This is a genomic window from Dyadobacter frigoris (assembly GCF_005280585.1).
Classification (GTDB): domain Bacteria; phylum Bacteroidota; class Bacteroidia; order Cytophagales; family Spirosomataceae; genus Dyadobacter; species Dyadobacter frigoris.
On the sequence record NZ_SZVO01000019.1, the window covers coordinates 1 to 57,671 of the forward strand.

Annotated in this window: 54 protein-coding genes (1 of these 54 running past the window's edge); 25 read left to right on the forward strand and 29 right to left on the reverse strand. The window is 38.4% G+C overall.

Annotated elements, in window-relative coordinates:
- The 3 genes from FDK13_RS29285 to FDK13_RS29295 form a co-directional block, all read right to left on the reverse strand.
- A partial coding sequence (locus tag FDK13_RS29285) for a transposase (protein ID WP_137342654.1) occupies positions 1-224 on the reverse strand: 224 nt, incomplete at its 3' end.
- A gap of 205 nt (positions 225-429) precedes the next feature.
- The gene (locus tag FDK13_RS29290; RefSeq protein WP_137343578.1) at positions 430-2,421 is read right to left on the reverse strand and encodes a heavy metal translocating P-type ATPase; all 1,992 of its coding nucleotides are present in this window, start codon (positions 2,419-2,421) and stop codon (positions 430-432) included.
- A gap of 259 nt (positions 2,422-2,680) precedes the next feature.
- The gene (locus FDK13_RS29295) at positions 2,681-4,117 is read right to left on the reverse strand and encodes an aminotransferase-like domain-containing protein (protein WP_137343579.1); all 1,437 of its coding nucleotides are present in this window, start codon (positions 4,115-4,117) and stop codon (positions 2,681-2,683) included.
- Positions 4,118-4,237: 120 nt separating this feature from the next.
- Here FDK13_RS29295 and FDK13_RS29300 point away from each other — a divergent pair, with 120 nt between their 5' ends.
- From FDK13_RS29300 to FDK13_RS29315, 4 genes are read left to right on the forward strand one after another with little or no spacing between them, the layout of a single operon-like run.
- A complete protein-coding gene (locus tag FDK13_RS29300; protein WP_137343580.1) occupies positions 4,238-4,708 on the forward strand; it encodes a DUF1572 family protein in 471 nt (156 codons plus the stop codon).
- The gene (locus tag FDK13_RS29305; RefSeq protein WP_137343581.1) at positions 4,695-5,147 is read left to right on the forward strand and encodes a GNAT family N-acetyltransferase; all 453 of its coding nucleotides are present in this window, start codon (positions 4,695-4,697) and stop codon (positions 5,145-5,147) included. Before FDK13_RS29300 ends, FDK13_RS29305 begins: the two co-directional genes overlap by 14 nt.
- Before the next feature lie 30 nt (positions 5,148-5,177).
- The gene (locus tag FDK13_RS29310) at positions 5,178-5,516 is read left to right on the forward strand and encodes a nuclear transport factor 2 family protein (RefSeq protein WP_220417458.1); all 339 of its coding nucleotides are present in this window, start codon (positions 5,178-5,180) and stop codon (positions 5,514-5,516) included.
- A gap of 3 nt (positions 5,517-5,519) precedes the next feature.
- Positions 5,520-6,911, forward strand: coding sequence for a pyridoxal phosphate-dependent decarboxylase family protein (locus FDK13_RS29315; protein WP_137343583.1), 1,392 nt, complete (start codon positions 5,520-5,522; stop codon positions 6,909-6,911).
- Between the two features lie 82 nt (positions 6,912-6,993).
- Here the strand turns inward: FDK13_RS29315 and FDK13_RS29320 are convergent, their stop codons facing one another.
- From FDK13_RS29320 to FDK13_RS29400, 17 genes are all read right to left on the reverse strand, one after another.
- Entirely contained in the window at positions 6,994-7,296 is a 303-nt protein-coding gene (locus tag FDK13_RS29320) for a hypothetical protein (RefSeq protein WP_137343584.1), read from the reverse strand.
- Positions 7,297-7,299: 3 nt separating this feature from the next.
- A complete protein-coding gene (locus FDK13_RS29325) occupies positions 7,300-8,064 on the reverse strand; it encodes a ParA family protein (RefSeq protein ID WP_137343585.1) in 765 nt (254 codons plus the stop codon).
- Between the two features lie 432 nt (positions 8,065-8,496).
- Positions 8,497-9,615, reverse strand: coding sequence for an MFS transporter (locus tag FDK13_RS29330; RefSeq protein WP_229216269.1), 1,119 nt, complete (start codon positions 9,613-9,615; stop codon positions 8,497-8,499).
- A gap of 12 nt (positions 9,616-9,627) precedes the next feature.
- A complete protein-coding gene (locus tag FDK13_RS29335; RefSeq protein ID WP_137343586.1) occupies positions 9,628-9,864 on the reverse strand; it encodes a hypothetical protein in 237 nt (78 codons plus the stop codon).
- A 105-nt stretch (positions 9,865-9,969) separates the two neighbouring features.
- Positions 9,970-10,557: a TetR/AcrR family transcriptional regulator gene (locus FDK13_RS29340; RefSeq protein ID WP_137343587.1), complete on the reverse strand. Its 588-nt coding sequence runs from the start codon at positions 10,555-10,557 to the stop codon at positions 9,970-9,972.
- A gap of 77 nt (positions 10,558-10,634) precedes the next feature.
- On the reverse strand, positions 10,635-11,111 hold the full coding sequence (locus tag FDK13_RS29345) for a DinB family protein (protein ID WP_137343588.1): 477 nt from the start codon (positions 11,109-11,111) through the stop codon (positions 10,635-10,637).
- Between the two features lie 153 nt (positions 11,112-11,264).
- Positions 11,265-11,882 (reverse strand): HNH endonuclease, encoded by a 618-nt coding sequence (locus FDK13_RS29350; protein ID WP_137343589.1) that lies wholly within the window; start codon positions 11,880-11,882, stop codon positions 11,265-11,267.
- Complete coding sequence (locus tag FDK13_RS29355; protein ID WP_137343590.1) at positions 11,882-12,526, reverse strand: hypothetical protein; 645 nt, start codon at positions 12,524-12,526, stop codon at positions 11,882-11,884. The genes FDK13_RS29350 and FDK13_RS29355 overlap by 1 nt, the downstream gene beginning before the upstream one ends.
- A gap of 1 nt (position 12,527) precedes the next feature.
- Entirely contained in the window at positions 12,528-14,933 is a 2,406-nt protein-coding gene (locus tag FDK13_RS29360; protein WP_137343591.1) for an ATP-binding protein, read from the reverse strand.
- Between the two features lie 123 nt (positions 14,934-15,056).
- Positions 15,057-16,538, reverse strand: a complete 1,482-nt coding sequence (locus tag FDK13_RS29365) for an HsdM family class I SAM-dependent methyltransferase (protein WP_137343592.1) — start codon at positions 16,536-16,538, stop codon at positions 15,057-15,059.
- 147 nt (positions 16,539-16,685) lie between these two features.
- Positions 16,686-17,333 (reverse strand): hypothetical protein, encoded by a 648-nt coding sequence (locus FDK13_RS29370; RefSeq protein ID WP_229216270.1) that lies wholly within the window; start codon positions 17,331-17,333, stop codon positions 16,686-16,688.
- Entirely contained in the window at positions 17,330-17,830 is a 501-nt protein-coding gene (locus tag FDK13_RS29375) for a hypothetical protein (protein ID WP_137343594.1), read from the reverse strand. Before FDK13_RS29375 ends, FDK13_RS29370 begins: the two co-directional genes overlap by 4 nt.
- 71 nt (positions 17,831-17,901) lie before the next feature.
- Positions 17,902-18,918, reverse strand: coding sequence for an acetate and sugar kinases/Hsc70/actin family protein (locus FDK13_RS29380; RefSeq protein ID WP_137343595.1), 1,017 nt, complete (start codon positions 18,916-18,918; stop codon positions 17,902-17,904).
- Between the two features lie 45 nt (positions 18,919-18,963).
- Entirely contained in the window at positions 18,964-19,977 is a 1,014-nt protein-coding gene (locus FDK13_RS29385; RefSeq protein ID WP_137343596.1) for a hypothetical protein, read from the reverse strand.
- 11 nt (positions 19,978-19,988) lie between these two features.
- A complete protein-coding gene (locus tag FDK13_RS29390) occupies positions 19,989-20,696 on the reverse strand; it encodes a hypothetical protein (RefSeq protein ID WP_137343597.1) in 708 nt (235 codons plus the stop codon).
- A 244-nt stretch (positions 20,697-20,940) separates the two neighbouring features.
- Positions 20,941-21,633, reverse strand: coding sequence for a LytR/AlgR family response regulator transcription factor (locus FDK13_RS29395; protein ID WP_137343598.1), 693 nt, complete (start codon positions 21,631-21,633; stop codon positions 20,941-20,943).
- Positions 21,630-22,664, reverse strand: coding sequence for a sensor histidine kinase (locus tag FDK13_RS29400; RefSeq protein WP_137343599.1), 1,035 nt, complete (start codon positions 22,662-22,664; stop codon positions 21,630-21,632). The genes FDK13_RS29395 and FDK13_RS29400 overlap by 4 nt, the downstream gene beginning before the upstream one ends.
- 181 nt (positions 22,665-22,845) lie before the next feature.
- Here FDK13_RS29400 and FDK13_RS29405 point away from each other — a divergent pair, with 181 nt between their 5' ends.
- Positions 22,846-23,766 (forward strand): sugar phosphate isomerase/epimerase family protein, encoded by a 921-nt coding sequence (locus tag FDK13_RS29405; protein ID WP_137343600.1) that lies wholly within the window; start codon positions 22,846-22,848, stop codon positions 23,764-23,766.
- A gap of 78 nt (positions 23,767-23,844) precedes the next feature.
- On the opposite strand, the gene FDK13_RS29410 is transcribed toward FDK13_RS29405, so the two are convergent.
- The 6 genes from FDK13_RS29410 to FDK13_RS29435 form a co-directional block, all read right to left on the reverse strand.
- A complete protein-coding gene (locus FDK13_RS29410; RefSeq protein WP_137343601.1) occupies positions 23,845-25,296 on the reverse strand; it encodes a hypothetical protein in 1,452 nt (483 codons plus the stop codon).
- A gap of 297 nt (positions 25,297-25,593) precedes the next feature.
- Complete coding sequence (locus tag FDK13_RS29415; RefSeq protein ID WP_137343602.1) at positions 25,594-26,595, reverse strand: alpha/beta fold hydrolase; 1,002 nt, start codon at positions 26,593-26,595, stop codon at positions 25,594-25,596.
- A 90-nt stretch (positions 26,596-26,685) separates the two neighbouring features.
- Entirely contained in the window at positions 26,686-27,849 is a 1,164-nt protein-coding gene (locus FDK13_RS29420) for an MFS transporter (RefSeq protein ID WP_137343603.1), read from the reverse strand.
- 328 nt (positions 27,850-28,177) lie between these two features.
- Positions 28,178-28,597, reverse strand: a complete 420-nt coding sequence (locus tag FDK13_RS29425) for a hypothetical protein (RefSeq protein WP_229216271.1) — start codon at positions 28,595-28,597, stop codon at positions 28,178-28,180.
- A 314-nt stretch (positions 28,598-28,911) separates the two neighbouring features.
- Positions 28,912-29,793, reverse strand: a complete 882-nt coding sequence (locus FDK13_RS29430; RefSeq protein ID WP_137343605.1) for a bestrophin family protein — start codon at positions 29,791-29,793, stop codon at positions 28,912-28,914.
- Entirely contained in the window at positions 29,790-30,377 is a 588-nt protein-coding gene (locus FDK13_RS29435) for a 3'-5' exonuclease (RefSeq protein ID WP_137343606.1), read from the reverse strand. The genes FDK13_RS29430 and FDK13_RS29435 overlap by 4 nt, the downstream gene beginning before the upstream one ends.
- Positions 30,378-30,508: 131 nt before the next feature.
- On the opposite strand from FDK13_RS29435, the gene nspC reads away from it, so the two are divergent.
- Entirely contained in the window at positions 30,509-31,666 is a 1,158-nt protein-coding gene (gene nspC / locus FDK13_RS29440) for a carboxynorspermidine decarboxylase (protein ID WP_137343607.1), read from the forward strand.
- Between the two features lie 47 nt (positions 31,667-31,713).
- Here the strand turns inward: nspC and FDK13_RS29445 are convergent, their stop codons facing one another.
- The gene (locus tag FDK13_RS29445) at positions 31,714-32,607 is read right to left on the reverse strand and encodes a PIG-L deacetylase family protein (RefSeq protein ID WP_137343608.1); all 894 of its coding nucleotides are present in this window, start codon (positions 32,605-32,607) and stop codon (positions 31,714-31,716) included.
- A 292-nt stretch (positions 32,608-32,899) separates the two neighbouring features.
- Between FDK13_RS29445 and pyrG the strand changes: the two genes are divergently transcribed.
- From pyrG to FDK13_RS29470, 5 genes are all read left to right on the forward strand, one after another.
- On the forward strand, positions 32,900-34,546 hold the full coding sequence (gene pyrG / locus FDK13_RS29450) for a CTP synthase (protein WP_137343609.1): 1,647 nt from the start codon (positions 32,900-32,902) through the stop codon (positions 34,544-34,546).
- 96 nt (positions 34,547-34,642) lie between these two features.
- A complete protein-coding gene (gene yidC / locus FDK13_RS29455) occupies positions 34,643-36,466 on the forward strand; it encodes a membrane protein insertase YidC (protein ID WP_137343610.1) in 1,824 nt (607 codons plus the stop codon).
- A 121-nt stretch (positions 36,467-36,587) separates the two neighbouring features.
- The gene (locus tag FDK13_RS29460) at positions 36,588-38,294 is read left to right on the forward strand and encodes an ABC transporter substrate-binding protein (protein WP_137343611.1); all 1,707 of its coding nucleotides are present in this window, start codon (positions 36,588-36,590) and stop codon (positions 38,292-38,294) included.
- Positions 38,295-38,301: 7 nt separating this feature from the next.
- Positions 38,302-39,594: a glutamate-1-semialdehyde 2,1-aminomutase gene (hemL, locus tag FDK13_RS29465; RefSeq protein WP_137343718.1), complete on the forward strand. Its 1,293-nt coding sequence runs from the start codon at positions 38,302-38,304 to the stop codon at positions 39,592-39,594.
- 1 nt (position 39,595) lies between these two features.
- On the forward strand, positions 39,596-40,606 hold the full coding sequence (locus tag FDK13_RS29470; RefSeq protein ID WP_137343612.1) for a glycosyltransferase family 2 protein: 1,011 nt from the start codon (positions 39,596-39,598) through the stop codon (positions 40,604-40,606).
- 45 nt (positions 40,607-40,651) lie between these two features.
- On the opposite strand, the gene FDK13_RS29475 is transcribed toward FDK13_RS29470, so the two are convergent.
- On the reverse strand, positions 40,652-41,422 hold the full coding sequence (locus FDK13_RS29475; RefSeq protein WP_137343613.1) for a class I SAM-dependent methyltransferase: 771 nt from the start codon (positions 41,420-41,422) through the stop codon (positions 40,652-40,654).
- 59 nt (positions 41,423-41,481) lie between these two features.
- Between FDK13_RS29475 and FDK13_RS29480 the strand changes: the two genes are divergently transcribed.
- On the forward strand, positions 41,482-41,871 hold the full coding sequence (locus FDK13_RS29480; RefSeq protein WP_137343614.1) for a hypothetical protein: 390 nt from the start codon (positions 41,482-41,484) through the stop codon (positions 41,869-41,871).
- Positions 41,872-41,912: 41 nt separating this feature from the next.
- Here the strand turns inward: FDK13_RS29480 and FDK13_RS35595 are convergent, their stop codons facing one another.
- Positions 41,913-42,137 (reverse strand): hypothetical protein, encoded by a 225-nt coding sequence (locus FDK13_RS35595; protein WP_170982949.1) that lies wholly within the window; start codon positions 42,135-42,137, stop codon positions 41,913-41,915.
- Between the two features lie 162 nt (positions 42,138-42,299).
- Between FDK13_RS35595 and hisS the strand changes: the two genes are divergently transcribed.
- From hisS to FDK13_RS29545, 13 genes are all read left to right on the forward strand, one after another.
- The gene (gene hisS, locus FDK13_RS29485; protein WP_137343615.1) at positions 42,300-43,658 is read left to right on the forward strand and encodes a histidine--tRNA ligase; all 1,359 of its coding nucleotides are present in this window, start codon (positions 42,300-42,302) and stop codon (positions 43,656-43,658) included.
- A 70-nt stretch (positions 43,659-43,728) separates the two neighbouring features.
- Positions 43,729-44,589 carry an ATP phosphoribosyltransferase gene (gene hisG / locus FDK13_RS29490; RefSeq protein ID WP_137343616.1) on the forward strand — a complete coding sequence of 287 codons (861 nt, stop codon included), beginning with the start codon at positions 43,729-43,731 and terminating at the stop codon, positions 44,587-44,589.
- 55 nt (positions 44,590-44,644) lie between these two features.
- Positions 44,645-45,913, forward strand: coding sequence for a histidinol dehydrogenase (gene hisD / locus FDK13_RS29495; protein ID WP_137343617.1), 1,269 nt, complete (start codon positions 44,645-44,647; stop codon positions 45,911-45,913).
- Positions 45,914-45,996: 83 nt separating this feature from the next.
- Positions 45,997-46,425, forward strand: a complete 429-nt coding sequence (locus tag FDK13_RS29500) for an Xre family toxin-antitoxin system antitoxin (RefSeq protein WP_137343618.1) — start codon at positions 45,997-45,999, stop codon at positions 46,423-46,425.
- On the forward strand, positions 46,425-46,865 hold the full coding sequence (locus FDK13_RS29505; protein WP_137343619.1) for an RES family NAD+ phosphorylase: 441 nt from the start codon (positions 46,425-46,427) through the stop codon (positions 46,863-46,865). Before FDK13_RS29500 ends, FDK13_RS29505 begins: the two co-directional genes overlap by 1 nt.
- Positions 46,866-46,928: 63 nt before the next feature.
- Positions 46,929-48,002 (forward strand): histidinol-phosphate transaminase, encoded by a 1,074-nt coding sequence (hisC, locus tag FDK13_RS29510; protein ID WP_137343620.1) that lies wholly within the window; start codon positions 46,929-46,931, stop codon positions 48,000-48,002.
- Between the two features lie 50 nt (positions 48,003-48,052).
- On the forward strand, positions 48,053-48,583 hold the full coding sequence (locus FDK13_RS29515; RefSeq protein WP_137343621.1) for a hypothetical protein: 531 nt from the start codon (positions 48,053-48,055) through the stop codon (positions 48,581-48,583).
- Positions 48,584-48,699: 116 nt separating this feature from the next.
- Positions 48,700-52,032: a UvrD-helicase domain-containing protein gene (locus FDK13_RS29520; protein ID WP_137343622.1), complete on the forward strand. Its 3,333-nt coding sequence runs from the start codon at positions 48,700-48,702 to the stop codon at positions 52,030-52,032.
- A gap of 15 nt (positions 52,033-52,047) precedes the next feature.
- Entirely contained in the window at positions 52,048-52,533 is a 486-nt protein-coding gene (locus FDK13_RS29525) for a GNAT family N-acetyltransferase (RefSeq protein ID WP_137343623.1), read from the forward strand.
- A 292-nt stretch (positions 52,534-52,825) separates the two neighbouring features.
- Positions 52,826-56,257 (forward strand): response regulator, encoded by a 3,432-nt coding sequence (locus FDK13_RS29530; RefSeq protein WP_137343624.1) that lies wholly within the window; start codon positions 52,826-52,828, stop codon positions 56,255-56,257.
- A 3-nt stretch (positions 56,258-56,260) separates the two neighbouring features.
- The gene (locus FDK13_RS29535; RefSeq protein ID WP_137343625.1) at positions 56,261-57,076 is read left to right on the forward strand and encodes a CheR family methyltransferase; all 816 of its coding nucleotides are present in this window, start codon (positions 56,261-56,263) and stop codon (positions 57,074-57,076) included.
- Entirely contained in the window at positions 57,073-57,666 is a 594-nt protein-coding gene (locus FDK13_RS29540; protein ID WP_137343626.1) for a chemotaxis protein CheB, read from the forward strand. The genes FDK13_RS29535 and FDK13_RS29540 overlap by 4 nt, the downstream gene beginning before the upstream one ends.
- Positions 57,667-57,669: 3 nt before the next feature.
- Positions 57,670-57,671, forward strand: partial view of a response regulator gene (locus FDK13_RS29545; protein WP_137343627.1) — a 2-nt sliver only. Its footprint extends 1,921 nt past the window's final position; only 2 of the gene's 1,923 nt are visible here; the start codon is cut by the window's right edge — 2 of its three bases fall inside, at positions 57,670-57,671; the stop codon falls past the right edge of the window.

Sequence of the window (57,671 nt, forward strand, 5' to 3'; positions counted from 1 at the left end):
CAATACCTAAACGGCAAATTAGTCTGTTCCATGACCGTTCCGGCCCGCAAACTTTTACGGCTGTGGCACTTTTTACACTCAAATTTGTAATCGGTCTTCCTGAAATAATGCTCTGTACAGCCACATTTATGACAAACAACTCCAAGTTCCAAACGTTTGTTCTTAAATGCTTCAACGCAACTCGCTTCATCAGGGTATTTCTCGAAAAATTCACTCAGATTCATAGGAATATTGCGTTCAATTTAATACTACAATATACCTATTTTTATTCAATAGTACAAGTAACGGACAGTCATATATATTTATTCTAACACCAAGGTGCAATTAGTATGCCAAAGAGCATATTTTGAAATTTTGATCATGTTTGTTAAAATAGAGAAGTCAACTTTTTAAAATTGACTTCTCTATTTTGTGTTTAAAATCAGCAAGTTATAGACTTTTACCCTGGATTCTGAAAGCATTCAGAATCGCAAGCAGTGCAACGCCAACGTCAGCGAAAACAGCTTCCCAAAGTGTGGCAATTCCACTAGCACCCAGCAGCATTACCACAACCTTGATTCCCATTGCCAGCATAATATTTTGATAAACAATGGATTTTGTAATTTTACCGGCCTTAATGGCTGATACAATTTTGGAAGGCTGATCATTTTGTATCACAATGTCGGCAGTTTCAATAGCGGCATCCGAGCCAAGGCCACCCATAGCTATTCCAACATCTGCCAATGCAATTACGGGTGCGTCATTTACGCCGTCACCAACAAAAGCAATATGTCTTCCCTGATCTTTTAGTTCCTGAACGATCCTTACTTTATCTTCCGGCAACAAATCACCATAGCTTTTGTTAATCTGTAAACTTGAAGCAATTTGTGAAGTTATCGCTTGTTTGTCGCCCGAAAGCATGATGGTTTCAATCCCAAGTGCTTTAAGATCTTTTACGGTTTGCAGAGAATCTTCCTTAATTTCATCTGCAATGGTAAGATAGCCGGCATAGCTATTATCGATGGCAACAACGACAATAGTTTCTACAATTTTTTCTAGCTCATCCGGAAAGCTGACATCGAATTTTTTCATCAGCTTCGTATTGCCGCAAAGTACCAGTTTATCCCCAACTTTACCTATTAACCCCAGTCCTGAGATTTCCTCAACATCAGTAGGTTTTGTTAGATGTTTAGCACGGGCAAATTGCACAACTGCTTTGGCAACAGGATGTGTGGAGTAATTTTCAAGTGAAGCAGCCAGACTGATAAAGTTATCACGGTCAAGGGTAGTTTCAACTTTTTGAACTTTGAAAACTCCTTTGGTAAGCGTTCCTGTTTTATCAGAAACCAGCGTATCAATTCCTGTGACAACATCTAGGAAATTGGAGCCTTTGACCAGAATTCCATTTCGTGAAGCCAAACCAATTCCACCAAAATAACCTAATGGAATTGAGATCGTTAAAGCACACGGACAGGCAATTACGAGGAAAACCATTCCTCGGTAAAGCCACTGCTGAAAGTCATATTGGCTGACAAAAATCAAAGGAACCAGAATTATCAATAAGGCAAGGCCAAATACAATCGGAGTGTAGATTTTTGCGAGTCGGCTGACCATCAGCTGTGTAGGAGCTTTACGGGCTGTCGCATCCTGTACCATTTCAAGAATTCTTGAAAGTTTGGAATCCTTGAAAAGTGCACGAACTTCAATTTCAACTGTTTTTTCGGTATTGATCATACCTGCAAGAATCTGCTCATCTTTTGATTTTACGCTTGGTTTCGATTCTCCTGTCAGCGCAGCCGTATTAAAAACACCCGAAGCCGAAAGAAGAACGCCGTCCAACGCAACTTTCTCACCGGCTTTCACCAGAATGGTCTCGCCGATCTGGACTTCCTGCGGCGACAGAACTAAATCTTTATTTTCCCGGATGACTGTAACGGCGTCTGGCCTTACATCAAGAAGTGCTTTGATTGAACGTTTCGATTTGCTAACGGCCAGATCCTGAATTAGTTCTCCAATTTCGTAAAAGATCATAACGGCAACGCCTTCACTAAATTGACCAATATAAAAAGCGCCAAGCGTTGCAATCGTCATTAATGTAAATTCATTAAATAGATCCCCCCTTTTGATTTTGCGAAATGCAAGAGCGATCGTTTTATAACCAGCCAACACATATGCCGAAAGCATCAGAGCGATTTCGGCATATGTGTTTATTCCAATTTTTAATCCGTACGTTACAAAAAGAAAAACGGCCAGAATTGTTAAACTAAGCCAGAGGGGCCAGCGGCCAAGAAACAAGCCTGTATTTTCACCGCCCTCATGGTCATGGTCATCGTGACTGTGGCTGTTGTGGCTGTGATTATCATGATTATGAGACGGAGCCTTGTCATGATCACAGCATTCTTTTTCGGTATGAATATGTTTTGTACGTGTTTCGTTTTTCACGAGCGGGAACGAGGACCAAATGAATTTTTAAATTCTTTTAGTCTTTATTTTAAGTATGAGTTTTTAGCAAATTAAATATGTGCAAATATACTCTTTAAAGACGTGCAACAGGGTGTCAAGTACTGTAAATCAGATAGTTGCACTATTGTTGCAGCGAAAGTATCTTCGTGATCCTTCTTGTAAAATTTTAATTTTGAGAACGTTACACGATTTGAGCCGTTTAAATATTAGCTTTCAAATCTGTTAATTTTCTTAAATACTAGCTCATCCCTTCAACCAGTTTTCCCAACTTTTGAATACTTATCCTGATTTCCTCGTTGTAAGGTGTACCGAAACTAATCCGAATGTAATTTGTAAACCGGGCATCAGTACTGAAAATTTGTCCTGGTGAGATACTTATGTTTTGCTTTAGTGCCTGTTGAAATAGCTCAAACCCATTCACTTTTTTGTTCATTTCAATCCATAAAACATAACCTCCCTGCGGTCGGCTAACTTTTGTTTCTTTTGGAAAATAATCTGAAATAGCCTGAATGTAACGCAAGCATGAAGTGTGAAGCGCTTTTCTCATTTTGCGCATGTGCAAATCATAACGGCCCGTTTCGAAGAAAAGTCCTATTGCAGCCTGAGTAGGTGTAGCTGAGGAAACCGAGTGCGTCAATTTCAGACTAATTACCTTATCAATAAATTTTCCGGGAATACACCAGCCAACTCTGTAACCTGGAGCCAGCGTTTTTGAAACAGAAGAGCAGAGCATCACCAAACCTTCTTTATCAAAACTCTTACAGGTTTTAGGCCTGGTTTTTCCAAAATACATTTCACCATAAATATCATCCTCAATGAGTGGAATCTGTTTTTTTGCCAAGAGTTCTACAAGCTGTTTTTTACGATGATCCGGCATAATTACTCCCAACGGATTTGCAAAATTGGTTACAAATAAGCAGGCTTTCACTGGAATTTTTTCTATTGCTTTTTCCAGATATTCAAGATTTGCTCCTGTCTCTGGATCAGTCGGAATTTCAAGGACTTTCAAGCCCAGACTTTTCATCGCATTAAAAATACCAAAATAAGTTGGACTGTCAATTGCCACTGTATCTCCGGCTTCTGTGACTGCTTTCAGACAGAAAACCAGGGCTTCCATGCATCCCTGTGTAGTGACAACGTCATTTTCTGTGATATTTCCATTCCAGCCGAAAGCGTGTTTTGCAACTTGTTTTCTCAATGTAAGATTACCTTGAATTTCTTCATAACCTGTGCAGTTCGTGGGGCTTTTTCGTATGGCTTCCATCATCGCTTTGGATAATTTGGCTACCGGAATCAGCTCAGCTGAAGGTACTGCCTGCGAAAGTTTTACTACTCCTTCCTGGCTCATGGTTTTGTGAACCATCCTTAATATTTCATCCACACCGACATTTTCAAAACTGGTTTCAGTCTCAGGTTTATCCAGCGGCTTTGGAATTTTGGAAGGGTTGTATCGAACAAAGTAGCCGGATTTTGCCCGTGCTTCTATAAAACCCTTATTCTCCAATTCAATATAGGCTTTAAAGGCCGTACTGATACTAATGCCCTGTTCTTTGCTCAATGCGCGGAGAGATAAAAGCTTGTCCCCTGTTTTTAGTATATTGTTTTCGATCTGGGTTTCGAAGCGTTCTGCTATTTGAGAATATAGAAATTCCTCTTTTAATATGGTTCCGTCCAAGTTGTTTGCTTAGTTGAAATAGAAATTATAAATCTGTTATGCTGCTAATTTAAAAAACTGAATCTGTTTTTCGATATAAAAAGCTGAAATTTTGTAAAATCATTTTGAATTAAATAAATTATGAACAAAGCGGATTACATATTTCTTTATCAAAGAGATCTTAAAAAGCTAAGGGCCGAGATTTTTGCCTATCATGAGGAGGATCTACTATGGATAAAACTTCCGGGCACATTAAATTCCGGGGGGAACTTGTCCCAGCATTTAATCGGCAATCTCAGGACTTACATCGGTTTGACTCTCGGCCATTTTCCATATGTCAGAGATAGGGAAGCAGAGTTTTCTTCCAGACTTTTCTCCAAATCACAATTGTTGGAGGAATTGGATTTTCTACTTGAAATAATTCCGGAATCACTAATGAAACTTACTGAGAGTAGGTTTTCAGAAGAATATCCGCATGATATTTTATCCATTTCCGAGTCACAAAGTGTAGGACTAGTTCTTACTCACCTTTCCATGCACCTGGCTTATCATACCGGTCAGATTAATTACCACAGAAGAATAACCCACGAAAAGTTTGATGGAAATAATTGATTATAAACCTGAATATCAGATATATTTTAAAGACCTGAATCTTAGTTGGCTTGAAGAATATTTTACCGTCGAGCCGTTTGATCAATATGCTTTTGATAATCCGCAAGAAGCGATTTTAAAAGATGGAGGTCGAATTATTTTCGCAGAAAATGAAGGAGAGATCATCGGAACAGTCGCTCTGAAATATGTGAAACCTGGTGTTTTTGAGATGGCAAAAATGGCCGTTAGAAAAGATGTCAGAGGCCTCGGTACCGGAAAGTTGCTTTGTAATTCCATAATAGAAATAGCCAGAAATATGAATGCTGAAAAGCTGATCTTGTATTCCAGCAAACAACTGAGACCGGCTATTGCTATGTACCTAAAATTGGGTTTTATAGAAATTCTCCTGGAACCAGGACTATACAAAAGAGCAGATATTAAAATGGAGTTAGTTTTATAATCAAAATATAAATTGAATTTTATGATCGATATGAAGCAATTTTCCAACGAGTGGATTGAAGCGTGGAATGATCATGATATAGAAAAAATTCTAAGTCATTATTCGGAGGATATAGAATTTTATTCTCCCATCATCAAACAGTTAGGGACGAATTCGGAGGGAGTTATCAGGGATAAAAATACTTTGAAGGATTATTTTCAAAAGGCGCTTGGGCTTTATCCGGATCTTTTTTTCAACCTGCACGAAATCTTGGTTGGTACCGAATCACTGATACTATTTTACAGCAGTGTAAACAATAAAAAATCGGCTGAATTTATGCAGTTTGATCAGGAAGGGAAAATAAATTTTGTCCGTGCACATTACAATTAAACAATGAATGAAATATTAAAAAATGACCTTGACAACATTTCCTCAATTTTAGAAGAAATAAAAAAAGACAGTATTGCTTTTCTTAATAGTATTGATGAAATACCGACGAGCCATACGGATCAAAAAACAGATTCTTTTCACTTAATGGCTACTGGGCTGGGAGCCAGCGGAGCACTAGACCTTTTTAATTCTCACTTCAGGAAGCTCATCGTTTCCAGTGCCGGACCCCGATATTGGGGATATGTGATAGGAGGGACGACCCCCGCGGCGTTGGCAGGTGACTGGCTGACTTCGGTTTTCGACCAAAACACGCAAAGTACTCAGGGAAGTGGAGATATTTCTGCTGTTGTAGAGTTGCAGTCGATCAAGATGATGGCTGAATTATTTGGCCTCCCTGATCATTTCAACGGAGGTTTTGTGTCTGGCGCTACGTTGTCGAATTTTACATGCCTGGGTGTGGCGCGGCAATGGGCAGGTGTTCAATCAGGGAAGGATATTGCGAGAAATGGAATGTCAGATGAAATTGTAATTTTGGCAGCAACACCGCATTCTTCGGTCATTAAATCACTTTCCATGCTTGGTTTTGGAAGTAATAATATTGTCAAAATAAAGGCTGATCAAGGAAGAGAGCGCATTGATTTATTTGATCTTGAACAGAAATTGATTGAGTTTTCAGGAAAGCCGGTTATTCTCACTTGCAGTGCGGGGACGGTGAATACGGTTGATTTTGATGATTTTCAGGCAATTTCTGTTTTGAAAAAAAAATACTCGTTCTGGATGCATGTCGACGCTGCTTTTGGTGCTTTTGCTGCTTGTTCAGATAATCACCAACATTTGTTAAGCGGGTGGGAAAATGCGGACAGTATTACCATTGACTGCCACAAATGGATGAATGTCCCATATGACAGTGCCATTTTCCTGTCCAGAAAGGAGCACCAAAAGCTTCAGGTTCAGACTTTTCAAAATTCCAATGCGCCATACCTTGGAAATCCGGCAGAAAATTTTTCATACCTGAATTTTCTGCCCGAAAATTCACGCAGATTCCGCGCTTTGCCAGCTTGGTTTAGCCTGGTGGCTTATGGAAAAGAAGGATTTAAATGGATTGTGGAAAACAGCATTCACTGTGCAATGCTGCTGAAAAATTATCTGGAAGCCAGTGCAGATTTCGAAGTCTGTGGAGCAGTGCACCTCAATGTTGTTTGTTTTGCTTTAAAAGAAAACAGTAAAACATCTGATTTTCTGGATATTTTAAACGGCCATGGGAAAGTGTTTATGACACCGACGATATTGGATGGTCAGCTTTGTATTCGTGCAGCTTTTGTTAATTTCCGGACTACAAAGCAGGATGTCGACATTGCAATTCAGGAAATGGAAGAGGTACTGGAAGGGCTGTGATTATGTTGCAGTGACTTGCTCCGAATATAAATTTTTTCGATTAAAGTATTTCCGGTTAGCCGGAAATACTTTAATCTTGTTTTTAACCAACCAATGCTTTTGGCTTACGGCCAACTTTGGTTTTGTTACGGATTTTATCCGGACGCGGCCTTATTTCAGCATCATCAAAATAGCGGGTTAGCGCTTCCAGAATAATATCTTTTTGTGTGAGGCCTTCCCAGTAACCATAATCTTTCATTTTTTCCAAAAGCGCATAATCACAATCAAAAGTGACTTTTGTCGGTACGCCGTTACTTTCGGTCTGTGATGAGTTAACTTCAATATCGTCGTTGATGTCAGAGACAATGGGTAGAGGTGCGAAATCAAATTTCCTTTCCTTTGCCATATTTTAATTGTTTATACGTTCGAGAATTTCCTTCGTTAATTTATAATAATCTTCGGCGCCGTTACTGTTAGGTGCGTAGTCGAAAATATTTGTACCACTAGCCTGCGCTTCTGATAAAGCAATATTGTCACGAATATAGCTATTCATAAACACGTCACCAAGTTGCTCCTTCGTAGCACTGATTAGTTCATGACTGATCTTCTTTCTTATTTTTGGATTATACCTAGTTGCGAATACACCGCCAAGGTTTGTTGTCGGGCTGATTTTCTTAATTTCAGCAGAGTAAACCAGGAAGTTTCTAAGACCTTCATAACTTAAAAATTCAGCCTGAAGAGGTACGTAATATTGGTGACAGGAAACAAGTGCCATTCTTGTATTTCCGTTCAGGGCAGGTGGACAATCAATGATCACAAAGTCATACTTGTCCTTCACTTTTTCCAACGCAATTTTTAAATTAAATGGAAAAATTGGAGCCGACTTGATCGTATCTTCTTTATGACTCATCTCGGCCGAGCCAGGCAAAATATCAACGTCTCCAACCTTTTGTACAATTTCTTCAAAAGCATATTCTCCGGTAATAAAAGAACCGCTGTCTTTCTTCAGGCCACTGTGAACAATCCCAAAACTTTTTGTCAAACTGGCCTGGGCATCCAGGTCAATTACCAGCACACGCGCATTAGCAAATTTGGCAAGACCTGCTGCAATACTTTGTGCGGAAGTAGTTTTTCCAACACCACCTTTGTTGTTGACAATACTGATGATTTTCATTTAAAAGTATTATATGTATTAAAAGTTACAAATGAATGATCTGTCTGATTTGTAAATAAACGGAAAATATTCTTAGAACTAATAATATAAAATAATAAGGTTTTAAAGATCAATATTAATTAAAAGTATTTATAATATTAAAAGTAATTTAAATTATTCTTGAATTAATTTATAAGTTACTGAATTACAGAAGGTGAAATAATGGCGAGAAAATTGAGAGCAAAAAAAACTCCTGGATTGGAGGTTTTTTTAGACGTGAAATTTTTATACTTCTTTTTAGTTAATCGGATTGATCAAGCTGCTTCTTTTGCTATGGACACCGGCTGTAAATTATTTTCTTCTTTTTTGGAGATGAACTGATACAGATTATACATTAAAAAGACGGTTAAAATCACGGCCAGGACTACTACATTTCCTAGTAATCCATAATTATTAAGGTACCCCGTACTGGTTTCTGATACGATCATGCCTGCAATAATAGAGGCAAGCTATTTGCTGGATTGAAGCATTAATTCCCATAAACGCACCTCTGTCCTGAGGTTCCGGAACGGCAGTCATCAATGCACTTGCAGCTATCATTCTTCCGCTGATTCCAACGAATAACAGGATATTGATGATGATAATTATCCAAAGTGGAGTTACGTCGAGATTACAATAGATTAATGTCATTATTGAAGTGATGGAAGATCCGATTATGAATATTTTAAACTTACCAATCTTGTCGCTCAATTTTCCCATGATCGGGCTGGCTACCAACATACAAACGCCTGTAATCATGTATAGATAGGGAAGTTGCTTTATATCAATTCCTAAATTATGAACGCCGTACGCACTGCCAAAAGGCATCAGCATAAATCCCCCGGTAGCTAATAAAGTGGTGGCCGCAAAGGCACGAAGATAGTTGGACTGGGCAAAAATTGAAGTTAAATGCTTAAAAGCATTACCGGTTTTTTGAAGTTTAAGGTGGGCATCAATGGGCTTCATATAAATGAAAATAGACAAAGCCACGGCAATACTCAGCCCGACGATCATCAAAAACGGCGCATGCCAGTTATAAGTATTTGCCAAAAACAAACCCAAAGGAATGCCTAAAACCTGGCTGCTGGCGAAGGCCATCTGAACAAATCCCATCACTCGCCCGCGGACCTGAATAGCGAAAAGATCTGTAATAATAGCGAAACTGATTGAGCTCATTACGCCGCCGAAAATTCCCGTTACAACTCTTGCCATAAGCAGAAATTCGTAGTTAGGAGAAATTCCACAAAGAAAAGTGCCTGCTATAAAACCGGTATAAAAAAATAGTAAAAGTTTCTTTCTGTCGAACTTGTCGGCAAAGCCAGCGGCGAGTAAACCCGCTGCTCCGGCACTGAATGCATAGGCCGAAACGACCAGTGCAAATTGCGACGTTGATATAGAAAGTTCTTTAAGCAGGATGGCTCCCAGAGGTGAAAGAACCATGAAATCAAGGATAACCGTAAATTGCACTATGGCAAGAATGGCGATGACGAATTTCTGGTATTTGGTAAAAGTTTCAGGTTGTTTTTCAGACATATAAAGGACGGTTTAATCAATTAGTTCTTCGCAGGCATAACCTTCCTTGGTTAGGATGGCTATCATTTCTTTGGTATGCGGACCGTCAGATTCAATACGAAGTACATTGTCGCAATCGGTGAGATCTACATTCCAGCATATAATTTTCTTCTCTGCGTTAAGCACAGGTTCTATTTTCTTCATGTCTTTAAAGTGCAGGTTGGTTTTGAAAACAAGCACGTATTTATCATCGGGGTATTGCGTTTCCATAGCTTCTTTATTTAAAGAGTGAGTCAAGATAAATTTTAAAAAATCAGATTTTACTCTGGAAAACGGATGAAAATCAGAATTACTTTAAATTTAAAATAAAAAGTTTTAAGGTTTTAAAGCTTTGATTACCAACGATAATGTCAGGTTTATTTTCTCATCATCAAAAACAAATGGCGGCCTTCCAGGCATACTGGTCTTTGAAATGTGAAACTTTACCAGCTGATAAAGCGGCCCAAAGGCGATAGACCAATAAATTTCTACTGGCAGGGGAATGAGTTCTTCTCTTGCAATAGCTGTGTGAACAAATTTCGACATTGCATCAATGAATCTTCTTTCCATCACCGAGCGGTCAACCATCGGAGAGTGTTTAAACTGTTCCATGAAAGTCATGCTGATTTGATTTTCCATGCAATAATTCATCCGGTTCAGCCACTGCACTTTTAAACCTTCATCAAAATGAGATTCAGGATCGAAATTAATAAGGGTCGCATCTGCCAGTTTTATACTTTCTTCTTTATAAAGTTGTTGAAGAAGGCTTTCTCTATCCTTAAAATAAATATAAATCGTAGCCACAGAAACGCCGGATGCTTTGGCAAGCTTATGCATACTCAAACCGTCAAAGCCTTGGCTGACAATCATTTCAATGGCCTTCTGTTTTATTACAATTTCTTTATTTGCATCTCTTGTTCTCATAAGTAATGCAAATATAAATGAACGTTCGTTAATTTATAAATTATTTTTCAAATTTATTTTATCAGAGTTATTGATTATCAGAGAGATAGTGGTTTGTTAAGTAGTTTGTAAGTGACAAGTTGTTTCAGATGATGTTCGAGATGCCCGACATAATCTGTGATGTAAAAATGAAGAGGCAGTTTTTGACCATCACTGCCAGTGCCGAAGCGTTGCAGGTTACTGTCAGAAATTAAATTAAAGATTTCAACAAGATGCTGATTGTAGCTTTTCCAGAACTTAATCAAATGTGACGCGCTCATATTTTGATAGTTGCTGAGTTCGTTCCACTTATTTTGATCATAGAAAATGATGGGTTCATTTTCATATTGAATTCTGATAAATCGATGGTGATTGTTCGTCGCGCTGTCAATTAAGTGGCCTAGTATTTCCTTTTTGCTCCATTGGGTAGGAGAAGATTTAAATGAGAAGTCGGTTTCTGATATTTTTTCAAGCAGATCCGGAATGGTTTGAATTAGAAATGTTAGTCTTTCTGATGCCTGTTTAACGGTTTCCATTATATATCGGTTATGACAAAATTTTCAACCACTTTTTTATTGTAACCTTTATAACCACCTTGAAAGTCCCGACCGGAAACAGCTATGAAATCGGCCATTCTTTGGGAGTTTAACTGGGATAAAATTTTATAATACAAAATTTTATGTTCTCCATCAACGTACATTTTCCATATATATGTGAGACTGAGTTTCATCGATTTCTTTCAAAATTTCATAATGTTCGTTTACTAGTGTTTTTTTTAGATTCTCGTCTTTTATATTTAACAATTTATATTTAATTTCTTCGTGAATTATTTTTAATTTTTCTAACTTCCACATACGTTCATGTATTGGCAACCAAAGATTTAACTCTTGAATTATATATTTTGCTAAGGCATTATTTTGATCACGAGCTTTAATTTGACCATTTTGTGTCCTAAAAAACAATAAATTGTAATCATTCGAACAAGGATCAACAAAACCAAGATAGCCATCGTTATGTATTGATGGGTCTTTCGTAGGCCATTTGTTTGTTTTGGCAGAATTGCAATATCTGCAAGAATACACAAGATTGTAATAGTTATTGTCTTTAATATTATGGATAAAACCTTGGGGGTTTTGAGGTATAAAGTGATCTATTGTAAAACTTCTAATACGATAATAATCGTTATCATCGCAATAACCGCACCGTTTATTAAAATCTACTCTAAGAGTTCTTAAGTAAGATGAATATTTTTTACATTCTGCCCTTTTGTCTCTCCTTTTGGGTGTAAGATTTCTAAAATTAGACATTACGAATTATTAAGATTATCAAGCTTATTAAGAAGAAGTGACGTTTTCATAATCAGATCATCAAGTTTTTGATTAGTTTTTTCATTGTAAAATGTTCTTGACAGCCGACCTTTTGCAGATGTTGTTTTGTCAACAAAGCTATTAAGGTCGACAAATTCATCCTCTTCACTTGGAGTAAGCCCATCCAAAAGCCTTTTCTTTTCTAAAGAGAAAAGACGTGACATAGAATCATCTAACTTAACTCTGTAATCACTTGCAATTTTTTTGATTTTCTGTTTTAATATTGGAATTTTAGAATTTGAATCTCCACTAAGCATATCTTTTCCATTGATCAAATTAGCATTCTCAATGTGATCCAAAGCGTCGGATTCATATGATGTCAGTATTATCATTGGATAAAAGAAATTCAGTTCTTTTATCTTTTCGACAAGACTGTCTGCGTTAAAGTCTACAAGGCCTGTTTCATCTAGTCTGAAATCGATAACAAGCATGTCTATTGATTGTTCGAAAATTTCATTAACTAGCGACTCTTGCGTGGTAGTTTCTGTAATATCGAAAAGTACTACATCAAAGTCGTCCTTGAAATATTGCCGAAAAGTGTTCCGCCAACCGTTATCTTCATCAATATATCCTATTTTAAACATTTTAGTTGAGGTTATTTTTTCTCAATGCAAATTTTACTAAAATACAAAAGCCTTCCTGAACAGGTGATAACATTACACCAGCTCCATTGTAGTCATCAATAACCAATCTAGCAATATAAAGGCCCATACCGGTCCCTATCTTATTTCCTAATCGGTCTCTTTTCGATGATTCATTAAATTCAAATATCTTTTCTGGCTCACTATTATATTCTTTAGCCAAACCATTGCCATTATCAGAAAATTTAATTTCAACATAATCTTCAAGTGCACGCCACTCGATAGTCACTTCCCTTGAATACTGTCCTTTCTTTTCTTTGAATGCACTCAGTGTGTTTGATAATAAGTTATTAAATATAGCATCAAGATCCACTTCAAATGCTTGTATTATATTATTTGAATCTTTACTGCCTATTAAAGTCATTTTTACCTTTCTTTGATTCAATGCCATTCGCCAATTTATCTCAAAACTCTCAAAATATTCACCCATGTTAATATTGGTTCTTGTTCGCTTATCCCGCTTTAAGGTACTTAAAGAATAATCTAACCAATGTTTAAGTTTTATATCTTCTTCCTTAATTAGTTGTAGCATGTAAAAAGGATTATCTTCATTATGCACAGAAAGAAGATCATGAGCTTTAATATACTTCTTTAGTTCTGTTGTTAAAAAGTCAGTTCTAGGAACTAATCTTGATCGAAGGCCTTTTAATTCATGAGCAAAGGAAGAAATTATTAAGCCTACACTTGCTAATGCTCTCAGCATTTTTATTTCTTCGTTTTTGTCTTGTAGTTCTTTTTCATAAATTTTTGTCGCTTTTGCTAACAGAACCTCAGTTTCTGTATTTTCAGTTGTGAAATTCTTTTCTAAGTTTTCAGAGGGACTTGAAGTTTGTAAATCCTTATTTGTATTTTCAGAAAGTTCTTGTTCTCGTAAAATTCTTTCAGCTTCTAATTGAGCCCTTTTTAATTCTAAACTTGCATTGAATTGAGTTTTTGCTAGTTCAGATAAGCTAAACATTAGAACATTTCTATCTCTTTCAAAGATGGATATAATTTCAATTAAAAGATTTCTGAACAATTCGAATACTTCGTTTTCTTGAATTCCCTCCCGTCCTGATTTATCTTGGAAATTGGAATTAGCAATACGGGAAATTCTTACGGTACCTGCTATTTGGTTCGGACGAATACGAAAGCCTCCAAGTTTTTGTCCAGCACCTCCCGGGCTTCTTGCCTGTCTTTCGCCTAATTTTAACCAGTCTTGACCATCTTCTCCATAAGGTCTTACTCTAAAATCGTCTCTAAAAATTTTTACTCCACCAAATTTACTGAGCCACGCCTTTCTGTTTGCTTGGGAAATATTTTTATAAGGAAATTTATCTTTATCACTCGCATCAATTCGATTTTTTAAAAAATAAAAGGTGAACTCAAATTCACCTATTTTATCTATTAGTTCTAAATCAACGCTTTTTTCAAAACCTGGAAAGTCAAATATTTTACGTTTAATATTAAATGTTTTCTCTTGGACAGTTTTTAAATCGTATGGAAAATTCTTTAAAAGTTTATTGTTAAATACTTCTAAATACGCAGTTTCTAATTGTTTAATATCCAATTCATTTCTTGTAACGCTTATATCTAATGTGTAATTTTTATCTGCCAAATATTTAGTTACAATTTTGTAATCGTAATCATCGTAGTAAGCACTATTTACTTTTCCAAAGTCATCAGGATAATTTGTTGAAAATAGGTATAAATTAAATTCAGGTTGCTCATGTGGTGGAATCAAAACTTCCAAATTATCAAATAGACTCTTTATAGATTGTTCATCCCATCTGTCCTTAACCGAATTAATTTTGAGAATCGTACCAGAGGAAAATTCGATACTTTTTATATAGCATTTAAGTTGGATAAAATTTGGAAAAGACTTGAATAATTCTTTCTTTATGTCTAATATTTCAATTTCATTTAAGTCAGCTTCAACTTCGTTTATAGAAACTCCAAACCTATCAAAGTCACTCCATGTAACGCTCCAAAGGAATCCGGTAACTGAACTTTTAGGAAGAGTTTTCATCTCAGAAGATAGCCCCAGGCGGTCAAGAGCAAATCTTCCTATTCCTTTGGCTCCTGTTTTTACCCTTCCTTCGCCGGACTTGAAATTTTGCAACTTATCATCAGTTCCAATTTTCATCCATTGGTTTTCGATGACTTCATTTGTCATTCCAGTTCCATTATCAATAATATATATTGAAGAGCTAAAACTATCTGAATTATCAAAAACGATGATGCAATTCTTTGCGTCTGCATCATAACAATTTTTAACTAATTCGATTATGGCACCTTCTGCATTAGCAAAATTCTCTTGACCAATAAGTTTTGCAGTGCGTGCAGATACAGAAAAGGAAATTTTAGCCATAATTTGTATTTTTATAATAAAAATTGACTCTTTGGTTTTTTGGCACTATTAAAATATAATTACATATTGAGACCCTTAGAAGTAAAACATCGCAAGGGTTACAGCAAAACTATATTAGGTAATTCAGTCTGTGGCAATTACAAAATCTTCAAGAACTCGTTTTGTTAATCCCCTCCACCCATGTCTGAAATAACGGCCTGTTACATCTAAATAGTCTTCCATCTCTTTCGAATTTAATTTATCAAGGAGCCACTTATAGTCACCGTCAAACTTGATGTAATAACCAGAATAAACTAATCCTTCTGGATTTTGAGATATAATAAAATTAGGTTTTTTTTTCATTGGAGAAAAGACTATTTTTTCTCCAATGGACGAATCCATACTTTGAGTCCTTCCGAATGCGTACCAGGCCACCGGATTTTCCTTTCCCTTATCTCTTTCTTGTAACGATTCTTTATTTTGGAGAAAGTATTCATATGTCAGTGGATAATGTTTTTTTAAAAAATCCTCCGAAATTATTTCGCTTCGCCCATTGCTGTTTTTAAAGTAAGGATAGATAATAAATTCAGTAATGACATCGTCAGTGGATTTTAATTTAGATGCCTTAATTATAGGTTTCAATATGGCTTTTTCAATCAGGAAAGTTTTGCCTCTTTTGTTTTCAATTTGGGTAACTTTGGTTGAAATAAATTTTGTAACCTTAACAATATACGCCCAATCTGCTAGTGTTGCTATCCCAACTGAAATTTGGCATATATCGCCTAGTCGTTGCCCTTCTTTAATTTCTAAAAATTCATTAGATAGGGTTAAATACCAAAATTTTCTTCCACTTAAGTGTTTAAAAGAAATTCGCTTGCTTTCATATTTAAAATCGTCATTACTTTCTTGATACAAAAAATCAGAATGAGTAGAATTATCGAAAATTGTTATTGCTGAATACGTTGAAGCGTCATTAAAAACTAATTCGTTTTTATAATTAGTAATTTGAAGGATGTTTTTTTTCTCTTCGAAAAATTTACGTAACTGATATGCACTGTCCGAAACAAAATATGAGTTGGGAGTTATATAAGCGCATTTACCATTCTTTTTTAGAAGTTTAGATGCCAATTCAAAGAATGCGATATATAAATCAGTAGACCCTTTGGAACAGAATTTATAATTAGCTTTTAAAAAAAACCTTACATCTTCTGTTAGGTTTTGTACTCTTACATAAGGAGGGTTGCCAACAATATAATCGAATTTTGAATGTAATAAGTGGTCAAGTGAATTACCTTCACTTATATTCCATTCAATTTTAATATTATGGGGGACAAGTAATTCGTTCAAAGAGTTTCTACATTCCTGCACAGCAGTTTTGTCTATATCCCAACCGTAAACATTGTGTAATGCTTCTTTTAACTTATTAACAGGAGCATTGCTAAGTATCCTTATTACGATTTCTTTTAAAAACTGCCCGTCACCACAGGCTGGATCAACGATTGTTTTATGTGAATCATCACCTATGAAGCCAATGTCATTTAGTATTTTTTCGACTATAAAATCGGGTGTATAAACTCTTCCAAAGAGTTTCTTTTCTATATTCGTTTGTGATTTTAAAACTGACAACCAGAATAAATTTTAATGAAAAATGCTTTGTTTAACCTAAAGTTTTATGAACAGCAAGTTATATAAAATATTCCTCAACGGTCATATTAAGATTTAAATAAAGCCGCATATGTTTAATTGTTTTATTTGAAATTTTTATTTCGGTAATTAAAGAAGGTATTTGATCCTAAACCCTTTCAACCCTCTCACATACTCGGTAATTACCGGTGATTCGATATCTTTTAACAAAATTTCATAAGTATCCTCATGAAAAATAAACGAGCTATTATCATTTCGGATACGGTCAGTTCCTTTTAGGAACAAGGTTCCAACTTCACCATTCATCAAAGCTTGTTTGTCAATAAAACCTAAAAGAGAGGCGATGGTGCCTTCACTTTCCGTCTGATGGAAGGAAATACAGAAATAATGAGAAGTTTTTGAGCCTACCTTATGAAGTTGAAATGCGGGAATGTTGAGTACATAATCTGCTGAAAGATTTCCCGTTCGCCTTTTCATCGATTTAACGTCCAGTGAAAAGGCGTATTGCTCAGAAGTGATCAGGAAATCCTGTCCCCAATCCTGGCCGTTTGTCGCACCGAAAGATTTGGCAGGTCTGGGAAGGTGATATGTATCGGCAAAAATAGTTTCACCCAGACTTCCCGTGTACCGCATGATTCGGGTTTGGGAGAACCGCTCATTTTGATTATCCCAAATGTTTGCAATTTTATGATGACGGAGGGAATACTCTACAAGTCGGCGGGCATATTTCTTCTGCTCGTCAGTTACTGAGATTTGTATGTATGATGTTGTGCTCAAAACATTTTGCTCCACGCAAATCTTATAAGCAGCAAAGTTCCGACAAAACCGACGATAATATAGGCAAAAGGTACATAGGTAAATGCTACCAGATGGAGCCGGTCAAAGAACCACATTACTCCGATGAGTGCTGCAATGAGGGTTAGAAATCCGGATAGTTTTCCAAAACCGGGAACAAGCGAAAATGGAATTTTTTGCTTGATGATCATCAAAGTCAAAGCCATTGAAATGATTGGCAAAAATTGTAAAATGATATTAGCCTGCCAAACGCTTTGACGTTCAAACAGGAAAAGATAAATATTCAATGTGACGGCGAAAATACCCGGAATGCAAACCGCATAGACCAGAACCGAATAAACCAATCCCCAAAATTTAACATCACGACTACCAGTAGCCACTTGGCCGACAATCCATGCAATGCCGGGTAATAAAATGAAATACAAGGCGACCGGCCAGTAATTTGAAGAAACATTATTGAATAGATCGTGAAGTGTCATTGTTTTTCAAGTGAAAACGGAAAAATACGAAGGATTAACCCTTCGTATTTTTCCGTTATTTCAGTTTTTAATTATAATGTCAAAAGAAAACCAATGGTAAAGTTAGCATCCCAGTCGAAGACAAATTCTTGACAACCCGTTGCGTCTGCAACTGCTTTGTAAATATTCACTCCTGCTTTTGACTTCGCATTAGTCAATTTTGTATAACCAGACGGCGCGCTCAAAACAGTATAACGTTCTTTATCTTTACGTACTTCCTTTGCCATTTCAAAAGGTACACCGCCGATGATAAATGCTGTTTTTCGCAAATCAGAAGGGATTTGTTTTGCTTTCGCACCCACTTCGTCATAAACTTTTTTGTCGTCAGTGCCATCCTGAAAATACTTTGCTCCGTAAGATTCAAGTGCCTTAATTCCACTTCCTGCTATCCATGAGATCTTGGTATTTCCTGAGCCGATATCTACAACAAAAGCTTTGTTAGCGTAGCCTGCTGGCAGTACAGATTTAAGTCCCAATTGGCCTTCCTGCTCCGGAGTTACCTGGTTCACAATATAACCAAGCGACTTCAAAGCACTTGTGATCTTTGTAGTTACATCCGCTTTCGCAGCACCGGAACTCACTACGAAATGGATATCTTTTTTACCAACGCCATAGTCCAGCATTGATCCGATGTATTTTTTCAAACCGATACGAACATCTTCATCGGTTGCCATATTTTCTGTAACAAGGCTGTTTCCGAATTCTGATTTTTCAAGTTTCCAGCGTTTCTGGCTATCGACTTTGATAATGAAGGAGTTAAAGCCACTTGCGCCAAGTTCTACAACACCTTTCAACTTTCCATCAACCGGTTCCGGAGATGTATAGGAAAATGACTTTGAAGATGCCTCAGTTGCAGGATTTTCGTTTGTCGCAGCGGCAGTACCTTCACTACTTTCGGTAGTGGTCGCAGTTGAGTCAATTTCAGATTTTTGTTCTTTCGCCACTTTTTCAAGGGCTTGCTGGCCGCCAAAATATTTATAGCCAACGAAGATGGCCGCAATAACCAGTGCGGTAATTAATAATCTTCCGGCAACAGTTAGTCTTTTCATTGTTTGTCAAAAGGTAAATTGAAAAATGTAATTGTAATAAGCAGTTTAGTCCAGTAAGCCGCGGTAGCTCGAATCCTTCGGCAGATCGATAGAGCGGGAAGGCTGATTAGGCGAGTCGAGTTGAATCAACTTAAAATCTCCTTTGTTATAAGCTTCAAGCATAGCCTGGCCTTTATCCGACAAGAGTCCGTTTTGAACATCAACGCCATTGATAAAGTCCATTGAAAGATCCATAGCGCGTTTCATTTCACCCAGTTTCAGGCTCATGTCGTCCTGGATATATTCCATAGACTCATCAAAGTAGAACTTTTTGTCAGGATTTCCTTTGAAAATACTTACAGCAGTACGAAGCGCGTTGGAGCTTTCTTTAACAATTCTGTATTCTGCTTCTTTAAGTTTTACTTTGATTTCTGTTTCCTTGATAATATAATCCGCACTTTTATTCACTTTTTCCATGAATTCAAGAATGGTCTTCATATTACGCTGCAGCGGAAATAATTTTTCGTTCATTTCCTGTAAACCGGCACCTTCAATAGTTGCCAGAGAAGCAGTTTCCTTCATGCCCGGACGATCAGTCATTTGGCTGGCTTTGTTTGCTTCGGCAAATTTCTGTTTTATTTCTTCGTTATTCTCCGTGATTTTCCGGTTCAGTTTCACAAGTTGTCCGGCCAGAATATTGATCTGTCCCTGCATTTTTTCACGTTTTTCTTTCAGATCGTCAATGTAAATTTTCATGATCGCAATCGGATCCAGTTTGATGATCAAACCGGTGATGTTGCGCATCAATGTTTTAAAAAGAAAGAAGACTGCCGTGCGTACATCTTTACTTGTAAATAGAAAAACTACTACTGCCAGCAAGGCAAGTAAAAAGCCAAGATATAGCGTATTCTGGGTTACTTCGATTAAGAATGCAGCCAGTTTGTTCCAGTAATATAATGCCGCAGCGCCTGCCGCTCCGAGAAAAAGCAGAGAAGTAATCCCTTCCGGCTTGCTCCAATAAGATCGCTTGGAAGCATCTTCCTGCGAGCCGCCGATTTGAGTAAAGTCTGGTGATGCCATGGTTGAAGGTCTTATTTTAGATATTGATTAATTTTGCTGAGATCTGAATTTATTTGCGAAACAAAGCTTTGGTATGTTACCTCAAAGCTATCTTTGTTCGCATTGATTTTGGCACTTTGTTCGGAGATCTCACCCGAAATTTGTCCCAAACGGTTTTTATTATCGTCTATCTTTTTCTGAAGATTGGCAATCTCCTGAATATAAGCATTATTATTGTCTTCCAGTTTTTTTAATTCATCGTTCAACGTGCCAACTCTTTCTTTAACAGCACGTTCTACGTCTTTTAAAAACGATTCACGGTCTTTTCCCAAAATGGAAAGATATTGATCCGCCGAAGTTTTCAGGATAGAATTATCAGTTATTCCTCCCATGGCCTTGAAACTTGCCCAGGCAGCCTGAAACTGTTTTTCTTCTCCCAACCCTAAACCTTCCATGCTTCTCAGCGCCTGTTTATATTCAAAATAGTCGGGCCCGGGCAAGTTTGCTTTTTCAAGCAATTCCACAAAATGCTGTACAAATTTCCGGTCAACTTCTGCTGTTCCGGCTGCATTCTGTACGGTTGGAGCGGAAGTTGGTTTTGGCTGTTCAACCGGTGCTGCAGGTGCTGATGCTGTAGCAACGTTCGTATTATCTGCCGGAGAAACTTGTGTAGGCTCTGTACTTTCCTTGATAAAAAAGCTCAGTATCTTCTTACCGATACCAGGTTCAGAATCTGCCATGTTTTTAGTAATAGTTTAAATTTAAGTATTGAAAAGATAAGCTGTAATGTCGATTATTCGCTGTTTTACTGCTTTCTTATGTCAATATTACTAAAATTCATGTGATTTATACATGCAGGATAGTTACAAATGGTAGCGGGGATTGATGACTGAATTTTTTAAGGGATGAATTTTTTCGATAACTTAAATAACAGAGCTTTCTAAGGATTTACAGTCAAATGAGAATAATGGCAACTTGTCTGATTCAGTTCTTAAACCGTTTGCCAAAAGATTCTTCATAACTGGACCCGATCGGGATTTCTTCACCCGCCAGACTGATTATTTTGTTCCGTACATTTTCAATACGACTAAACGGGATAATGAAAGAGCGATGCACTCGAATAAATTCCTGTTCGGGAAGTTTTTGTAACATCGCTTTCATCGTCATTCTCACTACGAGCGGCTTGGTATTTTCGATATGGATTTTGAGGTAATCATCAAGTCCTTCGATGAAAAGTATGTCTGAAAAAGCGATTTTGTGCAAACTGTAATCGGCACGAACCAGAAGAAATTTGGACGCAGGATTTTCAACAGGATTTTTGAAATTATAGTAATCTTTTGCTTTGTTTGCCGCTTGCCGGAATCTTTCAAAGGTGAAAGGTTTCAATAAATAATCTACCGCGTTTAGATTAAAACCTTCGACTGCATGTTCTGCATAGGCTGTTGTAAAAATGACCATAGCTTCATGCGGGATAGCCTGATAAAAATCAAGTCCCGACATGGATGGCATATTGATATCCAGAAAAATCAGATCGACGGGATAATTTTCCAGATAATTCATCGCGTCATCGGTTCGGCTGAAAGTTTTCGGTAAATCAATAAAATCAATTCTGCTGCAAAAATTGGAGATAATTCTTAGCGCCGGAGGTTCGTCATCAAGTGCAATAGCCTGGATCATGAAAGGTTTAGTTTTAGGTCGATGATAAAGTTTTCGGCATTATCCTCTATTATTAATTGGTGTTTTGCCGGATAAAGTAATTGTAAACGGGTTCTGGTATTATTTATGCCAATGCCTCCCGATGATTCCTCTGAATGATTTATCCGTACCTTATTATTACAAACATGAAGAATCAGCTCATCACGATCCGCAGTAATAGTAATTTTTATCAAAGATTTCTGTTCGGGATTTACGCCGTATTTAAACGCGTTTTCAATAAAAGAAATAAGAATCAGCGGTGCAATCTGCTTATTTAAATAGTTACCATCTACTTGAAATTCAATCAAAACGGTATCATCTAACCGGAATTTTTGCAAGGACACATAATTTTTTATATACTCAATTTCTTTGTTGAGCGGAACGAGACTTTCACTGGCGTCCCGGATAACATAGCGCATCAATGACGAAAGCATAACCACGGCGTCGGCAGTCCTGTCAGATTTTTCGATGGCCAGCGAATAAATACTGTTCAGCGTATTGAACAAAAAATGAGGATTAATCTGGGCTTTCAAATAGGACAACTCCGTAGTTAGCTTCTCCTGTTCAGAACGTTTCAGTCTGTCATTAATTCTTAACGCAAATGAAACCACGAGACCAACCAGGAAAAGAAATAAAGTCTGGCTATTGTCAAAACCTGCGGGTGGTTTGTCAAATCGCATAGCGTGAGGCGGACGATGAGGAAAGGGTCGGGGAGCGCCAGGTGTTTTATCAAGTGTGTAAATGAAAAACAGTATGATCAGGAAACTGCCCAGTATAAAAGTAGCGTAGGAAATGTACTTTTTGTTGAAATAAAAGCGGGGTATTAAATAGTAATAATTGGCGTAAAAAAATGCTAGCATGAGCAGATAAGAAACAAAATTGGTCCGTTCATGCGAATTCCTTTCCAATTCTGCCAGTCCCGGGAAACCGGTTGGAGCAAAAATATAAGGTAATGCCAAAAAGGCAAAAACCAGAAAAACATGAATAAAAAATTGAATTCCGGATTGTTTCATATGCGTCAATTTTCTGAAATTTACGAAACCGGATGTTTACTAAAAAGCCTTTGCGGTATTTGCCGGGAATGTGTCGGTATTTCAGGTGATTTGAAATGATATCCTTAATTTTACATTTGAAAATGCCTTGAAGATTTTATGTTTTCACGATAGTTGATTAAATATTCTAATCCCTTTTGTTATGCTTAAATTAGGTTTTAATAGTGCGATATTAAGTGATTTTGGTTTTGACCACGTGGTTAAATTTGCCGGTAACCACGGGTTTTCATGTATTGAAATGATGTGCTGGCCGACCGGAAATGCCGATAGCCGCCGTTATGCGGGTGTCACCCATATTGATGTAAATGCGCTGACGGAACAAAAAATTTCAGAAATACATTATGCTTTGAAAGAAGCACAAGTGTTTATATCGGCGTTGGGTTATTATCCCAATCCGATGGATCCCGATCCCATTAAATCTGAATTTTATCTGGAACATATCAAACAGGTTATTCGCGGGGCTGCCAGGCTGAATATTCCTGTGGTTACTACATTTATCGGGCGTGATCCTTCAAAAAGTATCAAAGAAAATCTCAAAACTTTTGCGGACGTCTGGCCTGCGGTTGTAAAAGTGGCTGAGGAAAATAACGTCAAACTGGCTATTGAAAACTGCCCGATGTTTTTTACTGATGATGAATGGCCGGGCGGGAAAAATCTTGCGATCAGTCCTGCTGTTTGGGATCGAATGTTTGAAATAATTCCCAACCCGGTTTTTGGCCTGAATTATGATCCTTCACATATGATCTGGCAAATGATGGATGAAATAAAACCGATTTATGGCTACAAGGATCGTTTACATCATGTGCATTTGAAAGACGCAAAACTATATAAAGAGAAACTGGATAAAGTTGGTATTATGGCTAATCCGCTGGAATATCATTCGCCAAAATTACCTGGCTTGGGTGATGTAAACTGGCGCGGCTTTTTTGGTGCGCTTACAGATGTTCGTTACCGTGGACCTGTCGTTATTGAGGTTGAGGACAAAGCTTACGAAGGAAATATTGAAGATGTTCAAAGCGCAATTCTTACCAGCCGGAATTATGTAAAACAGTTTTTTGGCTGATAATCAAGCTATTAATTATGAAAATCAGCGTTGGTCGAATTGCGTTAACGCTGATTTTATTTTCTCCCGGCTTGTTTGTCAGGGTTTGCGTTTGTAAATCCTGACTCCTTCAATATTTTCGATCAGAGAGTAATACTTATTTACGTAATTTCTGATTTGCGGTATATTGTTGTGCGGAGAAAGAATTTTAGCAAAGGTGGAATAACCTTCCGGCTGGGTAACATCTACAAAAACAGACGGTTTGTTTTTTCTAATATCGTTTAAAAAATCGGTGGTCCAGTACGGAATTAATCTTGATTTCAGGGCAAAATGAAAACTGTGTGCATCACGATATCCCATGGGTCTTTGAGCCCTGACATACAATTGATCGCGCCATCCCCAGACAACAACCGGCTCGTCGTGCCTCGAATTTTTTCTAATGCTGGCTATTATTTTTTGATCAAGATGCGCGTGAATGGCAAGCAGGCTTTTTTCTTTTAAAAGTAGATTTTTACCAGCTATAATTGTTCCGCTTACAAGAAAGAAAAGCAGGCAATATTTTTGGACGATTGCAGGTGATATTGAAATAATAATTCCTGTAAAAAGGGTAACCGGAACCCATAAGTACAACTTGTAATGACCGAAAGAATTTCCCGATTGTAAAATGGCATACAAACAAACAAAAATATAGAGTAAGGAGAAGAAGAAGAAATTTTTCTGCCGTGCAGAGGTAGGCTGGCGTTTAATAACGTTTGCGATAACGCCAAGTGATATGATGATCGTTGCAGCTAAAAAGTACCATTTTGAATCATCATAAAAATAAATAAACCTGAAAATTCTTACCAGATTGAAACGGTCACCAATGGGAACATCTGAAAATTGGGTTGTATAGGCATAGTAGAAATAATTCCAGAAGTAATTATTCCAAAAGATCATCAGACTTCCTTGCGAAAAGTAATACAGATTGATCAGGATAGTAGGGAGAAGTCCTCCGATAATAAGAATTAAAGCACTTTTCCAGCGTTTTTGTATCAGTATTTCAATTAAGAGTGCCGTGGTAATAAAAATTCCCATGGGTACATTTTGGAATTTTACATAAACGAGACTTCCCATTAGAATGCCAAATACCAGTAGTCCCGGATTGTTTTTCCACTGACCATCACAATAAGACAAATATGCATAGGTAGAAGCCGTGAGCATCAGAACGCTTAGCTGCTCTGAATTGTAGGCAGTGTAATCAGAAACGAAAGTAGTTCCAATTAGTAAACAAAAGCCCCAAATTAGAATGAGGCTGGTTTGTTTTGAAAGAAAAAGATCAAAAATTTTATATAGAAAAAATGTGGTCGCCAACCAGAATATAAGTCCGATGCATTCCGAAACAACATAACCCACATTTATTCCAAGTTTGGATACAAGGACAAGAGGAAGAACCGTTAACGGGCGAGAATCCGTGTAATTCAAAAGTGTCCAAAGCCAGGCGGGGTAGTGATTTACTGTATGCATTCCACTAAGCCAGGTGCTGGTATCAATATTGGATTCAACTTCTTCCATATAAAGAAAGCGGATCAAAAAAGTCAAAACGAGGAAACCAACAACGAAAAATTCAGGATTACTGATTGAATTTTTGTTCGGTTTTAAATAGGATTTACCAAGCGAGAATGTGATGAAAAGTAATACCGAGAATAGAATTAATTTAAAGTAAAAATTATATATCATAAAGTATAGAATGCAGGTTTCGCAAGAGTAATATAATCGAAATTAGATTACAATCATACGAATAATAATACTTTTTATCCAATGGCACAAACAGTAACTTATCAAAAAAATTCTATTTCTTTAATAAAGGTTTTATTTATCTGTCAGGAAATTTAAAAGCGGTTTTATGAATTTGTCAAAATCTTCTATGTGAGGAAGGTGACCGATATCATCCAGAGGAACCAGTTGACTATTTTTTATTAAGGTATTTGCCTTTTTTCCAAGTTCGGGATAATTCCCAAGTGTTTTCTGATCTTGTAGAGAGGCCAGATTCTTCCCAACTGAACTCCGGTCTCTCTGACCGATAATCAGCAACGTTGGAGATTTGATATTTTGAATTTCATAAATGACGGGTTGCGTCATAATTAAATCGTAAGTCAGCGCAGAGTTCCAGGCGATTCCTGGATAGTCCTTATTTAAAGTCCATCCTGCGTACAGATTTGCCCAATGGGTATAAGCTTCTTTCCACTTCCCATCGTAATAACTGTTAAGCTGATATGTTTTTATGGTTTCAAAATTGCTTTTCAATTCTGTGTGATACCATTTGTCAACAGGTTGATAAGGGATTTTTAACTTATAATCTTCCAAACCCAAAGGGTTAACAAGCACCAGTTTTTCAGCCGTTTCAGGATACATTAAAGTAAAACGCATCGCAACCATCCCACCCATGGAATGTCCCAGAATCGTGGCTGAAGAAATATTTAAGGTGTCGAGGATTTTTTTTGTATTTGCCGCCAGCTGCTGAAATGAGTATTGAAAATGCACAGGCTTGGAAGATTTTCCAAAACCAATCTGATCAGGGATGATGACCCGGAAACCTGACTTTGTTAACGCTTTTGCTGTTTGTTCCCAATACGCGCCATTGAAGTTTTTGCCATGAAGTAACACAATTGTTTTTCCATTAGGTTTTTCCGGCAACACGTCCATATAAGCCATTTTTAATTTTTCTCCCTGTAAATCAAGGAGAAGAAATTTAACAGGAAACGGATATTGATAGTTTTCGAGATTAATGTCCAGATTTCTTAAAGTATCGTTTTGCGCATGTATATGTAATGCCAATAAAAAGCAAACAATGGTAATTAGGGAAGTTTTCATAATTGGAAAATAAAAAAAGCCAGGATGACTAAGTCATTATCCTGGCTAATAAAAATGTACCAATCTATATTGAAACCTGTTCAATCCAAATTATTGGATCAGTTTCGCTTTGGAAGATAAAAGTGTCGTACAAAAAGCTAACATAGCTACAACTGCAAATGAGAAACGAAGATCAGCCATCTGTGCTACGATCCCGATCAGTGGAGGCCCGATAAGGAAACCAATAAAACTGATCGAAGAAACGGCTGCCAAAGCCATTCCGGCAGACATCGTTGTTGATCTTCCGGCTGCGCTATATACAAGCGGAACAACCGATGAAACTCCAAAACCTACAAGTAATAAACCGAAAGTTGCAGTTGCCATGTAAGGTAACAAAACTGCAATTCCTAAACCACCGGCCATAAGTAAGCCACTGATTTGAAGCATTTTCTTTCTTCCGATTTTATTAGCAAGCCAGTCACCAGCGAAACGTCCGCCTGTCATTGTCCCCATAAAAGCAACGTATCCCATTGTTTTCATGGATGCCGGAACTTTTACAACCTCCATGAAATATACACCAGACCAGTCAAACATAGCACCTTCACAAACCATGGCACAAAATCCGATCAGACCAAGCATCAAAAGATCACGGTCCGGTTTTACAAACATGGGCTGCTCTTCATCACTATTTTTCTCGCTGTCAGGCATTGTATGCTTGTAGGCTGTAAATATGATGGCAAAAGCAATAACCGCAATTACCATAAAATGGATTTGTGGCGGAATATTTATTGATATGAAAAAAGTACCGATCATCGCACTTACAAATCCCGCAAGGCTCCAAAGTCCGTGGAAAGAAGCCATGATGGATTTGCCATAAACCTGTTCCACCGCAACAGCTTGTGTATTTACAGCAATGTTACAAAGGTTTCCCCAAAGTCCGAAAGAGAAAAGAACAATGACGAGTTGTTCCGTTCTGGTTGCAAAACCGATGAAGGTTAAAGTAATAGCATAAAGAATAGCTCCGAAAAGTACCATCTTTTTACTGCCGTATTTCGTAACCATCCAGCCCGATACAGGCAAACTCGCCATCAGTCCAAGTGGTAAAGCAAGTAATACTGTTCCCAAACCGCCTTCGGTCAGGTGCAGCATGTTTTTAATATCCGGAATGCGGCTAGCCCAGGCAGCGAAACTTAATCCCTGAACAAAGAAAAAAGCAGCAACGGCCATCCGGAGATATTTTTTTGACTGCGAGGGTGCTAAAATTGAATATGACATAGGTATTAGAGTTGCTCTGTGATTTTCTTAAATGTTATTGGATAGAAAAAATATAACATTTCACAGAATTTATTAATTTCTTTATGGTGTTAAATTGACCGGGCCCAAAACTAAAATTGCCTCTGGTTGATATAAAAACAATATCTGTTCAAATAACATTCCATTAATTTGTATTATTTCAATAATAATAAAAAGCAGTTATTGTATTTATTGAAGAATTTAAAATTTTTCTGAACGATTTTTTTCAAAAGCCACTAAGAAATTAAAAGACAACAAAAAAAAGCCGGCGCTAGAAGCACCGGCTTTTCAGTTTTTAGTTTGAAGTATATTAATCGACAGTAAGGTAACCTAAGGTGTCGGTTTTGCTTTTCAAGTTTGCCACTTCTGATGAAGTGCTGCGCTCAGCAATATTTGGTGTTTTATAATTCCTTGGTGAAATAAGCGGATTGATGTCAACAGCTTCCTTTTTGTACGTTCTTGTAACAACAAGCGGGGTTGCACGTGGCGCATACTTGGGCGTTGTGCTCACATAGCGGGTGTTCTGCTGTTTGCTGTATGACTCAATTGTATTAATATTTGAAACAACAATTCCGTCATTTTTCAAAGCTTTCGCCTTGGCAGCTTTATTAGGATGTTTATAGTTGTGCGTTGACATTCCTGGATCAACAATGCTGGATTGCGCATAAACTGAACCGGAAATAAAACCTGATATAATTATTGCGGCGGATATTAAGAATGATTTTCTCATGATATGGGATGTTTATTGGATTAATGAACAACAATCGCCAAAGGATCAATCGCAATAAACATCAAATTTCAGAGAGTTCTAAATCATGAAAAAACCGTCATTTTTGGAGAAATTTACAAATTGCATATCAAAATAATGATAGAATTGAGAGAAAAGTGCTAATCAAGAAATATTATGTTTCAAAACAATATGTGATTGCCGAAAAAACTGAAATTTATTAGAATGAAGGGAAAATATGCACTTACTTAAAACTTTTTATTTAATGTAAATTTTAATCAGTTTCTAATATTTGACATTAAAATTGTATTAAAAATCTATTTCAACAACGCGTTTGCTGAAAGCTGAATTCCTGCACAAATCCTATCAATTGGCAAATCATTTGCGTCTTCTCCAAAGGGATCTTCAATTTCTTCGGCAATAACTTCCAGGCTTGCCAGGATATAAAATACAAACATTACAAACGGTATCACCAGAAAATGCAGGCTGAAAACGTAGCCGATTGGCAATGTTATACAGTATATGAAGATGAATTTTTTGATAAATGAACTGTAAGATAAAGGAATGGGCGTATTTTTTATGCGCTCGCAAGCACCACAAACATTTGTAAAAGTTTCTAATTCTACATTTAGTACTAAGAGATGCTCGGGGAGGATAAACCCTTTTCGTTGTAATTCAACGGATTTACTGAACAAAGCCGCCGCGATCTGATTTGGAATATGGTCCTCTAAATGTAAATCAGATAGTTTGAATGTGGAAGTCTCGGTAAAACTTTCGGAAAGGAAATGGCCTCTCAAATGATTTTTAAAAGCAAAAGCATAATTGGGAATCATAAGTCGAAAAAACTCCCGTGCTTCTTCATTTTCTTTATCAACCAATGAATTTATTTTTAAGGCAAGATTTCGGCTGCAATTCATTAGCGCGCCCCATTGTCTTCTACCTTCCCACCAGCGGTCATACGCCGTATTTGTCCGGAAAACCAGTAGCATAGAAATAACAAAGCCAAGCAAGGAATGCATCAGGGAAATATTTTTCAAATCCGTGTTTTCACCAATGCGCCAAACTTTAAGGATTAAATAGGACAGGATGGTAGTGTAAACCATGATAGTTAAGATCAATGGCATCAATTTCCTGACCGTATCCGCTTTCTGAAAATAGAATATGTATTTAAACCATTCTTTTGGATTGTAATCAATCATACCAGTTTTACCTTATCTATCAGTTTAAAGAATTCCTTAAAACAACGCGCTGTTAATTGTGCATCTTCCAGTGCATTGTGCGTTTCATCCTCTCTTTCAAAACCAAAATAACCTGAAACCGAACCAAGGCTTAACGAACGAGGAACGGATTGTCCGTTCTTTTCCAGAATTTTGAAGAAAAGATAGGAGACAGTATGTAAGTCAATTTGTTTGTTAGAAAACGGCCAATTAATCTTTTCATTCCGATACGCGAAACGGAGGAAATTGATATCATACACAACACTTTGGCCACAAATAATTACGTTTGAAAGGTTTGGTTTGCCGGAATTTAGTTTTTTGATCCATTTTTCAAATTCCGGAATTACATCAAACATCATAGGTGCATCTTCCAGATCGTCAATTGAAAGTCCATGTACTTCTTCCGATTTTGCGGTAAAGGCTTCTTCATTTTCAGGATAAACGTTTTGAAGATAAGTTCCCATCGAATGCCACTGATCGTCAAAGAATTCAGCCCCGATTTGTATTATTTCATTCCAGCCTGGCTCCGGGCCGGTCATCTCGATATCTAGTACAAGGAAGGGCATAGTTCTATATTATTAATTTGAAATGAAAAACGTAAAATGCAATTTTCGCAAACCAATCTTTTACTTTTGTACGCAAATGTAAATAAACATTGCTTTTAGCTCATTGATTCATCGCTCATTTGTTGATAAAAATGCCAATCGATTACACAAATATCCCGTCTCCCTGTTTTGTTTTAGAGGAAGAATTACTCAGAAAAAACCTTCAATTAATAGATAACGTGCAGAAGGCCGCCGGCTGCAAAATTATTCTTGCGCTCAAAGGTTTCTCAATGTACAGTGCTTTTCCTATTGTAAAAGAATATTTAAGCGGTGCTACGGCGAGCTCATTAAATGAAGTAAAACTGATCAATGATTTCATGGGATATCCGGCACATACCTACATGCCAGCTTACCTTGATAATGAATTTACCGAAATTATGGAACGCAGCAGTTTCATTACTTTCAATTCGTTCAGTCAGTGGGAACGTTTTAAAGAACGAGTTGAGGATTTTAAACTAAATAATCCTGATCATCTTTTATCCTGTGGAATCCGTGTGAATCCGCAGTATTCCGAAGTGGAAACGGATATGTACAATCCGTGTGTTCCGGGTTCACGTTTGGGCGTGACACGAGATAAATTGCCGGATACTTTGCCTGACGGAATCGACGGAATCCATTTTCATTCCCTTTGTGAAAATGATTCTTACACATTAGAAAGAACGTTGGAAGCCTTGGAAACCCGTTTTGCAGATTTATTACATCAGGCAAAATGGCTGAATATGGGCGGCGGACATTTGATGACAAGAGAAGGATATGATACTGAAAAACTTATTGATCTTGTTCAGAAAATCCGTGCTAAATATAATATTGAAGTAATTCTGGAACCCGGTTCTGCTATTGCGTGGAGGACTGGAGAATTAGTTACAACAGTTTTGGATGTTATGGACAGCCAGGGAATTGATGTAGCAATTCTGGATACGTCGTTTGCAGCGCATATGCCTGATACTTTGGAAATGCCTTACAAACCCGTTATTCGTGGCGCTTTTCATGAAGCCCAACGGGGAAAACCAACATACAGAATGGGAGGGATGACTTGTCTCGCAGGTGATTTTATAGGGGATTATTCTTTTGATAAACCGCTGGAAATAGGTGATCAGATTATTTTTGAAGATATGATCCATTATACTATGGTAAAAACGACAACATTTAACGGCGTTAACCTTCCTTCCATTGGTATCTGGCAAAAAAACGAAACTTTTAGATTAATCAGGTCTTTCGGATACGAAAGCTTCAAAGATCGTTTATCATAGGAAAAGCTGACCTTACAGGTGTTAACTCCATCTGTAAGGCCAGTTTTTTAAGGAAGCATTGGGAATAATTTTCTGATTTCTTCGGTTGTTGGCTGCTTTCCGTATTCACATATCTCAAAAACTTCTGCCTGTTTTATTAAATCTGCTTTTTCCTTTCCATACCATTTGTCAAGCGAAACTTTAATTTCCGACGTCACTGCGGACCGCTTTTCCATAGCAGCAAACAGCCACTTTTTACGTTCAACGGTATCTTTCGGAACATTTTCAAGATCCTGATTTGTCCATGGCAGCCATTCATAAAACTGAGAAACGTGAGCATCCAGGCCATTTACTTTTTGTGGTAAGGCAGCAGTGATATCAATAGCAATGTCTGGTCTGAAAGGATTTGGTTTTTGAAAACGATCCCGGAAATAAAGAAATACCGGATTTTTTCTCAATGGTGGTACATCACTGGCAATGTTTGGAACGATGACCAGATATGCTGCATCCTGAACAATCACACCCGTATTTCTGTGATCCGGATGATAATCATTTGTACGGGGCGCAATGACGATATCGGCATTCCATCTTCTTATTTGGCGAATTACTTCCAAACGGTTTTCCAGGGTTGGAAACAATTCACCATCATTATTATGCAACACCTCATACTCTATTCCAAAACGTTTTGCAGCTTCCTGTGCCTCTTTCTGACGGCGGTAATAAAGTTTTCCTTCGCTCATAGTTTGATGACCTTTATCGCCGTTGGTCAGTGAAACGAATTTTACTTTATGGCCCATAGAAGAATAAATCGTTGCAATGCCGCCAGCGCCTAAATCACAATCGTCCGGATGCGCGCCGAATACGATGACTCGGATAGGAGCAGAGACTGACATCTTTGTGTTTTGTGCAAAAAGATTGGTTGCAGACAAAATTGCTAAAACAAGTACAAGATATTTTTTCATAAATTATTTTTTCGTTAAGAAATGGTTTAGTATATGCTAAAATAGTAATAATAATTTATTTCTGAGAGTCCGTCAGAAAGACGTATAAATTGATGGAATTGTATTTTTAGGTTGATAAATAAGGCTAAACACATTCACGGAAATGTTCAAATAATATTTTTTTCATGCTTCATCTTAAAGACTTCCAATCCTTTACAGCACCGAATAGAAATATTTAAGTGGCAAACGGTAAAAATCTGCCTTTTTTGCTGTACTTTTGTATCCCGTAATCATAGAAAAAAAGCAAAGTCTTATGGCTTCCAAAGCACGAAAGACCGCTAAGTACATTTTCGTTACGGGCGGTGTTACATCTTCATTAGGTAAAGGGATAATAGCATCTTCTCTTGCTAAATTGCTGCAAGCCAGAGGGCTTTCAGTTACAATCCAAAAATTCGATCCATACATAAATATTGATCCGGGTACAATGAATCCTTACGAGCATGGCGAATGCTATGTAACGGACGATGGTGCTGAAACGGATCTGGATTTAGGTCACTACGAACGTTTTTTAAATGTCAGTACTTCCCAGGCGAACAACGTCACTACGGGAAGGGTTTATCACAACGTAATCACAGCAGAAAGACGCGGAGATTTTCTTGGTAAAACGGTTCAGGTTGTTCCTCACATCACAGACGAGTTGAAAAGAAATATGATGTTGCTGGGCCAAACCGGTGATTATGATATTGTTATCACAGAAATCGGTGGTTGTGTTGGTGATATTGAATCGCTTCCGTTTTTAGAAGCTGTTCGTCAGATCAAGTTTGAACTTCAACACAATGACACATTAATTATTCACCTGACGCTTATTCCTTATTTGAATTCGGCAGGAGAATTGAAAACAAAACCGACACAACACTCGGTAAGAATGCTGCAGGAATCAGGTATTCAGCCGGATATTCTGGTTTGTCGTACAGAACATCCTTTACCCATTGAACTTCGTAAAAAAATTGCGTTGTTCTGTAACGTTCAGGTTAATTCGGTAATTGAAGCAATGGACGCAGATACAATTTATGCTGTTCCATTATTGATGTTAAAAGAAAGATTGGATCAACGTGCGTTGTATATGCTTGACATATATAATGACAAAGATGTGGATCTCGATGCATGGAAAACTTTCCTGTCGAGACTGAAAAATCCGATTGATGCGATTAAAATCGGTCTGGTAGGAAAATATGTAGAGTTACACGATGCTTACAAATCTATTGTTGAATCTTTTATTCACGCTGGTTCTGCCAATGAATGTAAAGTAACTATCGAATGGATTCACTCTGAGAGCCTTACGCCTGAGAACGTAGTTGAAAAACTTGCAAATCTGGACGGTGTTCTGGTTGCTCCGGGTTTTGGAGAAAGAGGTATTGACGGAAAAATTGAAGCCATTCAGTATGTGCGTGAAAACGGAATTCCTTTCTTCGGAATTTGTCTTGGTATGCAAATGGCGGTTATCGAGTATGCCCGTAACGTGGTAGGACTTGAAGGCGCGCATTCCGTTGAAATGGATGCTACCACGGAACATCCTGTGATCAATTTAATGGAAGATCAGAAAGATGTTTCTAACAAAGGAGGTACAATGCGTCTGGGCGCTTATCCTTGCCGTTTGAAAAAAGATTCTTTGGCAAACCGTATTTACGGAAAACTAAATATCAAAGAACGTCATCGTCACCGTTATGAATTCAATAACAAATATCTGAAAGCTTTTGAAGACAAAGGTTTGATGGCTACAGGTATTAATCCGGATAATAATCTGGTTGAAATGGTTGAGTTACCAGGGCATCCTTTTTATGTTGGTGTACAATTTCACCCTGAATTGAAAAGTACTGTCATGAATCCGCATCCGCTTTTTGTTAATTTCGTTAAAGCTGCGCTTACTTATTCACTTGAAAAACGGTCTGTTATATCCTGATTTGATCTAATCATGTAATCAGGAAAGTCAATCAGGAAAAACTTATTACCTTTGCCCTCCTGATGGGGCAATATCTTCAATAATTTTTAGTTAAGAATGGATAAAAATTTTATAATCGGCTTAGTACTTATAATGCTAATGCTGGTAGGTTATCAGTTTCTGGTTCCAAAACCGGTTGAGCCCGCGCCGATAACCCAAGTAAATAGTGACTCTGCAAAGTCCGTAACTGTTAAGGGTGCACTGGCATCAGATTCTACACAAGCGGTTGCATCAGCTGGTGATACTTCAGCAGTAAAAATTGCCCCGCAGGATCTTGTTATCGAAACAACGGATTCTCGTATTGTTTTCACAAATAAGGGTGGGATTCTGAAGGAAGTTATGTTGAAAAAATACAAAACTTTTGACCAGAAACCGCTTTTCCTTATTCTTGAAAACCATAATAAATTTCAAATTGAATTTCCTACTCAGGCGGGTAATGTAAATTTGGCTGAGCTGTATTTCACAACCACGTCCACCGGTAAAACACTGGCTGCAAAAGATTCTGCCATTATTTCTTATCGTACAGATTTGGGTAAAGGCCAGTTTGTGGAGCAGAATTACGTTGTTCATGGTTCTGGTTATGTTATCAATTACGGCATTAAGTCAAACAGTCTGGTTGCAGGAGATAAGACAATTCAGTTTGACTGGAAAAACGATCTTTTGAAGCTTGAAAATGACATGAACGAAAACCGCAAGGCGATCACTGTCAATTATTACACAGACGGTTTGCACAGCCTTTCGCAAAGCCCCACTGCCAATGAAGAAGCAAAAGCAGAAGAGCCTGTTAAGTGGTTTACGATTAAACACAAGTATTTCCTTGCCGGTTTGATTGCTGAAAAACATCCGTTTACCAATGTTGATGTAAAAACAATAGTAAATGTAAATGACACGACAATTGTAAAAACGGCAAATGTTGCTGCTTCCATACCCATGTTGGCCGTTCAGAAAAACGAAGCCAATTTCCAGTTTTATATTGGTCCAAACGATTACCATATCGTTCAGACAGTTAAGGCTGAAAACTTCGATCAGAACGTTTACTTGGGATATGCATTCCTTAAACCGATCAACAAATTCTTCCTTGTTCCTTTGTTTAACTTTCTGGAAGGGTTTATTTCTAACTATGGTTTGCTGATTATCTGTCTTGTATTATTTGTAAAAACGTTGCTTACGCCGCTGACTTACAAATCTTACATCAGTATGGCGAAGATGAAATTGCTCGCGCCAGAGCTGGAAGAACTGAAAGCAAAAAATCCGGATGATGCTGCAAAACAACAGCAGGATCAAATGAAATTGTATCAGGAAGTAGGTGTTAGTCCGTTAAGTGGCTGTATTCCGGTACTTGCTACGATGCCAATTTTGTTTTCGCTCTTCTTTTTATTCCCGAATTTAATTGAATTGCGGCAACAGCATTTCCTTTGGGCAAGCGATTTGTCGACATATGATTCATTCATAAAACTTCCTGTTTCGCTTCCTTTTTATGGTAATCACGTAAGTTTGTTTACCATCATGATGACGATTTCAAGTATCGGATATGCTTATTATAACAACCAGATTACACCAACACAGCCTGGGCCGGTTAACATGAAAATGTTGAGTTACATCATGCCGTTGATGTTTATGTTTGTTCTTAACTCATTCCCTGCCGGTTTGACGTTCTACTATTTTGTTTCAAACGTCGTTACAATCGGTCAGCAGTTGTTGATCAAAAAGTTTGTGAACGAAGATAAGATCAGAAATATTCTGGAAGAAAACCGCAAGAAAAATGCGAATGGTGAAAAGAAGGAAACCAAGTTCCAAAAATATCTTGCAAAGTCTCTTCAAGCTGCCGATGAAGCGAAAAAGAAACAAGCTGACTTAGAAAAACGTACGAAACGTAAGTAATAAAGGGTTTTTACAAAAGAAAAGAGGGCAATGTTTCGGATGGAAACATTGCCCGTTTCTTTTTCCCTTAAAACGGTTTTCGTAATTTGACCCACCAAATTCAACAACGACTGAAAGCCCAATGAGAATTTTCGTTCTTTTAATAATCATTATCAGTTCTGGTTTTAGCAATTTTTCATTTGCTCAAACTGCCGATCTTAATGAAAACAAATACAAAGCAGCTGTATCAGACCTAAAACAAGGTCGTTACAGTATTGCTATTGAAAAATTTGCTCCCTTAACAACAACCAATATCCAGGCGCCCTATTCTCCATATGCCCATTATTATTATGCATTATCCGCATATCAGCTGAAAAGGTACAGGGAAAGTAAACAAATGCTTCTTCAGCTTGTGAGCCGTTATCCGGGTTGGAACAAGATCAACGATGCGTATTATCTGCTTGGTGCGAATAATCTTGCAACGGAGCAATACAAAGAAGGACTTGGTTTTTTACAGCGAATTAAAGAGTCTTCATATAATAAGGATGTGCAAGGTTTGAAGCAACATTATTTTGGCGAAATTCGTGATCTTGCAAAACTGAGAGATATTCAGAAACAATATCCGGAAGATCGCGACATTGCCATTGCTTTAATTCAATCCATTGAACACGCTCCATCTTCTACGAAAACGGATTTGATGCAGGCAAGTCAGCTTAGTGCAGATTTCAAAGTAAGTGGAAAAGAGAAAATCGAAAAAACGGAAGGGCCTGAAAAAAGTATTCCGAAACGTGAAAATCAATGGGAGAAAGGTTATTTCAATGTAGCGGTTTTGCTTCCATTTCGTCTTGACGAGTTTGGTAGTTCTAAAAAACGGACCAATCAATTTGCTTACGATTATTATCTGGGTCTTGTTCAGGCTAAACAGCAGCTGGATACAGAAGGAATTAAAGTAAATCTATGGGCTTATGATGTCAGCAACGATGAAAAGTCCATGAAAATGATTGTCGGTAATACCGACTTTCAGCAATCGGATCTCGTTATTGGTCCTTTATATCCAAACACTTTTGAGGTTGCAGCAAACTATGTATCAGGTACAAATTTGTATATGCTGAATCCGCTTTCAACAGATGCTAATGTGGTAAAACATGGAGAAAATACTTTTCTTGCACATCCTTCCATTCCTTTTCAGGTTCAAAAGGCTGCTGAATGGATGAAAACGGTTGCTCCGGGTCCATCCGTAGCAATTTATTATGGAGGAAGCGCCAAAGATTCCATGATGGCATTTTCTTATGCCAGTGAATTTACATCACGGGGTGGTAAGGTGATACAAATGCTCAAAATTATCCCGGATCGTGAATGGCTGCAAAATAAAATTTCATCTTTTGAAACCAATAAACCTTCTCACATAGCACTTTTTTCTTCTGACGGAAATTCGGGTGCTCCGTTAATTGAAGTGTTAAATGATCGTAAATTAATCGCAATACCTATTGTAGCAACATCAGGAAGTTTTAATACGCAGCAGTCGCGCTTGGGCAAATACGGTTCTCGTTTATATTTAATTGAAACAGATCATATTGACCGCGAAAAAGAAAATGTTCGTGAATTTCAAAAAGCTTATTGGACACAAACAAATACTTTTCCGTCGGCCTATTCTTATCAGGGCTACGATCAATTGCTTTTCTTTGGCCGAATGCTTGCTAAATATAAAGATGGGTTGAAAAAAGGCCTTGAAATGAGACGGTATGACGATGATTACCTTCTTTCCGGTTTTGATTTTACCAAATCACGCGAAAACCAGATTTCACCAATATTAAAATATAGTGGTACCAAATGGGTACCTGTCAGATAATCACATGATGAATATTTCAACAAGTCAGGCCTTATTTGAAAAGGCACAGCATTTTATTCCGGGTGGTGTAAATTCGCCCGTTCGTGCATTTCGTGCGGTAGGAGGCTCGCCGATTTTTATCAAATCAGCAAAAGGACCTTATGTTTATGATGAAGACGATAATGAATACATAGAATTAATTAATTCATGGGGGCCGATGATCTTAGGCCACGGAAATGAATTAATCCAAAAAGCGGTTTCTGATGCCATTCAGCATTCTTTTTCTTTTGGTGCACCTACAAGAAGAGAGGTGGAAATGGCGGAATTAATTACTACCATGGTGCCTTCCATTGAGAAAGTACGAATGGTAAATTCCGGTACCGAAGCTACGATGTCAGCAATTCGCGTTGCCCGTGGTTTTACGGGTCGTGATAAAATCATCAAGTTTGAAGGTTGTTACCATGGTCACGGTGATAGTTTTTTAATAGCGGCCGGTAGTGGCGCCGTAACTTTCGGAACTCCCGATAGTCCCGGCGTTACAAAAGGTGTTGCGAATGATACGTTAACGGCTCCTTATAACGATCTGGCGGCTGTTCAGAAACTTGTTGATGCGAATAAAGGCCACATTGCAGCGCTTATTCTGGAACCTGTTGTTGGTAACATGGGTTGCGTTTTACCTGCGGAAGGTTTTCTGGAAGGACTTCGCAAGATTTGCGATGAAGAAGGTATCGTTTTTATTTTTGATGAAGTAATGACGGGTTTTCGCCTTTCCAAAGGCGGAGCTCAGGAAAGATTTGGCATTAAACCGGATTTAACGACGCTTGGAAAAATTATTGGCGGCGGTATGCCTGTTGGCGCTTACGGTGGAAAAGCGGAAATTATGAACTGGGTTTCTCCGTTGGGGCCGGTTTATCAGGCCGGGACTTTATCAGGAAATCCTATTGCTATGGCTGCTGGTTTAACGATGTTGAATTATTTAAATGAGCATCCGGAAGTATATACAAAACTGGAATTGTCGGGCCATAAGCTGGTTAACGGTTTTACCAATTCGATGAAAAAACTTGGATTGAATTACACGATCAATAGCATCGGATCCATGTATACTTTGTTCTTTACGGATCAGGCTGTGACGGATTTTCCTTCTGCGAAATCGTCAAATCTTCCATTGTTTGGAAAATATTTCCACGCCATGCTGGATCGGGGAATTTACATGGGACCATCTCAGTTTGAAAGTATGTTTTTGTCTACCGCGCTGGAAAACAGTCATATTGATAGAATTATTGAAGCAAACGAAGAATCGCTTAAAGAAGTAATTGGATAATATGCGTAAATATTCTGTCATAATTCCTGTGTATAATCGTCCTGATGAATTGCAGGAATTATTGACTTGTCTGGCTACCCAGGCTTATAAAAACTTTGAGGTAATTATTATTGAAGATGGTTCGAAAGTAAAATCGGATCTCATCGTTCAGTCATTTCAACAGAAACTTGATATCCATTATTTTTATAAAGAAAACGGCGGACAGGGTTTTGCAAGAAATACCGGTTTTGAAAAAGCCAGTGGTAATTACTTTATTCTCCTGGATTCTGATGCGTTGATTGAGCCTGATTATCTGTCGGTTGTCGATCAAAAATTAAATTTGGATTTTGTCGATTTATACGGCGGGCCGGATACGGACCATCCTTCTTTTTCGCCAATTCAAAAAGCAATCAGCTATTCTATGACTTCCTTTATCACAACCGGAGGAATTCGTGGAAAAAAGAATAACATGGGCGGGATCTTTCATCCACGCAGTTTCAATATGGGCCTTTCACGTGCTGTTTACGAACTTACGGGAGGTTTTCAAACGAGTAGGATGGGTGAGGATATTTTATTCAGCATAGGTGCCTTACGTCTGGGATTCCGGTCCGCATTAATTCCCGAAGCTTTTATTTATCACAAAAGAAGAACCGAGTTCGCACAGTTTTTCAGACAGTTGAAATTTTTCGGCCGTGCACGGATTAATATTGCCCGTTTCTACCCTGAGGAATTAAAACTCGTTCATACCATTCCATTTCTTTTTACGGCCGGTGTGATCAGTATTCCTTTTTGGTTCTGGATTTTCAAGCCCTTTTTTTATCTGGGTATTGCCGGTGTTTTGTTGATTATAGTGGCTTTGTTTTTTGACGCATTGCGTTCAACAAAAAGTGTAAAAGTGGCTTTTTTAGGAATTATAGCTGCTTTTGTACAGCTATTTGGATATGGAACCGGTTTTATTCAGGAAGGCTGGACGCGTATTTGGGAAAAAAAATCGCACCGGGAAACCGGCGCGACTATTGAATATCCTTCATGATTTATTGAAAGCAGTAGCACAAAATGCTGCTTTCAAACTTCAATTCTATTTTTGACAGAAATAAACTATTTCCTGACTTGGCAACGAATAGCGTTTTACTTCCGCAGGCGTTAATTGATCCATTACAAAACGGTCTTCTTTAACCGTAAATCCGCCTTTCTCTAATTCTCTTCCATAGTTTCTTCCAAAAAGTCGTAAATGATCGTTTTGAAGAAAATGTATTTCACGTTCACGGGGATCAGTGATGGTAGCATCTTCGTAAGTAAATTCGTACCTTAAATCCTGCGGTGACTGGATTAACGCCCAGCCTCCCGGTTTTAATACACGGTGTAATTCACTCATGGCTCTGATATAATCGTCCACATGTTCCATCACGTGGTTACAAAAGGCAACATCGAACGTATTGTCAGGAAAAGGAATATCATGGATGTCCATTTTCACTTTTGCAAGAGGAGATTCAATATCCCCCGTTATATAATCAAGATTTTTCATGTGCTCGAAACGGTCGATAAAACAGTATTCCGGAGCGACATGCAAAACTTTAAGATCTGCGCTAAAAAAGTTGGTTTTGCGTTTTAAATATAAACCCATTAAACGATGTCTTTCCAGAGATAAGCAGTTGGGGCAAAGTGCATTATCTCTGCTGGAAGTGTTTCTCCCATAAGGTAAAAACTGCCGGTAATGGCTGTTGCAAACGGGGCATTCTACCTTATTTCCAATGTAAAAAATGCTCAAAAAACGAGCTACCCAGTGGCCGATTAGTTGCAGATAGGGACGAGGAATATAACGTAAAACTAAACTTATGATGGCTTTCATTAAACCAATTGATTAAAAATTAATAATTTTATGTTCTTACGAGGTAACAATTACTTAAAATGATCCCAGATATCAACCCAAAACCGCCAGGAGCACAACTTATTAAACGAATGTCAACGCGTACCAAGTGGCTTATACTTGCTCCGCTCGGACTTGTTTTATTCAGTTTTGGCCTGTGCGTACTTAGCGAGGCCGCGCATCAGCGTCGTATTGGCCAGCCGGCACAGGTGTGGGTGTTGCTGGGATTGTATAGTCTGGCATTAATAAATACCGGACTTGTTTTTTTCGGCGAGGCTTTACGGTTTCGTATACTTTTGGATGTTCGCCGGGAGACCCGTCGCAGTATGCGTCAGCTCCTGCGGAAAGTTAATGCAAAAGCACTTCGCAAAGAACCTGTCCGAAAAGGCAAATCCGACAAAAAAACAAAAAGCCCTACCAAAACAGATTGACAGGGACTTGTTGATAACTTTGTATCGGAGAGGCGATTTGATTATTGCTTGTTAGCTTCAAACTGTGCTTTTATTGCCTCAACATCGACGTTTCTTACTTCTGGCTTACGCAAAAGATTCTTGATAGTAGCTGTACGATTATTTGCCACAGCTTTATTTCTACGACTCTTACGTTTTAATTCCGTAACTCCCATTTTAAAATTATTGTTTTGTGAAAGAGCCGCAAAATTAGTAATAATTACGTAAATAAAGTAGCAAATAGTCATAAAAATTGCATAACCTCTCTAACTTTACATTTTTAAATGCTGGTGCATTTGATTTAGCAGCCCCGATTTTCGACTGGATTTGTTATCTGTCAGTCAAAAATTGTATTCCGGGGAACTAAACTTTTATGGCAGCCATTGACTATTTGAAGAATTTAGAATTAAATGAGTAAACCAAGCCTTGCCCGCGGCACCCGTGACTTCGGTCCCGAACAAATGGTGAAACGCACCTTTATATTTGATACGATCCGTCGCTCTTTTCAACGTTACGGATTTCAGCCTCTGGAAACGCCGGCTTTTGAAAACCTTTCTGTTTTGATGGGGAAATATGGCGATGAAGGAGATCAGCTTCTTTTCAAATTGTTGAATTCAGGAAATTTTAGTGAAAAATTAACTGAAACGGATTTGAATGCGGGGTATAAACCATTGACTACCAAGATTTCCGAAAAAGGTCTGCGTTATGATCTTACCGTTCCTTTTGCCCGTTATGTGGTGATGAACCGCGGGACTTTGGTTATGCCATTTAAGCGTTATCAGATTCAGCCGGTTTGGAGAGCAGACCGTCCACAGAAGGGCCGTTACCGGGAATTTTATCAATGTGATGCGGATGTGGTTGGGACGGAATCTTTGCTTTGTGAAGCAGAAATTGTTTTACTGCTGCATGATATTTTGCCTCAGTTAGGCATTGACGATTTTACGGTTAAAATCAATAACAGGAAAATCCTGACCGGAATTGCGGATATGATCGGTGCGCATGGAGAGGAAGGGACACTTTGTGTTGCGATTGACAAACTTGATAAAATCGGAAAAGATAAAGTTGTTGATGAATTGCGGGAACGTAATTTTTCCGAAGAGAGCATAAATTTACTTGATCCGGTTTTTTCTATAACTAGTGGAGAAAATCCGTTTGCTGATCTGAGAAGCTGGCTTGCTACTTCTGAAATTGGATTAAAGGGTATTGATGAACTGGAACAGGTTTGGCAAATGGTTGAATCGCTTGGTTTGAAAAATCCACGGATTCAGTTTGACGTAACACTTGCCAGAGGTTTGTCGTATTACACAGGCGCAATCTTTGAGGTGAAGGCAAATAATGTCCAGATCGGCAGTATTTGTGGTGGAGGACGATATGATAATCTTACAGGTACTTTTGGTGTTCCCGGAATATCAGGCGTTGGAATTTCTTTGGGCGTTGACCGGATTTATGATGTGATGGAAGAATTGAATCTTTTTCCTGAAAATCAGACGATCAGTACCCAAGTGATGATTTCAAATTTTGATAAGGAAGCTTTCAAATATGGTTTGTCTGTTTTGCCAAAATTACGCGAAGCCGGACTGAATGCCGAGATGTATCCCGATTCTGTCAAATTGAAAAAACAGCTGGATTATGCTGATCGTAAGAATATTCCGTTTGTAATCCTGATCGGGTCTGAGGAAATGAGCACTGGTCAGCTTACATTGAAAAATATGAAAACAGGTGAACAGCAAAAAGGAACGATTGAAGAATTGATCGCCGCTGTGAATTAATAGATTTAAAAATAACAATAGAATTTTAAGCTGATAGCCGCAAACGCCCCAGCCCAATTTTAATAAAAACATGGATAATATTTTAAGAATTGCAATACAAAAATCAGGGAGACTAAGTGAAGATTCTTTGAAATTGATCAAGGAATGTGGTATTCGTTTTGATAATGGAGCCGGAAAACTGAAAACTTCCGCGACTAATTTTCCTGCTGAAATTCTTTTTTTACGCGATGACGATATTCCGGGTTACGTGGAAGATGGTGTGGCACACCTGGGTATTGTTGGTGAAAATGTTTCGGTTGAATCGGATCGTGATGTAAATACAGTTCATAAACTTGGTTTTTCGAAATGCCGTCTTTCAATTGGTGTTTTGAGAGAACACGATTATGCAGGTGTTCAGGATCTGGAAGGAAAAAGTATTGCAACTTCTTATCCGAAACTTTTGGGTAAATATCTTGCCGAAAACAATGTTACGGCTCAGATTCATGAAATCAGCGGTTCGGTTGAAATTGCGCCTAGTATTGGTCTGGCTGATGCGGTGTGTGATATCGTAAGTTCGGGAAGCACGTTGCTCAGCAATGGATTGAAAGAGGTTGAAACGATTTTCAAATCGGAAGCGGTAATGATCGCCAGCAAGCATTTAACGGCCGGTCAGCAGGATCTGCTTGATCAGTTGCTGTTCCGTATCAAATCTGTTCAGGTTGCTAAAAACAACAAATATATTTTATTGAATTGCCCGATGAGTGCAGTGGATGAGATCACAAAATATTTGCCGGGAATGAAAGCACCAACAGTAATGCCATTGGCGACAGAAGGCTGGTGTTCAATTCATTCGGTGATCAATGAAAACGATTTCTGGGAAAATATCGAAAAAATAAGACAGGCAGGAGCGGAAGGGATCTTGGTAATTCCTATTGAAAAAATGATTCTTTAAATGGCTATCGGCTGGCGGCAATCGGCTTTCGGCTTGGCGATGAATAATATCAGTTATGAATATAATTTCTTATCCTGAAAGAAGTGAGTGGCCAGAGCTTTTGACGCGGCCGGTTCAGGATTCTTTGGCTATTGAAGGAAAGGTTTTACCTATTCTTGATTTGGTAAAAACAAAAGGAGATGAAGGTTTGCGTGAACTGGCAAAGAAATTTGACGGCGTTGAGCTTGCTGAATTTGCTTTTTCACAGCAGGAATTTGATGCCGCGGAAGGCCAGTTGGATGAAGAATTGAAAGCTGCCATCCGTCAGGCTTACCAGAATATTTATACATTTCATAAGGTCCAGTTGCAGCCTGCTGAAAAGATTGAAACCATGCCCGGTGTCACCTGTTGGCGCCGGAGCGTAGGAATTGAGAAAGTCGGAATATATATTCCTGGCGGAACGGCTCCATTATTTAGTACGGTTTTGATGCTGGGTATTCCTGCGCAATTGGCTGGTTGTAAGGAAGTTGTTCTCTGTACGCCTTCTAATCACCCGGCTATTTTATTTGCTGCAAAATTGGTTGGTGTCACTTCTGCTTTTCGCATTGGTGGTGCTCAGGCAATTGCTGCTATGGCGTATGGAACGGAAAGTGTTCCCAAAGTTTACAAGATTTTTGGCCCTGGAAATCAATATGTTACTACGGCCAAGATGCTGATCAGTAAAGAAGGTATAGCGATTGATATGCCGGCTGGTCCATCGGAAGTTGCGGTTTATGCGGATGATAGTGCTGTTGCTTCTTTTGTTGCTGCTGATTTATTATCTCAGGCTGAACATGGTGCTGATAGTCAGGTTTTGCTGGTTTCTACCAGTGGAAAGTTTTTGACAGCCGTAAATGAAGAATTAGCTACACAGCTTGAAGCTTTGCCACGCCGGGAACTTGCTGCCCAGTCTATTGCAAATAGTAAAGCTATTCTGGTTAACTCGACTTACGAAGCCATTGATATTCTGAACGATTATGCAGCCGAGCATTTAATTCTGAGCGTGAAAGATGCTGAATTGATCTCGGATAAAATTTTCAATGCTGGATCCATTTTCTTAGGAAATTACACTCCCGAATCTTGTGGTGATTATGCTTCGGGTACCAATCATACATTACCAACAAATGGATATGCACGTGCTTACAGCGGTGTTTCTGTGGATAGTTTTGTAAAGAAAATTACGGTACAGCATATTACCGAGGCGGGAATTAAAAACATTGGTCCAACTGTGGAAATCATGGCTCATGCAGAATCTTTAGATGCACATAAACGTGCGGTTACGGTTCGTTTAAATTCTCTTTTGTAAAAATTGATTGAGAGTTTTCTATAATTGAGAAAAATGTCGTAATTTTGATAGACTAATTTCCGGTCTCTTAAAATAATAGAAAGATGACAGCATTTATGGTTAATGAGCTTTTGGGAGGTTATAATGTCCTTCAACATTCTGTGAAGAATGATTTTGATCTTGCATACCTTGCCGAAAATGGTATTCCTAAAGTAGCAATTCAACATCTTGCGGATTCCGCAGGCCTTGAATTGAAGGATGTAATTTCACTCTTGCCGGTTACGCCAAGGAATTTACAGCGATATGAAGATAAAGATCTGCTTAGTAATGTGGTTTCTGATCATCTGATCGCTCTTGCTGATTTGTTTTCAGTAGGAACCCGTGTTTTAGGAAAGGACTATTTTTTGGATTGGATGAACAGTAAAATTTTGGCATTAGGCAATGTAAAACCAATGCAGTTTCTTCGTACCCATGCAGGTATCGAACTAATTAAAACGGAACTGGGTCGTATTGAGCACGGTATTTTTGCATAATGGAGTTATTCAGAATTACAAGGTCCGAATATCAGCATGATTTGACAGGAATAGGCGCTTATCGGCATGGAGGAAGATGGAATACGCCTCAGAATTCCATGCTTTATACATCTTCACGCCGTTCGCTGGCTATGCTGGAAATCATCGTTCACTGGCAGCAGCCGAATCCTCCGAAAGACTTTGTAGTTGTTGTTTTGTTTGTGCCGGATAATACGCCTGTTTACAACCCTTATCCAATTATTGATTGGCATGAAGATCCGCAGTGGAGTAAGGAAATGGGAGATTCCTGGTTGAAGGAAAATAAAACGCTGCTTATGAGTGTCCCTTCGGTTGTGGTGCCTTCTGAAAAAAACTATTTGATTAACCCGTTACATGCTGATTTTGGCTCTGTCAAGATTATTAATACCGAGCCTTTTCAGTTTGACAAAAGATTATTTTAATAATTACAGGAGCAAAAGAAAATCGCATAAAACCGGAAGATTGCTCTCAAATAGATAGTACAAATGAACAATTCCTTCGACCTGAATTCGGTCATCCGCCCGCACATTTTAACACTGGCTCCTTATTCGTCGGCACGTGATGAGTATACAGGACATTCAGGTGTATTTCTGGATGCCAACGAAAATCCTTACGGATCCGTAACCGTTGAAGATTATAACCGCTACCCGGATCCATATCAGGCTGAAATCAAAGCGAAATTAAGTCCGATAAAAAATATAGATACCAAAAGAATTTTTCTTGGAAACGGAAGTGACGAACCGATCGATTTATTAATCCGGGCTACCTGTACACCTGAAAAAGACCATGTTATTATTTTACCGCCAACCTATGGCATGTATGAAGTAAGTGCTTCCATACATAACGTACAGATTGATAAAGTTTCGTTAACAGCTGATTATCAAATTGATGTTAATGCTGTTTTAAGAGCGATCACGCCGGATACCAAAATAATATGGGTTTGTACGCCTAACAATCCTACAGGGAATGTGATGCAGGATGAGGCTATTGTTACGCTTTTGAATAATTTCAATGGTCTGGTTGTAGTGGATGAGGCTTATGTTGATTTTACGGATTCTGTCTCCTGGATCTCGCGTCTGGATGAATTCCCGAATCTGGTTGTTTTGCAAACTTTTTCAAAAGCATGGGGACTTGCAGGTATCCGTGCCGGTATGTGTTTTGCCTCTGCGGACCTGATCAAAATCCTGAATAAGATAAAATCGCCGTATAATATCAGTCTGCCGGCTCAGCGTGCTTTGCTTGAAGGTTTAGGTGCGGTTGAAAAGAAGGACGAAATGGTGAAAGAAATTCTGAAAGAAAGAGCTTCTTTACGTACGATGCTGGAAAATTTATCGTTGGTGAATAAAGTATTTCCATCCGATGCGAATTTCTTGCTTGTGCATTTTGATGACGCAAGAGCTGTGATGGCTTATTTGATCGACGAAGCCATTATCGTTCGCGACAGATCAAAGGTACATTTGTGTGAAGGATGTTTGCGAATTACTGTGGGTACCGAGCAAGAAAATGAGGTTTTGATAGAATCTTTAAAAAAATATCAGCAAAATAGCGTAATTGCATAAACACTTTTAAATCACACTATAACAACAATCCCAGCACCAACCATTTATTTATGAAGAAATTAGCACTTACTTTTATTTGTATACTTTCCTTTGGACTTGCTCAGGCGCAGGACAACAACTGGGCCGTTGGTTTTAAATTAGGAGAACCCTCAGGCGTTAACTTCCGGAAATATTTTAATAACATTCATGCCCTGGATGTAACCATTGGCACTTATGGTGGTGTATTGTCAAATGAGCGCAGTTACCGCAGCGGAAAATATAAAACAACGGGTTTGTCTGTTCAGGTGCATTATTTGTGGACGACACCGCTGTTTAATTCAGAGAATGTTCATGTTTATTACGGACTAGGCGGACAGGTGAATAGCAGGAATTATTACCCTGATAACAAAAAATTACTAGCTCCTCCGGGAGATCGTGAGAAAACGATTTCTCTTGGCGGATCAGCGATTGGTGGTGTTGAATATTTTATTCCGGACAACAGAATGTCTGTGTTTTTGGAAACAGGCGCTTATATTGAATTGCTTCCAAGACCATTTTATCTAAGTCCGAATCTTTCAGCAGGCATTCGTTTTAATCTGTAAAAATATTGTAAGACAAAATATTGAAAACAGGAAGAGCAGGCATTTAGCCTGCTTTTTTTTGTAACTTGATTTGCTGTTTTTAACTACTTTTTATTCCCAAACTAGAAAATTCAAACGTGTTTAAAGTATATAGCTCATCCGCTGGTTCAGGTAAAACTTATACACTTACCAAAGAGTATCTCAAACTTGCCTTGCATTCCAATTCTGATACCTATTTCCGGCAAATTCTGGCGGTAACCTTTACAAATGCCGCCGCAAATGAAATGAAAGAGCGGATTTTGTTAATGCTCAGAACTTTCGCAAACGCCATGTCGGCCGAGGGAGCTGAGCATCCGATGCTAAAAGATGTGATCACTGAATTATATCCGGTTACGTTGGAAGATACTGAGCTTTATTCAGGAGCGAAAGAACTGATTTCAGGCCGCGCGCAACTGGTTTTTCGTCAGATTTTGCACAGGTATTCTGACTTTTCAGTGATGACGATTGATAAGTTTACGCAGCGGCTTATCAGCAGTTTTACGGACGAACTGGGAATTCCATTTGTATTTGAAACACAGCTTGACGGACAACTACTGGATGATGCCGTGGACCGTTTATTGGCGAGAATTGGTCAGGATGGCGAAGAGGTTTTATCTGACATTGTTGAAAAATATTACAGGGAAAAAGCCGAAGAAGGAAAAAGCTGGTCGTCATTACCGGCACAAATAAGGGAAACGGCCGGCACTTTGTTAAGTGAGCAAAGTTATCTGAAAATGCAGCGTGTTGCCAATTTACAGATGAGCGACTGGGTGTCGATCCGTAATCATATGCGGACTTTTGTGAAAGGCCGTGAGGAAGCTATAAAACGTCTTTCGCTAAGTGCTTTCGAACTTATTCAGGCGGAATTATTATCGGATAAAGATTTTTATCAGGGAGCCCGGGGAATTTATGGTTATTTCAAGGACAGGAGCGAAGGTAAAAATACCTGGACAGCGCCTAATTCTTATGTCAGCGGAAAAACGATTGGGGAAGAAAACTGGTATGGTGCAAAAACTGCCGCCCCTATAAAAAATAAAATTGAAGCGATAAGACCTGAACTGGAAAGGTTATATTTTGAAATTGAAAAAATCAGAGACGGAGAATCTGCAAAGATTACTTTATATATTCAGCTCGACCGCCACCTATATAATTTATCGCTTCTGGGAGAGATCAGGAAGGAATTTGATGCACTTTTGAAACAAAATAATCAGGTTCATATCTCTGATTTTAACAGGAGGATTCTTGAAATTGTATCAAAGGAACCGGTTCCGTTTATTTTTGAGCGTCTTGGTGAAAAGTATAATCATATTCTGGTTGATGAGTTTCAGGATACTTCCAAATTACAATTTGCCAACCTGCTTCCTTTAATAGAAAATGCGTTAGCAGACGGTTATTTCAATCTGATCGTTGGAGACGCAAAACAATCCATTTACCGTTTCAGGGGTGGCGATATGGATTTGATCCTGCATCTCGCGCAAAATCAGGTAATGCAGTTAATGCCAATTCTGGGAGATAATATTTACAATGAGGAAAGATTATGGAGTGTTGACAGCCATCTTGAAATAAATCACTTACGAACGAACCGAAGAAGTTTCCGGGAAATAACGACTTTCAATAATCAGTTTTTTGGATTTATTTCAGAAACAGTGGGGGAGGAATATCCATTGATCCGCCATGTTTATGACGAGAATTTCCAACAGGAAATTCCTACTGGCGTGAATGAAGGAGGGCATGTTCAGATGGAATTTATTGAAATGCAGGAATTCGCCGATGAGTTTTTGGAAAATCAAACAAAAAACGATGCGATCGTGAAAAGAAGCGTTGAATTGATTACTGAACTTCGTGATTCCGGGTATCAATGGCGTGATATTGCCATTTTATGCCGCAAAAAGAAAGAGGCTACGGCGTTGGCAAATGCTTTAAAAGAATCCGGTTATCCACTTATTTCAGATGATGCGCTTTCATTGGCTTATTCGAGATCCGTGCATTTTGTGATTTCATTTATGCAGGTTTTGCATACGGATCAGCGATTAAAACGTTATGAGGCGGCTTATTTGTTCCACAGGATTATTAGAAAGGAAAATCCAAGTGCGGAAGAGCATGAGGCACTTCGTACACTTTGTACTAAAAAAGGACTGGATTCATTTTTGAGTTATTTTTCGAAATGGAATATTGAATTAGTTGCGTTCAGAATACGCCAGTTAACAGTTTTTGAACTGTGCGAGCAATTGATGCAGATTTTTGGACTTTTTGAAAATAAGACTGAAAATGAATATTTGTTCCGTTTTCTTGACGTTGTACTGGAATTTGGAACCCGGAAAAGTAACCACCTTGGTGATTTTCTTCAATATTGGGATACTTCAAAACATAAACTTTCCATCACAATTCCGGCCGATACGAATGCATTGAGGATTACTACGATTCACAAATCAAAAGGTTTGGAATATCCGGTCGTTATAGTTCCGTATGCAAACTGGAAAGTTACACCGAATGCGAAACTTGACAGATTATGGATCGATCTTGACGATGTTCCGTACGACGAACTGGTTTTGACAGAAAAAGAAAATGAGCTTTTTCCTGTTACTAAAAAATTGAGAAGTTCGCTGGTTTCGGTGGTTAAGGATTTGGATAATACCTTGGTTTCAGATCAGTATCAGGAAGAGAAAACGAGGACCATGGTTGAAAACCTAAACTTGTTGTATGTGGCTTTTACGAGACCCATTCAGCGCCTGTATATTTTGGCAAAACGTGAGAAAAACTGGAAACAATCGCAGCAGGTGAGTTCCTGGCTGCACGATTATTTAAGTCGGGCGGATTCGCAACCAGCTTATGATGAGCTGGAAAGTAAATTTATTCTTTCTCAGGGAAATCAGGATTGCTTTCACGCACATTCGAAAAATAACGCAGCAACTTATCTGATAAATGATGTGATCAGCAATGACCGCACAGATACCTTGCGCCTGAGAAGAATGGCTGAGCGCATTTTCGATATCGAAACATTTGAAAGGAAAAAGGACCATCTTCAAAAAATGAGGCATTTGTTGATCAAAATGAATGTTGAAGCCGATTTGTCACAAACGGTAGGGCAGCTGGTTCGTGAGGGGATTGTTGTAAAGGAGGAAGCCAGGATCTTGTACGACCAGGTCAAGACTTTGTTGAAAAACGAATCTTTGAATAATCTGTACAATGAAAATGTCAAAGTTCAGATCAATAAAGAATTATTACTGCCGGGCGGAAAAATGCTGCATATAGATAGAATCGTTCAGTTGCAGGATGATTCTTATGTGTTTATGACTTTTATTGCGGGTAGTGGAAATGAACAGCCGAAAAATCATTTGAAACGTTTGGTCAAAGTTTTTGAAAGCGAAGGAAATGAAGCGAGGGCAGTTTTGATAACCCTTGAAAATGAAGTAATTGAGTGGATAAGCTAGATTTATTTAAAGTTTATGAGTATTACAATCAGAGAAATTCAACCGGCAGATAATGCTGAACTTGCGCAGGTGATCAGAAAAGCACTGGAAGAATTTAAGGCAAATAAGCCCGGAACTGTTTATTTTGATGCGAGCACGGATCATTTAAGTGATCTTTTTCAGGTTGAAAACAGTATTTATTTTGTGGCCCTGGAAGATGCGACATTACTTGGCGGAGCCGGTATTTTCCCGACAGAAGGCCTGGGGCCTGATACAATTGAGTTGGTAAAAATGTATCTTAAACCGGAAGCCAGAGGAAAAGGCTTGGGCAAAACGCTCATTCTGAAATGTATTGACTATGCAAAAAGTAAAGGCTACAAGCATATATATCTTGAGACAATGAATGAACTTGATAAAGCTGTTAAAGCATATGAAAAGTTAGGTTTTGAGTTGCTGGGCCATCCTTTGGGAAATAGCGGGCATCATTCCTGCGAGTTATGGATGGTTAAGAATATTGATTGATTTATTTTTAAATTAATACGATATTCTATTGATCTGATCACATCTAATTGTAATTCATCATCAGGGAAAATTTATATAAATCCCGGATGATGATTATTTAAATAATTTGTATAATATCAATATTTACCATTCCTTTTCTCTTCTATAAATAAATTTAGTCACACCGTAGAAAAAACTCGACCCATTCTGTGGCGAAATTAGGATCATATCTAGTTCCCCTTCATTTTTTTGATGATATTCACGACAAATTTGGATAATTGTTTCGTAAATACTCTTCGTTATTTTATAATTTATGCGTTTTTCGTTTCAACAACAGGTCTTCACTGGCATAATTGTATCCATTATTCTTGTAATAATCGTAGGTATCACTTCTTATGAAGCTATTCTGCTACAACAGGAAAATGCAGGTTGGGTAGACCACACCAGGGAAGTGATAAGATCTTCTTCCGAAGTCAGAAATCAAGTGCTTACAGCCGAAACTAATCTTCGCGGTTATGCACTTTTAAATAACCATGCTTTTGAGAATGCTCATCAAAAGGCGAGCAATAATGTATTAAATCAATTTAGTCTTTTACAAAAACTGGTTGTGGACAATCCAGTTCAAATCGCCCGCCTTGATAGTCTGGCGCCTGTGTTGCACAGCCGGTTAAACCTGATGTCGCAGCAACTTGATTTGATAAAATCCGGTAAGAATTCTCTTGATTCGTTAAAATACATGATTGCAGCAGGCCAGAAATTATCAGCACAGCTGACACTTTATTTTGACCATATCGAAGGTATGGAAAATAACCTGCTGAGAATCCGGGAAGATCAGGCACTTGTGAGTTCGTCGAGAGCAAAACAAATTATCCTGGGTGGAACAGCTGTTTTTATGCTGGTTATTTTCATTCTTTTCTATTTTATAAGAAAAACATATTTGGCTCAGGTGTATTCTGAAGGGGAAGCTTTAAAAGCCAACGCAGAGCTGGAAAAGCTGTCAATTGAAGATCAACGTAAAAACTGGATTTTGTCTGCTGCGGTAGAAGTAAGTATTTCCATTCGTGGTGAGCCTACGGAAGCTGAGCTGGCAAAGAAATTTTTGCATAAAATGGCAAAACTTACAGATGCTTCAGGAGGACTGTTATACGTGGTAAATCGTGATGCAAGTGCCTGGGAACTGGCGTCTTCATATGCTGTGGATATGCGTAAGGATATTCCCGAATTCATTTCAGTTAACGACGGTCTGTTTGGACAAATAATTAAAGACAAACAAAGTTTAAAAAAGCTGGAAGCAGCTCCCGGGTATTTGAAAGTCAGTACCGGGCTTGGAAATACAACGCCTGAATCGGTTTTTGTGAAGACCATGATTCAGGAAGGAAAGGTAATTGGATTGCTGGAACTGGGTTATCTGAATAAACCTGATGATAACGTGATTAAACTCCTGGAAAGGGTCACGGACGGTGTAGCCATAGCATTTATGGCTGCAAGAGAGCGCCAACTTATGAAAGAACTGCTGGATAAAACCCAGCTTCAGGCAGAAGAACTGGAAAGTCAGCAGGAAGAGCTCCGCGTTACTAATGAAGAACTTACCAGGCAAAGCTCACTTCTTCAGGTATCGGAAGAAGAGCTTCGTGTGCAGCAGGAAGAGCTGAAACAGATTAATACGGAACTGGAAGAAAAGGCATTTCTTTTGGAAGAACAAAAAGGTACACTGGAAGAAGCGAGAGACCAGATTCAGATCAAGGCCGATGAACTTGAAAAAACAGGTCGTTTTAAAAGTGAATTTTTGGCGAACATGAGTCATGAATTGCGTACCCCGTTGAATAGTATCCTGATTCTATCACGTATTTTATCAGAAAATAAAGCGGCTCGTCTTAGCGATGAAGAGCAGCGTTACGCTGCTGTTATCAATAATTCCGGTAATGATTTACTGACACTTATTAATGATATTCTGGATCTGGCTAAGGTCGAATCCGGAAAAGTTGAACTTCATCCTGAGGATATAAGTACAGAGCTACTTCTTGTGGAAGTAAGAAATACTTTCCAGAAAATTGCTGAAAATAAAGGACTTGAACTGGAAATGATCAAGGCGGATTCGTGCCCTGCAACGTTGTTTGTCGATCATGTCAGGATATTGCAGGTTATCCGCAATCTTCTTTCGAATGCCATAAAATTCACTTCCGCGCCAGGTTCCGTTTCTCTCATTATTTCCCAAAGTGAAAATCAATGGCACTTTGAAGTTTCGGATACCGGAATTGGCATCCCTAATAATAAACAAAAAGCAATTTTCGAAGCCTTTCAGCAGGCAGATGGCTCAACAAGCAGAAAATACGGTGGAACAGGTTTAGGTTTATCCATCAGCCGGGAACTTGCCATTTTGTTTAAGGGATCAATTTCTTTGAAAAGTGAGGTTGGAAAAGGTTCTTCTTTCACTCTTTCTATACCTGTTCAAACCAGTAACGGAAATGTTGATTTTCCTGAAATCGAACCACATGTACCGGTTGAAGAGGTGAAAATTAAAATGCCGGAACCAAATAAAATTGTTGACAATTTCAAAGAAAATCGTTTGCTGCTTATTGAGGACGATCCGATTTTTGCAGAAGATATGGCCAGCAAAGCACGTGACAGCGGTTTTGATGTACTTATTGCTTCGACGGGTTATAGCGGATTGGATATGGCAAAAAGTTTTAAACCAACAGCCATTATTCTGGATATGCACCTTCCTGATATTTCGGGGGAAGAAGTTTTGAAGGAACTGAAATCAGATTCAAAAACCAGCCTTATTCCGGTTCACACCGTTTCTGCCGGTGATGAAAGTATTGCACAAATGCTGGAAGAAGGTGCAATTGGTTTTATGCAAAAACCTGTTGACAAAAAATCAGCGGAGTTTATTTTCAATTTGTTAAAACTGGAAGGCTCAAATTCTGAGAAAAAACGAATTCTTCTAATTGAGGATGATGCTTACCAAAGTCAGTATTTTGGTGATTTTCTGGAAAATAATAACCTGTTTGTTTTATATGCCTATTCAGGTGCAGAAGCGTTATCATTATTATCCAGGGAAACGGTTGACGGTATTATTCTTGACATTCGTTTGTCTGACATGAACGGTCTCAATTTGCTTGACCAGATAAAACAGGATCCTAAATGGGCCAATTTACCTGTCGTTGTCAATACGGCTGAGGATCTTTCTCAGGAAGATTTGTCAAAAGTTATGCGCTATTCACATCCGGTTGTGATGAAGACACGTAAGTCTAACGAACGTCTGCTGGATGAAGTGAATTTGTTTTTGAAAAAATTTCAGCCCAAACAGGCGCCTTCTATTCAGAAAGCACAGCAATTCAGCAATCCTGTGGTTCATGCAGAACGTGTTTTTGTAGGGAAAAAGGTGCTTTTGGCTGATGATGACATGCGGAATATTTTTGCGCTGAGCGCGGTTTTGGAAGAAGCCGGATTTGCTATCGTTATAGCAACGAATGGCCGCGAGGCAATAGAAAAACTTGGAGAAACAAAGGATATCGACCTGATCCTGATGGACGTGATGATGCCCGAAATGGATGGTATCGAAGCAACGAAGCTTATTCGCAAAGAGCAAAAATGGAACAATTTGCCAATTATAGCGGTCACAGCGAAAGCGATGCAAGGGGACAGGGAATTGTGTTTATCGGCCGGGGCCAATGATTATATATCAAAACCTGTCGACATAGATAAATTACTTTCTCTGATTAAGGTCTGGCTTCATTCGTAAATTATGGTATTGTTGGAATATAAGGAACTGGAATTGTTAATAACACGGGTAAGGGAAATATCTGGATTTGATTTTTCAGGTTATGCGCGACCGTCTTTGCTGCGCAGAGCTTCCCGTTATCTTACAAAACATACCATGAATTTGCCGGAACTGTACATTCATATTGAACAGGGCGGTAAAGCAGTTTATGATTTTATTCAGGAAATGACGGTCAATTATTCTGAGATGTTCCGGGATCCGGATTTTTTTATATCCGTGCGTTCCGAGATTTTGACATATCTGGAATCCTATCCGGCTATTCGCTTATGGATAGCTGGCTGTGCATCAGGAGAGGAAGCCTTTTCGATGGCGATATTATTAAAAGAAGCCGGTTTGTTTGACAGGTCGCTGATCTATGCAACAGATTTGAGCGAACGTGTGCTTTCATCGGCTCGTGAAGGAGTTTTTAGCTTGGGACATATGCGAACGTTCTCGGAGAATTATATGCTAGCAGAAGGCAAGAATTCTTTGTCGGATTATTATCATGTTGCTTACAGTAAGGCTGTTATGGATCATAATTTGAGGAAAAACATCGTTTTTTCTTTACATGATCTTACCGGTGACGGCGTTTTTAATGAATTTCAAATGGTGAGTTGCCGGAATGTGATGATCTATTTTAATCTGGAACAGCGCCGGAAGGTCTTTAAACTATTGTACGAGAGTCTTGGTATGTTTGGTTTTTTATGTTTGGGAAAACGAGAAACGTTAAGGTATTCAGGATTTGAGGAAAATTTCAGGATCATCAATGGGCATTTGAACATTTATCAAAAAATCAAATGACAGAGCTGAATCCTAATCCGCTGAATTTGGTACTGATGGGTGGTTCGTCGGGAAGTTTTGTGATTTTTGAACAAATCGTGAAGCTGGCTACCAGGCCTTTATCCTGTGCTGTGATTTTTGTGATACATCGTGGAAAATCCAGTCTGGCTAATCTTCCGCATTTGTTTAAAGCAAAAACAAAAGTAAGAATGGAAGAGCCTGAGCACCTGGATCCTGTGGTAAATGATTGTATTTATTTTGCTGTACCGGATTATCATTTGCTTGTTGGCCCGGATGCGAGGTTTTATCTGGACGATACCGATAAAGATTTTTTTTCCCGTCCATCCATTGATGCGACGTTTATTTCGGCAGCACAGTCAGGAATTAAAATCCGGGCTGCCATGCTTTTTTCAGGTGCCAGCAAAGATGGAGCATCGGGATTGAAATTAATTGCGGAAAAAGGTTTTGCGACTTATGTGCAAAATCCTGATTTCGCCGAGGTGCCGCGGATGCCTGCGGAAGCGATAAGTCAATATGGAGGACATCAAATTTTGAATGAGAAAAATATTTTTGAAGAAATTAGCAGTGTACTTTACAGTTACTCAACGTAGGCCAT

What these genes read in the sequence shown, in the direction of transcription:
- FDK13_RS29335 (WP_137343586.1), bottom strand. Translation starts at nt 9,864, where the DNA reads ATGGAAACGCAATACCCCGATGATAAATACGTGCTTGTTTTCAAAACC.
- FDK13_RS29420 (WP_137343603.1), bottom strand. Translation starts at nt 27,849, where the DNA reads ATGTCATATTCAATTTTAGCACCCTCGCAGTCAAAAAAATATCTCCGG.
- yidC (WP_137343610.1), top strand. Translation starts at nt 34,643, where the DNA reads ATGGATAAAAATTTTATAATCGGCTTAGTACTTATAATGCTAATGCTG.
- FDK13_RS29435 (WP_137343606.1), bottom strand. Translation starts at nt 30,377, where the DNA reads ATGCCCTTCCTTGTACTAGATATCGAGATGACCGGCCCGGAGCCAGGC.
- FDK13_RS29380 (WP_137343595.1), bottom strand. Translation starts at nt 18,918, where the DNA reads ATGAAAAGACTAACTGTTGCCGGAAGATTATTAATTACCGCACTGGTT.
- hisC (WP_137343620.1), top strand. Translation starts at nt 46,929, where the DNA reads ATGAACAATTCCTTCGACCTGAATTCGGTCATCCGCCCGCACATTTTA.
- FDK13_RS29425 (WP_229216271.1), bottom strand. Translation starts at nt 28,597, where the DNA reads ATGAGAAAATCATTCTTAATATCCGCCGCAATAATTATATCAGGTTTT.
- FDK13_RS29330 (WP_229216269.1), bottom strand. Translation starts at nt 9,615, where the DNA reads ATGTCTGAAAAACAACCTGAAACTTTTACCAAATACCAGAAATTCGTC.
- FDK13_RS29325 (WP_137343585.1), bottom strand. Translation starts at nt 8,064, where the DNA reads ATGAAAATCATCAGTATTGTCAACAACAAAGGTGGTGTTGGAAAAACT.
- FDK13_RS29355 (WP_137343590.1), bottom strand. Translation starts at nt 12,526, where the DNA reads ATGTTTAAAATAGGATATATTGATGAAGATAACGGTTGGCGGAACACT.
- nspC (WP_137343607.1), top strand. Translation starts at nt 30,509, where the DNA reads ATGCCAATCGATTACACAAATATCCCGTCTCCCTGTTTTGTTTTAGAG.
- FDK13_RS29305 (WP_137343581.1), top strand. Translation starts at nt 4,695, where the DNA reads ATGGAAATAATTGATTATAAACCTGAATATCAGATATATTTTAAAGAC.
- FDK13_RS29460 (WP_137343611.1), top strand. Translation starts at nt 36,588, where the DNA reads ATGAGAATTTTCGTTCTTTTAATAATCATTATCAGTTCTGGTTTTAGC.
- FDK13_RS29410 (WP_137343601.1), bottom strand. Translation starts at nt 25,296, where the DNA reads ATGGAAGAAGTTGAATCCAATATTGATACCAGCACCTGGCTTAGTGGA.
- FDK13_RS29375 (WP_137343594.1), bottom strand. Translation starts at nt 17,830, where the DNA reads ATGACACTTCACGATCTATTCAATAATGTTTCTTCAAATTACTGGCCG.
- FDK13_RS35595 (WP_170982949.1), bottom strand. Translation starts at nt 42,137, where the DNA reads ATGACTATTTGCTACTTTATTTACGTAATTATTACTAATTTTGCGGCT.
- FDK13_RS29405 (WP_137343600.1), top strand. Translation starts at nt 22,846, where the DNA reads ATGCTTAAATTAGGTTTTAATAGTGCGATATTAAGTGATTTTGGTTTT.
- FDK13_RS29540 (WP_137343626.1), top strand. Translation starts at nt 57,073, where the DNA reads ATGACAGAGCTGAATCCTAATCCGCTGAATTTGGTACTGATGGGTGGT.
- FDK13_RS29350 (WP_137343589.1), bottom strand. Translation starts at nt 11,882, where the DNA reads ATGTCTAATTTTAGAAATCTTACACCCAAAAGGAGAGACAAAAGGGCA.
- hisD (WP_137343617.1), top strand. Translation starts at nt 44,645, where the DNA reads ATGAATATAATTTCTTATCCTGAAAGAAGTGAGTGGCCAGAGCTTTTG.
- FDK13_RS29535 (WP_137343625.1), top strand. Translation starts at nt 56,261, where the DNA reads ATGGTATTGTTGGAATATAAGGAACTGGAATTGTTAATAACACGGGTA.
- FDK13_RS29525 (WP_137343623.1), top strand. Translation starts at nt 52,048, where the DNA reads ATGAGTATTACAATCAGAGAAATTCAACCGGCAGATAATGCTGAACTT.
- hisS (WP_137343615.1), top strand. Translation starts at nt 42,300, where the DNA reads ATGAGTAAACCAAGCCTTGCCCGCGGCACCCGTGACTTCGGTCCCGAA.
- FDK13_RS29430 (WP_137343605.1), bottom strand. Translation starts at nt 29,793, where the DNA reads ATGATTGATTACAATCCAAAAGAATGGTTTAAATACATATTCTATTTT.
- FDK13_RS29315 (WP_137343583.1), top strand. Translation starts at nt 5,520, where the DNA reads ATGAATGAAATATTAAAAAATGACCTTGACAACATTTCCTCAATTTTA.
- FDK13_RS29345 (WP_137343588.1), bottom strand. Translation starts at nt 11,111, where the DNA reads ATGGAAACCGTTAAACAGGCATCAGAAAGACTAACATTTCTAATTCAA.
- pyrG (WP_137343609.1), top strand. Translation starts at nt 32,900, where the DNA reads ATGGCTTCCAAAGCACGAAAGACCGCTAAGTACATTTTCGTTACGGGC.
- FDK13_RS29360 (WP_137343591.1), bottom strand. Translation starts at nt 14,933, where the DNA reads ATGGCTAAAATTTCCTTTTCTGTATCTGCACGCACTGCAAAACTTATT.
- FDK13_RS29400 (WP_137343599.1), bottom strand. Translation starts at nt 22,664, where the DNA reads ATGAAACAATCCGGAATTCAATTTTTTATTCATGTTTTTCTGGTTTTT.
- FDK13_RS29480 (WP_137343614.1), top strand. Translation starts at nt 41,482, where the DNA reads ATGATCCCAGATATCAACCCAAAACCGCCAGGAGCACAACTTATTAAA.
- FDK13_RS29470 (WP_137343612.1), top strand. Translation starts at nt 39,596, where the DNA reads ATGCGTAAATATTCTGTCATAATTCCTGTGTATAATCGTCCTGATGAA.
- FDK13_RS29445 (WP_137343608.1), bottom strand. Translation starts at nt 32,607, where the DNA reads ATGAAAAAATATCTTGTACTTGTTTTAGCAATTTTGTCTGCAACCAAT.
- FDK13_RS29500 (WP_137343618.1), top strand. Translation starts at nt 45,997, where the DNA reads ATGACAGCATTTATGGTTAATGAGCTTTTGGGAGGTTATAATGTCCTT.
- FDK13_RS29505 (WP_137343619.1), top strand. Translation starts at nt 46,425, where the DNA reads ATGGAGTTATTCAGAATTACAAGGTCCGAATATCAGCATGATTTGACA.
- hemL (WP_137343718.1), top strand. Translation starts at nt 38,302, where the DNA reads ATGAATATTTCAACAAGTCAGGCCTTATTTGAAAAGGCACAGCATTTT.
- FDK13_RS29515 (WP_137343621.1), top strand. Translation starts at nt 48,053, where the DNA reads ATGAAGAAATTAGCACTTACTTTTATTTGTATACTTTCCTTTGGACTT.
- FDK13_RS29300 (WP_137343580.1), top strand. Translation starts at nt 4,238, where the DNA reads ATGAACAAAGCGGATTACATATTTCTTTATCAAAGAGATCTTAAAAAG.
- FDK13_RS29390 (WP_137343597.1), bottom strand. Translation starts at nt 20,696, where the DNA reads ATGGCAGATTCTGAACCTGGTATCGGTAAGAAGATACTGAGCTTTTTT.
- FDK13_RS29475 (WP_137343613.1), bottom strand. Translation starts at nt 41,422, where the DNA reads ATGAAAGCCATCATAAGTTTAGTTTTACGTTATATTCCTCGTCCCTAT.
- FDK13_RS29310 (WP_220417458.1), top strand. Translation starts at nt 5,178, where the DNA reads ATGAAGCAATTTTCCAACGAGTGGATTGAAGCGTGGAATGATCATGAT.
- hisG (WP_137343616.1), top strand. Translation starts at nt 43,729, where the DNA reads ATGGATAATATTTTAAGAATTGCAATACAAAAATCAGGGAGACTAAGT.
- FDK13_RS29340 (WP_137343587.1), bottom strand. Translation starts at nt 10,557, where the DNA reads ATGAGAACAAGAGATGCAAATAAAGAAATTGTAATAAAACAGAAGGCC.
- FDK13_RS29385 (WP_137343596.1), bottom strand. Translation starts at nt 19,977, where the DNA reads ATGGCATCACCAGACTTTACTCAAATCGGCGGCTCGCAGGAAGATGCT.
- FDK13_RS29415 (WP_137343602.1), bottom strand. Translation starts at nt 26,595, where the DNA reads ATGAAAACTTCCCTAATTACCATTGTTTGCTTTTTATTGGCATTACAT.
- FDK13_RS29320 (WP_137343584.1), bottom strand. Translation starts at nt 7,296, where the DNA reads ATGGCAAAGGAAAGGAAATTTGATTTCGCACCTCTACCCATTGTCTCT.
- FDK13_RS29395 (WP_137343598.1), bottom strand. Translation starts at nt 21,633, where the DNA reads ATGATCCAGGCTATTGCACTTGATGACGAACCTCCGGCGCTAAGAATT.
- FDK13_RS29530 (WP_137343624.1), top strand. Translation starts at nt 52,826, where the DNA reads ATGCGTTTTTCGTTTCAACAACAGGTCTTCACTGGCATAATTGTATCC.